Source organism: Sphingobium sp. SYK-6 (assembly GCF_000283515.1).
Classification (GTDB): Bacteria; Pseudomonadota; Alphaproteobacteria; order Sphingomonadales; family Sphingomonadaceae; genus Sphingobium; species Sphingobium lignivorans.
Window position 1 is genome coordinate 56100 of sequence record NC_015974.1, and the last position, 55316, is coordinate 111415.

Consider the following 55316-nt stretch of genomic DNA (forward strand, 5'->3'; position numbering starts at 1 on the left):
ATCCCCTCATGACAGAGGCGGCGCGCCAAGATGTGACGCGCCGCTCCGGAGCGGGTTTAGCCCTTGTCCGACCTGACTGCGCCGCGCATGCAGTCGGCGGCGCTTGCCTGCATCATCGCGCAATCGCAGCTGGCCATGTCCCGGCTGTCGGGCACCCATATGCGGACACGCGCAGGGCCAGTCGCCCGCGGACCATATTGCGGCGCCGACCGCCATTCCCAATGGCCTTGCGGCGTGCGGCTCGCGTCGGTTGCAAGCGCAGGCGCGGCGAGACTGAGGGCCGCCACAAGGGCGGCCGGAAGCAGTTTGATCATCACGAAAACCTTTGACTGAAAAGAAGGAAACCGGGCGCGCACGCATCGATCGATGCGCGCAGCCCGTGCTCGTTCAATCAGGCAAGGCTGGTGGGAGGATCCGGCTCGGGCGCAACCGCCTTGCCGGTCAATATCGTGTCGGTCGTCCAGAAGCTGGGCGCGTCGTAGAGACGCGCAGGCGCAACGCCGCCTGCCAGGTCCGCTGCGACCAGCGGGATCACGCACCCCATCGCGGCGATGCAATCGAGCGTCAGGCCCTTGCAGGGCTTTTCGCTGGGCGCAGGCTGCTGCTTGGCCATCATCGCCATGCAGTCCGCATCCATGCCCTTGGCCAGCGGCGCGCCTGCCGCCTGCGGCACGCTGTGCGCGGCCGCCATCTGGGCTCCGAAGAGACCGGACAGCGCTCCGATGACGAGCAGGAGGGCGAGCAGGCGTTTCACGGGCCTCGATATCTAGCGGGTTTCGCGGGCGCAGCCAACCAAAGTCTCGCGCCGCGCGGATTTTGAAGTGCTGACGGCTGATTCCGTCAACTCCGCGTCAATAAAGATCCGGCCCGGGGAAGAAGATCGGCTGCGGCCTCTACGTATATCGAGGCTGGACCCGGGACCGTAGTCCCAAGCCTGAAGAGACGCTCTTCCCCTCGGCAAAGTCCGGGCGGTGGCTTACCATCCAAGGAGGTGAATATGGTCAGAAAAACTCTCATGGTCGCGCTTGCCGGCATTTCGATGCTTGCTGCCGTCCCCGCTATGGCCCAGGGCATCGGGCACAGCCTGTTCATGCGCGGCTCGATCGTCGACACGGGCAGCAACGGCACGGTCGTCTGCATCGGCAAGGCCGATGGCGCCGAGGTCGGCCAGAAGCTCGAGGTCTATCGCGTCGTGACCCATCCGGGTCCGTCCAAGGGCGTGGCGCCGACCTATCACCGCCAGCTCGTCGGCCATGTGACGATCGACCATATCTTTGACGATCACTTCGCGCACGTGTCCGTCGCCGACGGCACGCCTGCCAGGCACGACATCGTCGAGCTTCGCAAGAACTGACAAGCCGGTGGCCCGGCGGCACGGGCTGCCCTGCGACGCGTCGGGGCAGCGGGCCGCCGGCGACGAGGAGACCGTTCGGGGTCAAAGCGAAACCGCTTGACCCTGGACCATGGTCCAACCGGCATGATCGAGCGGATGACATGGGCAATTTCAAGATCGGCGAACTGGCCGCGGCCGCAGGCGTGGGGCGGGATACGATCCGCTATTATGAGCGGATGGGCCTGCTGCGCGAGCCCGCGCGCACGGCAGCGGGCTACAGGCTCTACGACGCGACCGACCTCGAGCGCGTCAATTTCATCCGCTCGGCGCAGGAGCTTGGTTTCACACTCGAACAGGCCCGGCAGCTGCTGGCACTCAGGGCGTCGGACACCGCGCATGCCCAGGCCGTGCTCGATATCACGCTTGCCAAGATCGCGGACGCCGAAGCCCGGCTCGAGCGCCTGTCGGATATCCGCGACATGCTGCGGATGCTCGCCGACGAATGCCCGGGCGAAGTGCCGGTCTCCGATTGCCCGATCCTCGCCTTCCTGACGGCGCGGCGGAAAGACCAGCAGCATAACAAGAAACATCAGGCAGCGCAGGACGAACGATCACCACGAGCGAAAGGGGTTTTGTCATGAAGAAAATGCGTTTGATCGCCGTCCTCACGCCGGCGCTGCTTCTAGGCGCCTGTGTGACCACGCGGCCGACCTCGGCGCAGGTCGAGAGTTGCCGGGCGATGGAGGGCAATATGGGTCTCCAGACGCCGCATGATCATGGCGAGATGAAGGGGCAGGGGCGCAACCCGATGAACCTCTCGCACGACCGGTGTCTCCGGATTCTGCGCAGCGCGCAATGAGCCGGTCCGGACGCCAGGGATGGCGCCCGGACACAGTTTTCAAGCCAAGGAGCAAAGCCATGATCGACCATGCGAAGAAAGCCCTTCCACTTGTCGGCGGAAGCCTGTTGCTGGCGCTCGCGCTTTCGGGCTGCGACCGCCAGGCCGACCAGACGGTGCCGCCCGCGGCGAACAGCGTCGCCGCCACCCCGGTCCTGACCGACAGCGGCAACGCTGCAGACGCGGCGCCGATGGACGCGATGAGCAACCAGGCCGAGATGGAGCGGCATCACCGTCAGGCGATGGACCATGACGCGATGCGCGCCGGGGCCGGCAACCAGACCGCGCCGGCACCCGATCCCGCGCCGGGCAATGCGGCGATGCCGATGAAGGATATGTAGGCTCGCACACTAAGGGGATGAGGATGTCCAGGCGGATCAGCCTTCGACGCTTGAGCCTCGGCTGCGCAATCGCTCTCAGCCTGTCCGCGAGCGCGGGCGCGCAGGAGGGCGAGGATCATGCCGCGCATCATGGCGCAGGCATGCCGGCCGGCGGGGGCATGTCCGCACCGGCAGAGCCGGGGTCGTCGGACATGGCGAAGATGATGAACCCCATGATGGATCGCATGATCAATGGGGAAGGGGAGAATGAGCACGGCCACGAATCGCGCCGGACCGGCTTCATCTCGCAGCTGCTCGCCTTTCCCGCGCTTGACGAAGCGGCAAGGCAGCGGGTCGCTGCGCAGGCCGGCGAACGGGTAAGCACGGGTCTGGCGATGATCAACGCCGCCTCGGCCGACGGCGCGCGTGCGACCACGGTCTCGGCCCGGCTCGATGCGGCGCGGCGCCTGCGCGAGGGAACCGACCTGTTCCGCTCCGGCACCGCCGCGCAGGGCGCGATCGGGGGCTTGCAGCCGCCCCGGGAGGTCGGGCTTGCCTGGCTGCGCGATCAGCTCGACATCGACCAGGCCGCGCCCGGCCATGCCGATCACTGGTTCGGCATCTCGCCCTCGCACCTCCTTCTCATGCTGTTCCTGGGGCTGGTGAGCGCCACGCTTATCGCGCTGCAGATCTTCCGCCTGCGGCGGATCGGGGCGATCGCCGGCGGTGTCGCCACCGCCAAGGTTCCAGCAAAGCCGGAGCCGAAGGCTGCCCCTCCCGCTACCAGGGTTGCGCCCGCGCCTGCACCCGTTGCCGACAGCGCCGGGCTCGCGCCGAGCAATGCGGCCGCACCCGCTGGGGCGTCGCTGCGCAAGCCCAAAAGCTGGGCGGGGCAGCTGCGCGTGGTCCAGATCGTGCGAGAGACGCCGAGCGTGCTGACCTTCCGGCTCGCGGACCCGACCGCCGACCGGCTGCCGTTCGACTTCCTGCCGGGCCAGTTCCTGCAGGTCGAGGTAGAGCCCGAAGCGGGCAAGACCGCGCGCCGTTCCTACACGATCGCCTCTTCGCCGACCCAGCGGGCCTATGTCGAACTGACGGTCAAGCGCGAGGAGCAGGGCGTGGTCTCGCGATACCTGCACGACAAGGTCGTCGCCGACGATCTGCTGAAGGTCAGCGGACCGTTCGGCGCCTTCACCTTCACGGGAACGGATGCCCAGAGCATCGTGCTGATCGCGGGCGGGGTCGGCATCACCCCGATGATGTCGGTGCTGCGCTATCTCACCGACACCGCGTGGAAGGGTGATATCTTCTTCTTCTACGGCGCACGGTCGACCGAGGAATTCGTGTTCCGCGACGAGCTCGAGCGGCTCGAACGCCGTTTTCCCAACCTCCATGTCGTCGCCGCGATGCAGCGCGCGCCCGGCACCGTCTGGATGGGCCCCGAAGGGCCGATCACGCGCGAGATGATCCTGGCCGCGGTGCCGGAGATCGCGAGCCGGCGCATCCATATGTGCGGCCCGCCGGCGATGATGGGCGCGATGCGCGGCGTGCTGGCGGAACTCGGCGTCCCCGACGCGCAGCTGCACACCGAGGCGTTCGGTCCGGCCTCGCTGCCGGCCGACCACGAGGATCTCGAGGTCAAGCCCGCGCCCCCGCCAGCGGATAAGCCGGCCCCGAGCGCCGAGGTGGCGCCGAGCACGGTGACCTTCTCCGTGTCGGGGGTGTCGGCGGCCTTGCCCGCGGACGAGACCGTGCTGGAGGCGGCCGAGGGCGCGGGCGTCGAGATCCCCTATGCATGCCGTGCGGGCACATGCGGCGCCTGCGTGGTCAAGCTGCTGCAGGGCGAAGTGACGATGGAGGTCGAATCCGGCCTTGCGCCCGCCGACAAGGCGCAAGGCTATGTGCTCGCGTGCCAGGCGAAGGGGACGGGCACGCCGCTCGTGGTCGAAGCCTGATGCGCGAACGCAGCGACATTGCCGTGGGCCTGCTGGTCGCGTTCCTGCTGCTGTTCCCGTTCGGCTATCTCGTGCATGTGTCGCCCCGCTTTCCGGGTAGCCTGGCCGGCGGGATCATCGGGATCGCAGCGCTCGTGCTGATGCTGCTGACGCTTCCTTATGTCGCGGCCAAGCACATCGCCTGGGTCGACAAGGCGCTCTCCCGGGTCGTCAGCAAGCCAACCCTGCTCGCCATCCACATCTATGCCGGCGTGCTGGCGCCGATCCTGGGTCTGGTCCACGCCGCGCACAAGCTCGAAAGCCCGGTCGGCCTGCTTCTGACCGTCCTCCTGCTGATGACGGTCATCACCGGCTTCATCGGCCGCTACCTGCTTGCCCAGCTTGGTCGGGCGCTGCGCGGACGCAGGTCAGAACTGGCCTCGCTTCGCGCCGCCTTCCTCGAGGAGCCGGCGGCGCCGACGCAGGCCGATACCGCAGCCCCGCCGCTGTCGGGCTGGAAGCGCTATCTGTTCGTCGCCGGGGATGCGTCCGCGGGCCAGCGCCCCCAGGACAAGGCGGGGATCGCCGCAGCGCTGGCCGATACCGAATTCGCGATCCGTGCCGAAGAGGCAACCAACACCCTGTTCGCGCGGTGGCGGTTCCTGCACATCCTGCTGGGCTGTCTCATCTTCGCGCTGCTCGCGCTCCACGTCGGCGCGGCGATCTATTACGGGCTGCGCTGGCTATGAGCTGGCAGCGTCTTTCCTACGCCGTCTTCATCGCAGCCCTGCTGGTGATGGTCGCCGCGGTCGCGATCCGGATGCGATCGGACGCGCCGAGGGATGCCGGCCTGGTGGCGCAGCTCGTCTCGCCCGGCCCGCTCTCGAGCGCGCACCAGTCCTTTGCCGGCCAATGCACGGCCTGCCACACGCCGGGCAAGGGCGTCGAAACCCGGACCTGTCTCACCTGCCATGCGGGCACCGATTTCGGGACGAAGCAGTCGACGCAGTTCCACGCGAAAGCGACGCAGTGCACCTCCTGCCACGTCGAACATGAGGGAGAGCGCGGCATCATCCGCATGGATCACGCCGCGTTGCTCGACATGGCGAAGTGGCGGCAGCCTTTGGCGGGCATGTCGACAAACACTCGAAGCCTGACCCCCGAGACCGCGCTCAATTGCGCGAGCTGCCATGCGTTCCGCGATCCGCACCAGGGCCTGTTCGGCACCGACTGCGCGAGCTGCCACAAGACCGACAGCTGGAAGATCGCCAATTACCGCCATCCATCGGTCAATTCGACGCAGTGCGCCGAGTGCCATAAGGCGCCGCCCAGTCACTTCATGGAGCATTTCAGCATGGTCTCGCAGCGCGCAGCCGGATCGAAGGCGCGCGTCGACCAATGCTATGCCTGTCACGCCACCGACAGCTTCAACAATATCCGCAAGCGAGGCTGGTATGATCACCATTGAGGCCGACTGGCTGAGCGCCTTCTTCCGGCTCGCCGTGATCGGCCTGGAACTGGCGGGCACGCTGACCATCCTGGTCGGCGCGGGGCTCGCAACCTTTCTGTTTGCGCGGCGGGCGAGGGCGGGCGACCGAACCGAGGCCTATAGCACGTTCCGCTCGGCGCTCGGCCGCAGCATCCTGCTCGGCCTGGAATTTCTGGTCGCCGGCGACATCGTCAAGTCGCTGGTGATCAACCCGACGCTCGACGATCTCATCGTGCTGGCCGGGCTTGTGCTGGTGCGGACCTTCCTGAGCATCTCGCTCGGGGTCGAGATCAACGGTCACTGGCCCTGGGAGGAAACCCGGATGGCGCGGGAGAAGGCGCGTGCGGCGTCGGATGGGTCGCCGGCGACGGCTGAGGCCGCCGGATGCGGCACACCGCGCAAGGGATAGCCGATGGAGGGTGCATGATGATCGAGAGACGCGAATTGCTGATGGCGGGCGCCGGCCTTGCCGCCGCCGGAACGCTGGCTGCGCCGGCGGCGGGGCAGCAGCATCGAATGGAAGGGATGGCGATGTCGATGACGGACTGCATCGACGATTGCCTGGCTTCACACCGCATGTGCCTCGAAACCGCCGCCTGGCTGACGAAGCAAAGCAGCGCGCTGGCGAGCGCGTCGTTGATCGCCATGCTGAACGACTGTGCGGAACTGTGCCAGGCGACAGCCAACTCGATGCTGCGGGAATCGGCTCTGCACCGCATCCTGTGCCGCGCCTGCGCCGATGCTTGCGAGCGCTGCGCCGAGGAATGCGGGCGTCATAGCGAGGACCAGCGGATCGCGCGTTGCTCGGCCACCTGCAAGAAATGCGCGGCGAGCTGCCGAATGATGGCGGACATGACCGGCTGACCACCCGCTTCGCATATTACGTATACTGCCGGGTCAGGACCGATACCATCTCAAGGGCAAGCTCCCGGAGGAGCGAGAAACGACCGGATCTGAAGCCGGTCGAACGGAAACCAGACTTGAAGGAATCGATAGTGCGCAAGAAAACGGTAGTTATCACTTCGCTCGCAGCCCTCGGCCTCCTTGCCCTCGGTGCCGGGCCTGTTCTCGCCGATGGCATGCCGTCGGACATGCCGGATCTCGAGGAGACGCTCAAGGCCAAGCCTGCGCCGGCTCAGTCCGGCACGGCCCATATGGAGGGCATGCGGCACGGCAAGGACCAGATGCACGGTGAGATGATGCGAGGCCACCGGATGGCCATGCGGGAATCGGGGAGCCAGGAGGGGGCTTCTGACATGTCGCATCGGTCGGGCGGGGGGTGCTGAACCAAAAGCCCATCAGAGGTCGGTTGATCAAAGCCTCACCATACAAGGCGTTGGTATCGTTTGACCGGGCCGCAACGTTGGTCCGCCGTTTCCCCGGCGGGCCAATTGCGTTTCAGAATAAAGGTCTGCACGAGCTTTAATGCGATGCAGTCATGAATCCGCTGGACCCTTGGACCATGGTTTCGCCCGCAAGATCGCGGGCCTGCCAGTCCTGATCCAGTGCGGATTCGTAACTTACGTATTCAGACCAAAGGGCCAAGCCCGCATGAGGGGTCGGTATGGTCGCGGTCGCAAACGGCGATCGGGCAAGGACTCATCATGCGGAGAACCACAATGCGAAAGACGAAACTTCTAGTCGGCGCGATCGGCTGCCTGGCGACCCTGAACTTCGCTGGCGCGGGTCTGGCGCAATCGGCACCCGCCGCGCCCCAGCACGCCCCTGCGCAGCCGAAGCCATCCACCGCCCATGCCCATCAGCAGGGGATGGATCATGGAGGGCAGCAGATGCACGACCAAATGATGCAGGATCACCAAGCCGGCATGCAGAAGCCGCAAGGCCAGCAGGGCGCTGCGGGCATGGCCGGAATGTCTGGTGGCTCGTCGCAGGGGAGCGGTTCGAGCAAGGCTGGCAAGCCCAAGAGCGGTTGCTGCAAGATGCCGATGAAAAAGGCAAAGCCGGCCGCCAAGAAGAAACCGGCCACGCCTATGGCCGACAAGCCGATGAGCGACATGTGAGGTTTCCAGCCCCGAGAACAGACCCCTGGGGCTGAGGGCCCGCCGCTGCCCCCGCGGCGGGCCTGTTCTTCAAGAGGTGTTCCAAGTTTCTAGGATTTCATAACGAGAAGCAGGCGTCCACCGCGAGAGAGAGGAGCCCGCGATGCGTAAAGCTCCAGGAGTTGGCACCGAGCTGCGGGTCCGCGCTTACGATTAAGAGGTCCGACCAAGCATGGCCGGATCAACTTCAGTGACCTCTGCGCCGCGATTGAATGGCGAGAGCCATTGCCTGCTTAGGCGACGAGATAATCTATGAGCTGATGAGAAAATCATCGGCTTCTTTTGCGTGTCCAGCCTGGCGCTTCGTAAAAACTCTGCCTGATTTTTGTCTGCGGAACTTACTTATAGGCCGTCTCATCAGAAGGCCTACTTCATCAGGCATCGGTAAAGATGGAGACAGGCGATGTTCGAGAAGGCGATCGGGACCATCAATGCTGCGGCGTCCTTCCGACACCGCTATGATAATTTCATCGGTGGTCGATGGAGCGCTCCAGCGAGCGGCGAGTATTTCGCGGACACGAGCCCGATCAATGGCGCCCAGATCGCCGAGTTTGCGCTGTCGACGCCGGAAGATGTCGAGCGCGCGCTCGATGCGGCGCACGCCGCCAAGGATCAATGGGCAAGGATCTCGCCCGCCGACCGCGCCAGGATTCTCAATCGCGTCGCCGACCGGCTCGAGGATAATATGGAGTTGCTGGCGCTTGCCGAGACGATCGACAACGGCAAGCCGATCCGCGAGACGCGCGCTGCCGACGTTCCGCTCGCGATCGACCATTTCCGCTATTTCGCCGGCTGCATCCGGGCCGAGGAAGGCGGGATCTCGACGATCGATGCCGACACCATCGCCTATCATTTTCGCGAGCCGCTTGGCGTCGTCGGCCAGATCATCCCGTGGAACTTCCCGCTGCTGATGGCGGCGTGGAAGATCGCCCCGGCGCTGGCGGCGGGCAACTGCACCGTCATCAAGCCCGCATCCCAGACGCCGCTCACCTTGCTGATGTTCGCCGAGCTCACCGCCGACATCCTGCCGCCCGGCGTGCTCAATGTCGTCACCGGCCCGGGACGGACCGTCGGCCAGGCGATCGCCGCCAATCCGCGCATCGCCAAGGTCTCGTTCACCGGCGAGACCGTCACCGGCAAGCAGATCATGCATGCGGCCGCCGACCATCTGATCCCCCAGACGATGGAGCTTGGCGGCAAGTCGCCCAACATCTTCATGGCGGACGTGCTCGACGAGGACGATGCCTTCTTCGACAAGGCGCTCGAAGGCTTCACGCTGTTCGCGTTCAACAAGGGCGAGGTCTGCACCTGCCCGTCGCGCGCGCTGATCCATGAGTCGATCTTCGATCGCTTCATCGAGCGCGCCGTGGCGCGCGTCGCCGCGATCCGCCAGGGCGATCCGCTCGACCCCTCGGTCCAGGTCGGCGCGCAGGCGTCGGAGGACCAGCTCCACAAGATCCTGGGCTATATCGATATCGGCAAGGCCGAGGGCGCGCAGTGTCTGGTCGGTGGCGCCAAGGCGCTGCCGGGCGGTGCGCTCGACCAGGGCTATTTCGTACAGCCGACCGTGTTCGTGGGTCAGAACCACATGCGCATCTTCCAGGAGGAGATCTTCGGTCCCGTCCTGGCGGTCACCACCTTCAAGACGGTCGAGGAGGCGATCGCACTTGCCAACGACACCGCCTACGGTCTTGGCGCGGGCGTCTGGACCCGGAGCGGCAACACCGCCTACCGTCTGGGCCGCGCGATCGAGGCCGGGCGGGTCTGGACCAACTGCTATCACCAGTACCCCGCCCATGCCGCCTTCGGCGGATACAAGGCGTCGGGCTTCGGGCGTGAAAATCACCGGATGATGCTCGACCATTATCAGCAGACCAAGAACCTGCTCGTCTCCTATGACGAGCACGCGCTCGGCCTGTTCTGACCCCTCGCTCAAAAGGAGAAACGGACATGGCGAAAACCATGAAGGCGGCGGTCGTCCGCGAATTCGGCAAGCCCCTGGTCATCGAGGACGCGCCGATCCCGACGGTCGGCCCCGGGCAGATCCTGGTCAAGATTGCGGCAACCGGCGTGTGCCATACCGACCTGCACGCGGCAGAAGGGGACTGGCCGGTCAAACCCAACCCGCCCTTCATTCCTGGCCATGAAGGCGTCGGGCATGTCGCCGCCGTCGGTGCGGGCGTCACCCATGTGAAGGAAGGCGACCGGGTCGGCGTGCCCTGGCTCTACACCGCCTGCGGGCATTGCGTGCATTGCCTGGGTGGCTGGGAGACGCTTTGCCACGAACAGCAGAACACCGGCTATTCGGTCAATGGCAGCTTTGCCGAATATGTCCTCGCCGATCCCAACTATGTTGGTCACCTTCCCGACAATGTCGACTTCCTCGACATTGCGCCGATCCTCTGCGCGGGCGTCACCGTCTACAAGGGATTGAAGGCCACCGAGGCCCGACCCGGCGAGTGGGTGGTCGTCTCAGGGATCGGCGGGCTCGGCCACATGGCGGTGCAATATGCCCGTGCCATGGGTCTCAATGTGGCCGCGGTCGACATCGACGATAGCAAGCTCGACCTCGCTACACGCCTTGGCGCCACACTGACGGTCAACGCGCACAGCGAGGACCCTTCGGCAGCGCTCAAGAAGGCGATAGGCGGCGCGCACGGAGCGCTCGTCACCGCCGTTTCGCCCAAGGCGTTCCAGCAGGCGCTCGGCATGGTCCGGCGCGGCGGCACGGTCGCGCTCAATGGTCTGCCGCCGGGCGACTTCCCGCTGTCGATCTTCGACACCGTGCTGAACGGCATTACCGTGCGAGGCTCGATCGTCGGCACGCGGCTCGATCTGCTCGAGGCACTGGCGTTCGCCGGCGACGGCAAGGTCAAGGCCACGGTCCATGCAGACAAGCTGGAGAACATCAACGACGTCTTCTCCCGCATGCACCATGGCGACATCGAGGGCCGGATCGTCCTCGACCTCGCCTGAACCCGACTTCGCGAAAGTACAGTTCATGTCTCCCTTACATATCCGGCCGATCGCACGGCGCCGTTTCGTCCAGGGGCTGGCGATCGGCGGCGCGGTTGCCGGCTTCGCCCCGGCGCTTCTCGCGCGATCCGCCCCAGTCTCGCCCGCCGAGCTTAGCGGGACCGAGTTCGACCTCGAGATCGCCGAGCTGCCAGTCAACTTCACCGGCAAACGCCGTATCGCGACCGCCGTGAACGGCAGCGTGCCCGCGCCGGTCCTGCGCCTGCGCGAAGGCGACACGGTCACGCTCCGTGTGCGCAACGGCCTCAAGGAGATGTCGAGCATCCATTGGCACGGCATCATCGTGCCGGCGGAGATGGACGGCGTGCCCGGCATCAGCTTTGCCGGCATCGCGCCGGGCGAGACCTTCACCTATCGCTTCGAGGTCCGCCAGAGCGGAACCTACTGGTATCACGCTCACACGCTCGCCGAGCAGACGGGACTCTATGGAGCGATCATCGTGGAGCCGAAACAGGCGCCGGCGGCGCGGGCGCCCGATCGCGACTATTGCATCGTGCTCAGCGACTGGTCGGACGAGCCGCCGCTGCAGATCTTCCTCAATCTCAAGAAGCAGAGCAGCTACTATAATTTTGCGCAGCCGACAGCCGGCGACTTCCTCAAGGATGTCGGCGCCATGGGCCTTGGGAAGGCGCTCGAGCGGCGGCGGATGTGGAACAGCTCGCGGATGAACCCGACCGACTACAGCGATGTCTCTGCCGCGACCTACACCTATCTGATGAACGGCGCGCCGCCCGCCGGCAACTGGACCGGTATCGCCGCGCCCGGCGAACGCGTGCGCCTGCGCTTCGTCGGCGCGGGGACGGCGACGTTCTTCGACGTGCGGATCCCGGGGGTCGAGCTGACGGTCGTATCGGCCGACGGGCAGCCGGTCGAGCCGGTCACGGTCGAGGAATTCCGGATCGGCCCGGGCGAGACCTATGACGTCGAGTTCACCATGCCCGAGGGCGGCGCCCGCACCATCTTCGCGCAGGCGATCGATCGGAGCGGCTATGCCCGCGGCACGATCGCACCGGCTCCGGGCATGGCGGCAGCCGTGCCGCCGCTCGATGCCCGGACCTGGCTCGAGCCGGTCGACATGATGGGCGCGATGGCGACGATGGGCGCAATGGGAGGCGACGCGCATGCCGGGCACGGCATGACCGAGATGCCGGCCAGGGCACAGCACGCCCGCACCGAATATGGCGCCAATACCGACATGCGCGTCGACTATCCCCGCACCAATCTGGACGATCCCGGCGCCGGGCTGCGCGGGCGCGGCTGGCGCGTGCTGACGCTGGCCGATCTGCGCACGCCGGGCGGCGATCCCGACCCGCGCGAGCCCGAGCGCGACATCGAGCTGCATCTGACGGGCAATATGGAACGGTTCATCTGGTCGCTCGACGGCATCAAGCTCAACGATTCCCGGCCGCTGCATTTCAAGCCGAACGAGCGGCTGCGCGTCACCTTCGTCAACGACACGATGATGGCGCATCCGATGCATCTGCACGGCATGTGGAGCGATGTCGAAGGCCCGGACGGCGCCTTCCAGGTCCGCAAGCATACGGTCGTGGTCCAGCCCGCCCAGCGGGTGAGCTTCCGCGTCACCGCCGACGCCATGGGCCGATGGGCCTTCCACTGCCATCTGCTCTATCACATGGCGGCCGGCATGTTCCGGGAGGTGGTGGTCGCATGATCCGGATTATCCCCTCGCGCGGCATTGCTCTTGGCGTTGCCCTCTTCCTGGCGCCGGCGATCACGGCTCCCGCCCTCGCGCAGGATGCCTTGCCCCCGTCGCCCGCCGCCACCCCTGCCCAAACGGCCACTCCCGATCCAAACTCACCTTCCGCGCAAGGCTCTCAGGAGCATGCGGGCATGGACATGCCGGGCATGGATATGACCGACACGAAGGCGTCCGGTAACGGCGCCACGATGGACATGGGCTCGATGCAGGGTGGCAAGGCCCCGCCGGACGCGCGCAACTCGGACGATTATGCCGACGGCTATCGCAACTCGACGCTGCCGGGCTATGAGATGGCCGACAAGCTCTCGATCCCCAAGATACTTGTGGATGAGCTCGAGTTCACCAGCGGCAACGAGGGTCAGGGCGTGGGCTGGACCGTGCTCGTCACCAAGGGTCAGGACAATGACAAGCTCTGGCTGCGCAGCCAGGGGCTCAAGAACTCCCGCGACCAACGTCTCGATCCGGAGAGCAGCGTCGAGGCGCTGTGGTGGCACAGCAAGAACCCGTTCTGGGGCACGCTGCTCGGGGTCAGGCAGGATCTCGGCAAGGGTGCGACCACCTGGCTCGCCGCCGGCGTCGAGGGACTGGCGCCCTATTGGTTCGACGTCCAGCTCACCGGCTATGTAGGAACCGATGGGCGTCTCGCGGCGCGCGCCAAGGCCTCCTATGAGGTCCTGTTCACCAATCGGTTGATCCTTACGCCGCAGGTGGAAACCAATATCTATTCGAAGCGGTCGAGCGATCGGCAGCTCGGCAGCGGCTTCAGCAATGTCGAGCTGAGCGGACGGTTGCGCTACGAGGTGTCGCGCAAGTTCGCGCCCTATATCGGCTTCGTCTGGGAGCGCGCATTTGACGGCACGGCCGATTTCCGTCGCCTGCGCAGGGAAGGGCCTTCCGAACACAGGCTGGTGATCGGCTTGCGCGCCTGGTGGTGATCCGCGGATGGCCACTCGAGGGATCGACCGCGAACGCGCCGCGTGACAAGGCTGGATCGCAAGCCAACGGTCGCTGGCCGGCCTCCTTTTTCGTCTTGTTGCTCGCGGCGGCTGCGGCGTCGGCGGGACAGACGGCCATTCTCGCCTTCCTTCCGGCACTGGTCGACCCGGCTCGTGGCGCGCTATCGTCAAGCGCTCATGATTTTCACGTCGCGAGCCTGACTGCGGTCCATCCCCTGGCAGCCTTGCTGGCGGCGCCGCTCTGGGGCTGGATCGCGGACCGGGTCGACTATCGGGCGATGTTGCGCGCAGCGCTGGTCATCCTCGCGCTGGTGACCGCGCCGATCGGCCTCGTCGGGTTGCCTGAGCTTTATGCATTGCGTCTGGTGGCGGGGATGGCGTCGGCCGCCATCATACCGTTGGGCTTGCTCTGCGCGAGCTTTGCCGCAAGCGGGCGCGCGGACCAGGCGCGCCGCTTCACCTGGCTGACCGCCTTCGTGTTTCTGGGCGATCTCGCCGGTCCGCTGGTGGCGGAGGTCTCGGCCGCGATCCTGCCCCGCGCTCCCCTCATGATCCTCGCTCTCGGCATCGGTGCCGTCGGGGCGGCGCTTTGCGCCGTGCGTCTGCCGCGCTGGTGTGCACCTTGCATCGATGGCGGAGACCTGCCCGCGCCTACGCTCGGCGCGACGTTGATCCTGCTTTTTATCACGATCGTCGCGGGCGGCGGGCTGGCGGCGATGCATGTCAATCTCCTGGTGACGCGGAGCGCCATTTCGCTGAGCCGCGAAGAGATCGCCTGGATGCTCAGTCTCTGCGGATTGGGCATGCTGGCGGCACAGATCTTCCATGCAAAGCTGGATTGGCTGGTCACTGTGCCGAGGCGGCTTGCCGGATTGACGCTGGGCCTGCTGGCTGTGGCACTTTTCATGTTTCCTGTCGCCGCGAGTATGGCCGAGCTCAGTGGGATCATCGTTGCTGCCGGCTGGAGCTCGGCAACCCTTCGATTGGTCACCAGCTTCTGGATCAGCGGCGGCGGGGCCCCTTCAGGCGTGAAGCTCGGTTTCCAGCATTCCGCCGCCAGCATCGGGCAGGCGCTCGCGCCGCTGGCGATAGCCATCGTCGCTCCCGGGGCGCAGCCGCTCGTTCTGTGGGGGATTGGTGGTCTATCGCTAGCGCTGCTTGTGTCCCTGCCGCTAGCCTGGAGGCCGCCCGCCATCGTAAAATCATCTGCGTGATGAGGGGAGGGGCGCATTGATGCGTATAGAAAAGAAGGGGCCTCTGCCCCATGCTTATCGTTCTTCCGGGAGTCATTTCATGAAGACCCGCCTATTCGTCGCCTTGCTGTTCCTCGCCATGCCCGGCGTAGCGCTTGCGGCCAGTGATATCGTCGTCCACCGGGATCCGGGATGTGGATGTTGCGAGAAGTGGGCGCAGGCCGTGCGCGCGAAGCTGGGACGCAAGGTCGTCATGCGTGACGATGCGTCGCGCAGCGAGCTTCAGCGCAAGGCCGGCATGCCCCGGACGCTGGCATCTTGCCACAGCGCGATCGTCGATGGCTATATGATCGAGGGCCATGTCCCGATATCCGACGTCAAGCGCTTGCTGGCGACCCGTCCTGCGGGCGTCAAAGGCATTGCGGTTGCGGGGATGCCGATCGGTTCGGAGGGCATGGAAGTGGCAGGCGCTGCCCGCCAACCCTATACGGTGGTGGCCTTCGGCAGCGCCGGTCAGCGAATTTTCGCCCGCCATTGATATCGCGCGGTTTGCAGCATCCTGCAGAATTGCCCGGTGGTAGAGGACCCCGCTGTCGAGTGTAGAACCTTGTGTCAAGCGAGCTGATGGCGTCCCTACCCCTACCTACACTGAAAAAGCAACGATTTGTCTTGTAAGTTGTTCGCGGTCGTCTCCCTGATTTGCCTGAATTTGGCCCAAAATGTGGGAACGATTGTGGGACCGTTTGCCCACCGAAAGTGTGAGAACGGCCCCAACATTCCCGATCAGGGCCCCGAACCGATGGCACTCACAGCATTGAAGGTGAAAAACGCGAAGCCCGGTCGCCATGTCGATAGCCGGGGCTTTGCCTGATTGCACTTTGCGTTCGCTTGCATTACATCGTCATGCAGAAAGGAAATCGACATGGCCGCAAACGCTCTTGTGCAGACCCGGATCGACGGAGCGGTGAAGGAGGAAGCCGCGACCGTGCTGGCTGCTATGGGGCTGACCGTCTCCGATGCCGTGCGCCTGATGCTGACCCGCGTTGCCCGCGACAAGGCCTTGCCGTTTGAACCGCTGGTGCCCAATGCCGAGACGATCGAGGCCATGAAGGAAGCGCGCGAGGGAAAGGGCAAGCGGTTCGCCACGGTGGTCGACCTGATGGCCGACCTCAATGCGGACGATTGAACGCTTCGGGCGGTTCAAGCGCGACTACAAGCGGGAGAAGAAGGGGCAGCACGCCAAGACGCTGGACGCTGACCTGATCCCGATCATCGAGGCGCTGGCATCCGACGAGCCGCTTGAACCGCGCCACCGCGACCATGCGCTGACCGGCGACTGGCGCGACCATCGCGATTGCCACATAAAGCCCGACCTCGTGCTGATTTACCGCAAGCCCGATGACGACACCTTGCAGCTTGTGCGCTTGGGATCGCACGCGGAATTGGGTTGGTGACGCCCGCGCATGGCGAGCTTATACGTTTGTCGGGTATGTCAGCCAGAGGCACGATTACGGGTTAGGTGTGATCAGCGAGCATCCGATGCCAACAAGCTTTTGCAGAAGACATCAATCGCAGAGATGCATTCGGCAGGCGCTGCTTGAAACAAAAATGAGGGCCATAAATCACTTTCACCCTCAAATTCTGACAAATTTGCCGTTAGTTCACGACTGGTGAGCGAGAAATGAGCCGATCGCGTTGGGCTTGAAGAGCCGACCGCTCGCTCCACCGTCGTGACCCCTACGTTGATGACCGGCGGATGCTGGCCCGGTAGACGATGCTGCCGAGAGCGACGACGACGCCCATGATGGCAAAAGATTCCATGCTCGAATGGCTCAAAAGCCAGATCGTGAGAAGGAAACCCTATTTCCGTGATTTGCTCGATCACATGCTCAGGGTTGAGAGCGCCATCACCGGCATCCGCGACATCCTGATCTCGGTGTTCGAGGCGAGTCACCTGCTCGAACAGCAGCGCCAGGGTGCGATCACGCGTCAGCTTGCCGCCTGGGCCGCGATCCTCGCGGTGCCTACCGCGATTGCCGGAATCTACGGCATGAATTTCGAGAATATGCCCGAACTGAAGACGCAATGGGGATATTTCGTCATCCTCGGCGTCATCGCTGCGGTCTGCATTGGGCTCTACATCCGGTTCAAACGTAGCCACTGGCTTTGACGGCGCAGATCGGCTTTCCACATCGCGCCGGGCTGAGGCTGCCGGGGGCCGGCCGCCATAACTCAATGCTTTCGCAGAACCTCGGCGCGGTGCCGGTCCAACGCATCGAGCAAAGCCCTGCCGATCAAAGGCTTTGCGAGAACGTGATCGAAGCCCGCCTCGGCGGCCCGCCAGGCCAGCAGCGTGTCGTGAAAGCCTGAGATCATGATGGCGCGTCCCGACCATCCGATCTCGCGAAGGTGACGCAGCATCGCGAATCCGTCGATGTCGGGCATGCGATAGTCGAGGATGACGCAGTCTGCCTCCTTCGCGCGGGGGTCGGCCAACAGCGCGTGGCCGGTCGTATATCCCCACACGGCATAGCCGCGCGATCTCAGCAGCAGCTGGAGGCCACGCCGCACGCCGGGATCGTCGTCGGAGACGAGGATGGTGTATCTGCCATCATGCTGAGTGGAACGGACCGATGGCATTGCGAGAAGCGGACACCCGTGTGACGATTGCACCATCGATCGCATATCGCGCCTCGTCCCGTCGCTACGTAGAGGTCGCAGTCACTTCGGCTTGCGGCCCATGCCCGCGGCAAAGGCGATCCGCAGGGCTTCGGACAAATTGCGGACCTCGAGCTTGGCCATCAGGCTCGCGCGATGGACCTCGACCGTTCGCGATGAACAGCCCAGGTCATAGGCGATCGTCTTATTGGGCAGGCCGTTCGCCAGCCCTTCCAGCACTTCACGCTCCCGGGGCGTCAGTGCAGCGACCCGCACGCCGGCTTCAGAGGTTTCCAGAGTGCGAAAGTCGACATCGTCGAGACGCGCGAACGCGCGGCTGACGGCGCCGAGCAGGGCCGCTTTCTCGAAGGGCTTCTCGAGAAAGTCGACCGCGCCGCCTTTCATGGCCTGCACCGCAACCGACACGTCGCCATGGCCGGTCAGGACGATGACCGGCATGTTGACCCCGCGTGCTGCCATGGCGGCCTGAACCTCGAGACCGTCCATCTCGGGCATGCGCACGTCAAGGATGACGCAGCCGACGGCCGCCGACTTCGCCTCCTTGAGAAACTCCACGCCCGAGGCATAGGTCACGACGTCGTAGCCCGCGGTCTTGAGCGCAAAGCTCGCCGCCTTGCGGATGCTCTCCTCGTCGTCGACCAGATGGATGACGCGTCTATCCCCCATGTTCCTCCTCCGCCCGCGCATGGATCAAGGTAAAATGAAAGCGGGTGCCGCCGCGGTCGGGGCGCTCCATCCAGATACGGCCGCCATGCGCTTCGATGATGGTCCGGCAGATCGAGAGGCCGAGGCCCATGCCGTCGGCCTTTGTCGAGTTGAACGCCGTGAAGAGCTGCTCGCGGATTCCGTCCGCGATGCCGGGACCGGTATCCTCCACGGTCACCTCGATCAGCCCGTCAGGGCGCAACCTGGTCGCCACCTTGAGGTCGCGAACCGGACACTCCGCCATCGCCTCGATGGCATTGCGCATCAGGTTGACCAGCACCTGCTGGATCTGCACCCTGTCGACGAGGACCAGCGTCGCGGCGGGATCGACCGCAAAGAAGCTGCGGATGCCGCGCTCGCGTGCACCGACCAGCGCGAGCTGGCTCGCCTCGGCGATGACCTGCGGCAGCTCGTGGAGGCTCTTGTCGACCTCGCCGCGGGCGACGAAATCGCGCAGGCGCCGGACGATATGGCCGGCCCGCAGCGTTTCCTGTGCCGCATCATCCATCACCGACCGTAGCGACACGAAGGGTTCGTCGTCCCGCTCGTCGAGCATGTCGCGGATCGTCTCGAGATAGAGCGCGACCGCGGCAAGCGGCTGGTTGAGCTCATGCGCGAGCGTCGAGGCCATCGTGCCCATCGCGCTCAGCCGAGAGACATGGACCAGCTCTGCCTGCAGTTCCTTGAGCCTGAGCTCATCCTGCTCCTTGGCGGTGAGATCCCGGATAAAGCCGGTGAACAACCGCTGCCCGTCTTCACCGGCCTCGCCGACCGACAGCTGCATCGGGAAGGTTGAGCCGTCGCGGCGCTGGCCGACCACGACGCGACCGAGGCCGATGATCCGGCGCTCGCCGGTCTGCAGATAATGCGCGAGATATTCGTCGTGACGGTCGCGATCGGGCTGGGGCATAAGGCAGGAGACGTTGCGGCCGACGAGCTCGGCTTCGCTGTAGCCGAACAGGCGTTGTGCCGCTGCGCTGAACGACGTGATGGCGCCGGTCTCGTCGATGATGATCATCGCATCCGGCACCGTCGCCAGAATCGATTGCAGATGCTGCTCGCGGGTCTCGATCGATGCGCGGACCGCCGCCTCGTCGGTGACATCGCGGCTGATGCAGGCGAAGCCGCGATGTGTGTCGCCTTCGAACAGTGCGGTGATCGTCAGGCGCGCCAGATATTCCGCGCCGTTCTCGCAGACCCGCCACGCTTCGCGCTCCAGCGTGCCCTCGTGAAGGGCGGCCGCCAGGTCTGCGCCTGGACGCCCCGCCGCAATCTCGTCGGGCGGGTAGAACAGGTCGTGGGGCTGTCCCAGGACGCGATCGAGCGGCCAGCATTCGGCACGCTCGCCTTCTTCATTATAGCTCAGCACCATCCCGGAAGGATCGAGCAGCGTCAGGACGTGGCCGCCAGCCTGTCGCAGGAACAGCGGCGCAAGCCGCGCCACCTCCCTGGCAATCTCGTCGGGCCCGCGCCTCGTGTAGACCATCGGCCGGCTCACACGCCCGGCCGGGCGCACGTATCCGGGCGTAGCCGGACCGTGCCACTCAGCGCCGCGCGAGTATGGCCTTCATCTCGTCGATTTCCTGCCGCTGCGAGCGCTTGATCGATTCGCAAAGCCGGATGACTTCGGGATCGCTCAGCTTTGCTTCCTGGCACATCAGGATCGCGCCGGAGTGGTGTGGGATCATCGAGCGCAGAAAGGCCGTGTCGCCGATCGTGGTCTGCGTGCGGATGAACGCGAAGCTGCCCAAGAAGGCGACCAGCGACGCGGCGATCAGCGCGATGTTGGCGGCCTTCGACGGGAACATGTGCCGCATGGCGAGGATCATGAGCACCACCATCGGTGAGACCATCATCAGCGTCATGTAGAGCATGTTGAGGTTGTTGTAGAAGCTGTCGAGCCCGTCGATCATGACGAACATCACCAGATACATGATGACGCCGCTGATGACGGTCTGGAAGGCCAGGCTCCAATAGGCGCCCATCTTCCGTGTGCTCATGTGGGACGAATGATCCATGGCGTATCTCCTTCGTTCGGCGCAGGCCGACCTGGGTCTCAGTGTAACGCCCCGCTCTCCTGTTCGCCCCCGCCATCAGCCGTCCCGATGCTAGAACCAGAAGCGGATGCCGGCGACGAAGCTGGTGGCATGGACGTCCTCGCCGGCAAGCCTCGACAGCCGCGCCGTGTCGCCGGCTTTGCGCAGATAAGAGACGCCGATATAGGGTGCGAACTGGCGGCTGAACTCATAGCGCAGGCGCGCGCCGAGCTCTATGTTGACCAGCCCCGAACCGATGTCGTTCTCCGGAATATCCTGCGCGGCGAAATTGACCTCGGCGCGCGGCTGCAAGATCAGGCGCTGGGTAATGCGCTGGTCGTAATAGCCCTCGACCCGGCCCAGAACATCGCCCTTGGTCGAGAGGAACAGCGCGCCTTCGACTTCGAACATGCCGGGAGCCAGGCCCTCGACGCCGACCGTCGCGTAAGTGCGGTCGGGCCCGCGGCCGAAGTCCTGGCGGATACCGCCCTGAAGATTGAAATAGGGGTCGATGGCCCGGCTATAGAGCACCTGCACCTCCGCGCTGTCGATGCCGCGGCCGAACTCGCCTTCGCCCTCGCTCTTGAGCCAGAGCCGGTTGATATCGCCGCCGTAAAAGCCTTCGCCATCCCAGCGATAGCCATCGCGACCGCTATGCGCTTGATACTCGAACAGGTTGAGCAGCACCTGCCCGAAATTGTTGCCGCCGCTGTCCTTCATCATGATGTCGCGTGAGCGCGCCATCTCGGCGCCGGGAAAATCACGATCGGCGAAGTGGTCGCTGGGGGGAGGCGGCGGGGGCGCATTGCCGGCCGGAAGCGCCGTGCCGGTCATTTGCATGCCGGGCATGGCGGTCTGGCCATGCTGCGAATGGTCCATCCCGGGCATGTCCGGCATCGCGCCGTCCTGATGCTGGGAGTGGTCCATGCCCGGCATGTCCGGCATCGCGGGAGACGCGGGTTGCGGCTGACCGGCCGCATCTCCCTGCGGCGCAGGACTGGCCTGGTGCTGCGAATGGTCCATCGCCGAGGTGGCGTCTGGCGCTGGTGTCTGAGCGCGCGGCCTGGCGGCGGCCTTGTCCTTCTTCTTCTCCTGCGCCGGCGGCACCTCGCCCGGCGGCGCCATGCCGGGCATGCCGTGCATTGAATGATCCTGGGCAAAGGCGGGCGCGGCAGCGAAAAGGGCGATCGCGCTCACCAGCGGCGTGAGGATGCGGGTCATTACGCGTCTCCCTTCGGACGGACGCTCACGACCCGCATCATCCCGGCATGCATGTGGTAGAGGAGATGACAGTGGAAGGCCCAGTCGCCGACCGCGTCGGCGGTGAAGTCCCAGGTCACCTTGCCGCCGGGCTGGACGATTACCGTATGCTTGCGTGGCGCATGATCGCCATGCCCCGTCACCAGCTCGAAAAAATGCCCGTGAATATGGATCGGATGCCCCATCATCGTGTCGTTGATGAGATTGACGCGCACCCGCTCGCCTTCGATGAAGGGGATCGGCTCGTGATGGTCCGACATTTTTTCGCCGTCGAACGACCACATGAACCGCTCCATGTTGCCGGTGAGGTGAATGTCGATGCTGCGGCTCGGCGCGCGCACGTCCGGATTGCGATCGAGCGCCATCAGGTCCCTGTAGACAAGCACCTTGTGGCCGACGTCGGCGAGGCCCTGGCCGGGCTCGCCGGTGCGGTCGACGGGCATCGGCGAGATGGTCTGGACGCTCGGGTCGCGCTTCACCTGCGGCGCGTTCGAGAAGTCTCGCATCTTCATCGACCCCATCGCGTGCCCGCCATGGTCCATGCCCGCCATCTGGCCATCGGCGCCCATCGCGCCGTGGTCCATCCCGCTCATCGCGGAATGATCCATCCCCGAATGATCCATGCCTGCCATGGCGCTATTGTCCATGGTCGCCATCGCTGCCGCCGCGCCGGTCGCGAGGCGCGCGGACGCGTTCTTCTCGGCCGTCGGATCGACGCCCCGCATAGCGCCGCCCGACATGTCCATGCCTTCCATGCCCGGCATCGAGGACATGTCCATGCCCATGTCCTTCATGTCGGCGAGCGGCCGTTTGCGTAAGGGGGGAACCTCGCCGGCCATGCCGGCGCGCGGCGCGAGCGTGGCACGCGCCATGCCCGAGCGGTCGATCGCCTCGCCGACAAGGGTGTAGGCCTTGTCATCGCCTGGGCTGACAACGACGTCGTAGGTCTCGGCAACACCAACCTGGAACTCGTCGACGGTGACCGGCACCACATTCTGCCCGTCGGCCTGGACGATGGTCAGCGGCAGGCCGGGGATGCGGACGTTGAAGGTGGTCATCGCCGACGCATTGATGACCCGCAGCCGCACCCGTTCGCCCGGGGTGAAGAGCGCGGTCCAGTTGTCCATCGGACCATGGCCGTTGACGAGATAGGTGTAGGTGGATCCGGTCACATCGGAGATGTCGGCCGGGTCCATCCGCATCTGGCCCCAGTCGAGCCGGTCCTTGAGCGGCTGATCCTTGCCCGACAGGAGCCCGGCCAGGGTCTGGCGCTGGAAATTGAAATGGCCGGGGTTGACCTTGAGGCGCCGGAAGATCGCCTGCGGCGAGAGCGCGCTGTGATCGGCGAGCACGATGACATGCTCGCGGTCATAGGCGACCGGATCGGCACCGGCGGGATCGATGATGATCGGGCCGTAATGGCCTTCCTGTTCCTGCAGGCCTGAATGGCTGTGGTACCAGTAGGTGCCGCTTTGCACGACGGAGAACTGGTAGAGGTAGTTCGAGCCCGGCTTGATGCCCGGAAAAGACACGCCCGGCACACCGTCCATATTGGCCGGCAGGATCAGCCCGTGCCAGTGGATCGAGCTGTCCTCCTCCAGCTGATTGATGACGTTGAGCCGCACGCGCTGGCCCTCGCGCAGCCGGATCAGCGGGGCGGGGACCGTGCCGTTGAGGCCGATTGCCCGGAACTTGCGCCCGTCGATGGTCATCGACTGCCGGGCGATGGTGAGCGTAATGTCTTCGCCCGACACGGTCGGCAGCGTCGGTCGCATCCCCGGCGAGATCGTCTGCGCCCAGGCCGGCAGCCAGGCTGACAATGCTGCGCCGCCGCCGGCGAGGGCCGCGCCGCGGAGGAACTGGCGGCGGTCGAGAGCAGAAATCATTCGGTTGTCTCAGCTTTAAGAAAGAGGGCGTACCTATTGGGAATACGCAGCATGGCCTCATCCCCCTCAAACTTTCTTTAATATTTCCGAAAGGCGTGCCCTAGCTCGATAGAGGCGCGTTTCGACCGCCTTCTGGCTGATCCCGAGAATTTCGGCGGTTTCAGCTTCCGATTTCTCGTCGATCGTACGCAAAATAAGCGTGTCCTTGAGGGAAGACGGCAGGGCAGCAATCGCTTTCATTGCTTGCGCGAGCTGCTGTTCGGCCCCGATCGCCTGATCGGGCAGCGGTGCGTCGTCGGCGACGCCGTCCGCCTCGCCGAGCGGTAGGGCTAGGGCAAAGAAATTTCGAACCGCTCGCCGACGCCGCCAGTCATGGCATTTGTTGATGACAATCCGGGACATCCAGACCTGGAAGGGTCGGGTTACGTCATAGCGGTTGAGTGCGGCAAAGGCCGCGACGAAGCTCGCCTGGGTGACATCCAATGCCTCATCCATAGATCCGACATGGCTGCGCACGAGCCGGTGAACCCAACCTTGATGCCGGCGGACCAGCTCGCCATAGGCCGCTTGCCGGCCTCCAAGCGCCAGAGCCGCGAGCTCCCCGTCCGAGCAGTCGGGGAGGCACGCGGTCATTCGGATTTGGCCGTCAGCGCTTTCACCACGGCGTCGTCGAATTTGTCCGTCTGATCCGGGCGCAGCACGGCCCGCATCGCGAAGATATGCTCAAGTGTTTCTTTCTGCAGCGCGCCCATGGCCTGGTGCGAGCGATCCACCGCAGTTGCGACTTGCGGGCCATAGCCATGCTCCGCTTCGATCGCTTCCGCGAGACGCGCATTGTCGGCGCGCAATTCGGCCTCCAGCGCTTGACGCCGGATCGCGTAGTTCTTCTCGATTGTCTCGAGTCGGCTGTGTTGCGCTGAATTCAGCTTCAGATCGCGATGGAGCAGCTCGTGCAGCTCATTTTCGACCGGGCGCACTGGAACCACATAGACGCGGCCAATGACAACGCCAGCGATCGCCGCGGCGAAGGTCACCAGGACGAGGAGCAGGAGCCGGCGGCGGTCGCGCATCACTGCGAGCTCAGCAGCGTCGAGGGCGCAAGCGCGAGCCGAGCATCGAAGGGCGATAGCGGTTTGGCATCAGCAGACCGTGTCGAAACTGCCGAGCCGGCAATTCCGATGAACAGCGCGGTTGCGGCCGCGATGCCGAACGTCATAGCGCCAAGGCTTGGTATGGCCCGGATGCGCGCTATTTCCGCCATGACCCGGCTTTCCAGGCCGCCGAGCCTGGGATCGAGAGGCGCATCGCGCAACCGCGAGAGCAGGTGGTCAAGTTCATCCATGGTGCTTCTCCGTCTTCATCCATCAATACGCACGATGGTCCAGGAACCCTTGCTGTAGATTGAAAAGAATAATTGCGAGGGGTGGGGGCTCGGGCTGCGTATTGTCTCATGGGATCTACAGGAGAATGTTCCAATGCGTTTCTTTTCGCCTCTCGCAGTTATCGCCGCCGTCGGCCTGAGTGTTTCTGCTCCGGCCTACGCGCATCCCAAGCTTGTGTCCTCGACGCCCGCCGCGAACGCCAGCGTCTCGGCGCCGTCGCGTATAACGCTCACCTTCAGTGAAGGTCTGATGCCGAAGCTGTCGGGCGCCGAGATCGTGATGACCGGCATGCCCGGCATGCCCAACCACCGCATGGCGGTAACCGGCTTCAAGACGTCCGTCGAAGGCGACAAGACGCTCGTGCTGACGCTCGCCAAGCCGCTCATGGCGGGCAGCTATCAGGTCGCCTGGCACGTCGTCTCGACCGACACGCACCGCATCCAGGGCAATCTCGCCTTTACCGTCAAGTGACGCCATGAACGACGTGGCACTCGTCGCCGTCCGCTGGGCGCTCTACGTCGATCTCGGCCTGTTGTTCGGCCTGCCGCTGTTCGCGCTCTATGCGCCCGGCGGCGGCCGGATGGTACAGCGGCATCTGCCGATGGTAGCAATGGTGGCCGGTCTCGCCTGTCTCGCCCTCCTGCTGTCGGCGCTGGGGTTCGCGTTGCAGGCAGCGGCCATGACCGGGCTGCCGCTCACCCAGCCTGATCTTTCCATGGTCGCAGAGCTGTTCAACGGCACGTCCATGGGAACGGCGCTGAAGGCGCGCCTCGTCGCGCTCCTCGTTCTTCTGCTCTCCATCCCCTTCTATCGCCGGCAATCCCGTCCTGCCTTCATCGCCTCCACTCTGGCAGGCGCGGTCGCACTCGCGACCCTCGCCTGGAGCGGGCATGGCGCGGCCGGCGAAGGCGAGGCGGGCTGGCTGCAACTGGGGGCCGATCTCATCCATCTGCTCGCCGCGGGCGCCTGGGTCGGCGCGCTTGCCGCATTCCTTGCGCTGGTTCTTACCAGGCTCGCAACCGATGATCTCGCCACTGAAGACATGGACCGGGTCATGCTCGCCGAGGAAGCGCTGCGGGGCTTCTCCTTCGTCGGCACGATCATCGTCGCCCTGCTGATCCTGACCGGGACGGTGAACGGCTGGTTCCTGGTCGGCCCGGGCAACATCGCGTCTCTCGGGCAGTCGACCTACGGCCTGCTGCTCATCGCCAAGCTGCTGCTCTTCGCCGGCATGCTGGGCCTGGCCGCGCTCAACCGTTATCGCCTGACCCCGGCACTTGCGCAGGCGATCGAGGAAGAGGACGCGCCACGGGCGCAGGCGCTGCTGCGCGCGAGCCTCGTCGTCGAAGGCGGTCTTGCGATCGTCATTCTCGGGCTGGTCGCCTGGCTGGGGACACTGTCGCCACCCATGTCGATGTAGTTTATCGTTTCGAACGCCTCGCGTTGGGAGAAGCCAATGCAATCGTACACCCCGCCGCGCGGGACTGGATCGACGAAAGACTATGATCGCGCGATCCGCCTGTGGGCGCGGGAGAAGCGGTGGCGTGCCGCCATGCTTGCCATGCTGCGCCCGGATTGGCGCCTGGTAATCGCCGATTATGGCCGCCAGCACGGGTCTCATGCGGCTCGCCTTCCGCCTGACCGTGCAGCGGCTCGATGGCATCGACGATACCCAGCCCAATGCCGACGGCGTGCTCCCCGGCCTGATGGCGGCCAAGCGAACGGGCCCGCCGATTTGGCCACTTAGGCGATTACGTATTGACCCTGACACGGTGTCAGACCCTAGATCGTCAGGCGTCGAAAGGAGCGAGGCGATGAACGAGACACATGGAGCGGCGCATGGCGGCGGTTGCTGCGGCGGCCACGGCACCGCTAAAGCGGCGACCGGCGTCAAGGACCCGGTCTGCGGCATGACCGTCGACCCGGCGACCACGGCGCATCACGCCGAGCATAGCGGTGAAAGCTATCATTTCTGCAGCGCGGGCTGCCGGACCAAATTCATCGCCGATCCCGAGCGCTATCTCGGCCCGCCGACGCCGCCGGTCGCGGCGCCCGAAGGCACGATCTGGACCTGCCCGATGCATCCCGAGATCCGCCAGGACCATCCCGGGTCCTGTCCGATCTGCGGCATGGCGCTCGAACCCGCGACCGTGACCGCCGACAGCGGCCCCAGCCACGAGCTAGTCGATTTCACGCGGCGCTTCTGGGTCGGCCTCGTGCTGGCTCTCCCGGTGCTGATCCTCGAGATGGGCGCGCATGTCTTTCCCGCGATCCATCGCCTCGTGCCGATGTCTATCTCGGTATGGATCCAGTTCGTGCTGGCGACACCCGTCGTGCTGTGGGCGGGCTGGCCGTTCTTCGAGCGTGGCTGGGCCTCGCTCAAGACCCGCAACTTCAACATGTTCACCCTGATCGCGATGGGGACCGGGGTCGCCTGGATCTACAGCGTCATCGCGACGCTCGCGCCTCAGCTGTTCCCGCCGGCCTTCCGCGGCGAGGACGGCATGGTTGCCGTCTATTTCGAGGCGGCCGCGGTGATCACCGTCCTCGTGCTGCTCGGCCAGATGCTCGAACTGCGCGCGCGGGAACGCACCTCGGGCGCGATCAAGGCGCTGCTCAACCTTGCACCAAAGACCGCGCGCCGGATCGGTTCTGATGGGAACGAAGAGGAAATCAGCCTTGATCTGGTTGCGGTGGGCGACCGCCTGCGGGTGCGGCCGGGCGAGAAGGTGCCGGTCGACGGCGTAGTCGAGGACGGCCGCTCCTCGCTCGACGAGTCGATGGTCACCGGCGAATCCATGCCCGTCACCAAGGCAAAGGCCGACACAGTGATCGGCGGCACGCTCAACCAGACCGGTGCGCTGGTGATCGTCGCCGACAAGGTCGGCCGCGATACCATGCTCGCACGCATCGTCCAGATGGTCGCTGAGGCGCAGCGCTCGCGCGCGCCGATCCAGCGCATGGCCGATCAGGTGTCGGGCTGGTTTGTGCCCGTGGTCATCGCGGTCGCGGCCGTCGCGTTCATCGCCTGGGGCATCTGGGGTCCCGAGCCGCGCTTCGCCTATGGGCTGGTGGCGGCGGTCGCCGTGCTGATCATCGCCTGTCCCTGCGCACTGGGGCTGGCAACGCCGATGTCGATCATGGTCGGGGTCGGCCGCGGCGCCGGGCTCGGTGTCCTCATCAAAAATGCCGAAGCACTCGAGCATATGGAGAAGGTCGACACTCTCGTCGTCGACAAGACAGGCACGCTGACCGAAGGCCGGCCTGCCGTCACCCAGGTCGTGCCGGCGCCCGGCTTCGACGAAGCCGAGCTGCTGCGTCTTGCCGCCTCGGTCGAGCGGGCGTCCGAGCATCCGCTCGCGTTGGCAATCGTCGAGGCCGCGAAGGATCGCGGCATCGTCACGAGCGACGTCATCGACTTCGACTCGCCGACCGGGCGCGGCGCGCTCGGCACGGTCGAAGGGCGGCGCATCGTCCTCGGCAATGCGCAGTTCCTTGCCGACGAAGGGGTTGCGACCGATGCGCTCGCCAGCCAGGCCGACGCGCTGCGCCGGGATGGCGCCACCGCGATCTTCATCGGGGTCGACGGCACAGTCGGCGGCGCCTTCGCGATCGCCGATCCGGTGAAGGCCACGACACCAGAAGCGCTCGCCGCGCTCAAGGCGGAGGGCATTCGCGTGGTCATGCTGACCGGCGACAACCGCACGACCGCGGAAGCGGTCGCCCGACGCCTGGGCATCGACGAGGTCGAAGCCGAGGTGCTGCCCGATCAGAAGAGCGCCGTGGTCGCCAGGTTCAAGCGCGAGGGGCGGGTCGTCGCCATGGCCGGCGACGGTGTCAACGACGCCCCCGCGTTGGCCGCCGCCGACGTCGGCATCGCCATGGGTTCCGGCACCGACGTCGCGATCGAGAGCGCTGGCGTCACGCTGCTCAAGGGCGACCTGACTGGCATCGTCCGGGCGCGGCGGCTCAGCCAAGCGACCATGTCGAACATCCGCCAGAATCTCGTCTTCGCCTTCATCTACAATGTCGCGGGCGTGCCCGTAGCGGCGGGTGCGCTCTATCCGCTGTTCGGTATTCTGCTCTCGCCCATTATCGCGGCGGCGGCGATGGCGCTCTCTTCGGTGAGCGTGGTCACCAACGCGCTGCGCCTCAACCGGAAAGCACTGTGAACATCGGCGAGACGTCACGGCAGAGCGGCGTCTCTGAGCGGATGATCCGCCATTATGAAAAGATCGGCCTCATCCCGGCGCCGGCGCGTCGGGGTGCTGGCTATCGTGACTATGGCGAGCGCGACCTCCATCGCCTCCGGTTTATCGCCAATGCCCGCGATCTCGGCTTCCCGATCGAGGAGATCCGCACGTTGCTCAGCCTTTGGGCCAATACCGGCCGTGCCAGCGCGGAGGTGAAGCGGCTTGCCCTTGCCCGCGCCGATGAGTTTCAGCGCAAAGCCGAGGCGTTGACGGCGCTGCGCGACACGCTAATCGACCTGGCTGAGCGCTGCCAAGGCGACGAGCGGCCGGATTGTCCGATCATCGCCGAACTGGCCGCGGCCCGATCCGCATAGCATCCGGCATCGCACGGCCGAGAATTTTAGGGGTGCCCGTTTTCGGTCGATTCGTGCAGGTCGACGGCGAAAGCGATCCGCAACAGGTCGGGCAGGCTTTGCGCGTTGAGTTTGATCATCAGACTGGCCCGATGCAGCTCGACCGTGCGCGACGTGACGCCGAGTTCATCTGCGATAAGGCTATTTGGATAGCCTCGCGAAATTCCTCTCAGAACGGCCCGTTCGCGCTGCGTCAGTCTCGCGGCTTTCGAAAGAGCGTCGGCCTGTTCGGAGGCACGACGGGCTATACTCTCAAGCCAGCTGAAGCCGCGGTCGATCGCGCCGAGCAATGCGGCCTTCTCGACCGGTTTGGCGAGAAAGTCGGCAGCGCCCGCCTTCATCGCCTGTACGGCGAGCGTAGGATCGCCATTGCCCGTCAGCACCACGACGGGCATGTCGATACCGCGTCGCGTCAGCTCCGCCTGAACCTGCAGGCCGTCCATGTCGGGCATGTGCATGTCGAGAACCACGCAGCCTTTCTCGGCGTCCTCTGCGCTCAACAGAAACTCCGGCCCCGAAGCGTAGGCTTCTACGGCAAACCCTGCGGTCCGCAACGTGAAACTTAGTGCTTTTCGTATTGTCTCTTCGTCATCGACGATATGCACGACGCGCTTGTTCCCCATAGCCCCCGAGATCGATCAATACGCAGTGCCGCGAGGGCAGCGCTTCAAGGGATACTTCTCTGCACGTTGGACTATGGTCCCAGGTCAAGAGTAAAAATTTGGCGAGGCAAAACGGCGAAGGACAGCGAAACTGTGAGGGTTCGGCTACTCCGCTCACACCAATGCCGCGGTCGCTGCGGCTCATTGCCGGGTCTCTGCTCCGGACGATGCATGCGAGTTGCCCGCGCCGCCCTCGGCGCGATCGAGCCATCGCTACGCTTCCATCACATCGTCGACCGGCAGCGGGTTACTGGCGCCCGGCGGGCGAGGGGGGCGGGTTGGCCCTTGACGGCTGCGCGATCGGACGCCCAGGATAGCAGGGTGGCGCGCTTTACTTCGGGCTCAAGCTTCAGGTGCCCAGCAACGTCGAGGGGATCGATGAACGAGCGTGTGTGCGACACGACATATCCTCCTTCCCTGCCGCGATTTTCTCCGAAAGGGAGATCTCAGGAGATTGGTTCGGACTCGTTTAGGGTCAATGGATGAGGACGCGCACAGCGTTTGCCGGGCGTTCATTTCCGTCTTAGAACTGACGCGCAGCACGCCATTCAATCCGGTGGCGAACGGCCTCCGCGATCGCTGGCATGACGTCTATATCATTCGACGCATGTGCAACCGCGTTCGTGCTGACGATCCTTTCGACAAGCCCACCCAGAACCTGCTCTGCATCGCCGGCAAAAAGCGGATGCACGACCACGCAATCCGGTCGCGCGAACCCCATGCCGACCAGTTGGCGCGCCGCCTCGGTGAGGGTCCGACCGGATGAGGCGATATCGTCGACCAGCACCGGCTGGCGATCGAGAAACGCTGGGGCATTCGGAATCGAGATGGTGACGTGACGGTCGCCGGATCGGATTTTCTCGCACACGAGAAACGGAGCATCGGCATCGGCCGCCACCTGCGAGACCCACTGTTCGCTTTCCAGGTCCGGACCGATGATCAGCGGGCGAGCGACATTGCGCTTGATCCACGAGGCCAAAAACGGCGCGGCATGAACAACCTGGGTTGGGATGCGGTAGATTTCCGACAATTCATGGTAGCGATGGAGATGCGGATCGACCGTCACCAGCCAGTCGAGATGGCGAGACAGGATCGCAGCAAAGGTTCGCGACGTCACCGCCTCGCCGGCATGGAAGCGTATGTCCTGGCGCATGTAAGCGAGGTAAGGGGCGACGAGCCCGATCCTGCGAGCGCCAAGATCGCGCGCGGTGTCGGCTGCGAACAGCAGCGGCAACAGCTTGGCGTCCGGATGATCGAGACTGGACAGCAGGATGACCTCGCGGTCGCTGACGTCGTTTCCGACCCTGAGATAGGTTTCCCCGTCAGGAAACTGACGATGCTCGATCGTGCCGACCTCTGCATCGAGCGCGGCGGATAGCGGCTGTGCCAGGGCCTCGCTGCCAGACAGCGCGAACAGCACGGGACGGTTCATAGCGCTTCAATCCCGAAGATCGGCCCGTCGCTCACCGCATAGGCCGCCGCATAGTCGAGCTCGCCCGGGCTCTCGGCATGAATGCTACACAAGGGAGCCCCGGCATCCACCATCTGGTTCAGCCGACACTGCAGCGCGACGCCGGCGGCCTTGGCCATCGGCGCGCCGGCAAGCTTCGCGACCGTCGCGAGCTTGCGATTGTCGATACTCACCAGGCGGCCGCTATAGGGAGCGATCATATCCTGTTGGAACCGGGCGACCGGTGGAGCCCGCATGCCGCCCTGCGCTTCGCAGATACGTTGGAACTTGGCCCAGGCCCGGCCGCTTTCGAGGCACGCCCGCGCACGCGCATAACCTTCGCGGGCCGGGGCTGCGTCCGCGAGCTCAAGCAGTCCTCCCGCCAGCTCGCAGGCCCGGTGGGCGAGATCCTCGGCGCCCGGCTGCCCCTGGAGCACGGCAAGGATATCCTGCGCCTCGAGCGCCGGACCGATGCCCCGTCCGATCGGCTCGGCGCCGGGGCCGCGCATCACGCGCGTGCGAAGCCCGAAGGCTTGGGCGACAGAGCTCAGCGCCCGCTCGAGCGTGTCGGCGGCATCGGCGCCGCGTACCTTGGCGGTCGGCCCGACCGGGATGTCGATGACCAGATGGGTCGCACCGGCCGCGATTTTCTTGGACAGCACCGAGGCGACCATCTGCCCGACGGCATCGATATCGAGCACCCGTTCCACGCCGATGATCACATCGTCGGCAGGGCTGAGGTTGACGGCGCCGCCCCAGGCGATGCAGCCGCCTTCGCGCTCGACCACCTTGCGGATTGCGGAAACGTCGAGGTCGACAGGTGCCAGCACCTCCATCGTGTCCGCCGTGCCGGCCGGTGAGGTGATCGCCCGCGACGATGTCTTGGGCATGATCAGGCCCTCCGCGGCCATGATCGAGACGATGATCGGCGTGGTGCGATTGCCCGGCAAGCCACCGACGCTATGCTTGTCGACGATGACCGTTCCGGGCCACTGCAATCGCTCGCCGACATCGACCATCGCCCTGGTCAGGCTGATCGTTTCGTCCGTATCGAGCGGGACCGCTGAGCAGGCCGTGACGAACGCCGAGAGATGGACATCGCTATAGCGTCGCTCGGCGATGTCGGTGATGATCGCTGAAAAAGCCCCGTCACTGAGACGATTGCCATAGATGCGCCGACGCACTTCGGCGAGCGAGGCGAGAGGCTGGGCGTGCGCGATCTCGACCGGATCGCCATCGCTGACGCCGAGCCGCTGCCATGCGGATTCGGAGAGGCCGATCTCGCCGGGCGCTGGAGTCTCCGCGGAGCTGTGCAGCAGCGAGACGACGATTTCCCGCCCGCCGGCGCGCAGCGCGACCTGCGCGCGGGACGCAAGACCTTCCGAGCGGCAGACGGGACAGTCGTGGCGCATGACCGCGATCAGATCGCTTCCGGCAGCCGACAGGCCGATGCGGCGTGCCCGCAGCGTCGTCGCGACAGGCTCTGCTTCGGCGTCCTCGATGATCCCGGGCTTCACGCGAGCATGCCCCAGCTACCCAGCGCCGGTACGCTGCATGCCCAACCCAGTTCCTCCGAGACACGCTTCGCCAGGACCTGGGCGCCGGTCGGCTCGCCATGGGTGACATAGACGTGGCGCGGGGCCTCGTGCAGCGACCCGAGCCAGCGCATGAGTTCGTCGCTGTCGGCATGCGCCGAGAGCATCGTCAGGTTGGCGACCTCGGCTTCGACCGGGATATACTCGCCGTGGATCTTGATCGTCCGGGCGCCGCCGATCATGGCGGCGCCGCGGGTGCCCGCCGCCTGGAAGCCCGAGAAGAGGATGAGGTTCTTCCCATCCGGCGCGAAGCGCTTGAGATGGTGGAGCACGCGGCCGCCCGTTGCCATTCCACTGGCCGAGATGATGACCTTGGGGGTGGGGTTGGCGGTGAGTTCCTTGGATTCCTCCACTTCGCGCACATAGTGCGCGACGCTGCACGCCGCTTCGCACTCGGCGCGAGCCAGGCGATGCTCGTCCATGAAATCGCACATCAGCCCGCTCGCGTTGATCGCCATCGGGCTGTCGAGGAAGATCGGGATGTCGCGGAGGCGTCCCTGCGCGCGCAGACGCGAGAAATGATAGAGAAGCGACTGAACCCGTCCCACGGCGAAGGCCGGGATCACCACCGTCCCGCCTCTCTCGACGCATCGCTCGACATGATCTCCAAGCGTCTTTGTCGGATCGACCTGCTCGTGGCGCCGATCGCCATAGGTCGATTCCACCAGGACATAGTCGGCGCGCGCGGGCGGCTCGGGATCCTTCATCACCGCATCGCCGTAACGGCCGATATCGCCTGAGAAGAGGATTGTCCGCCCCTTCCAGTCGATCTCGATCGACGCCGCGCCGAGGATGTGGCCGGCGCGATGGTAGCGCACCCTGATGCCGTCCGTGACTGCATGCCACGCTCCGAACTCGATCGGGCGGAAGAGCTGCAATGCCAGACGCGCGTCGGCCTGGGTGTAGAGGGGCAGCGCCGGCTGGTGCCTGGAGAAGCCGTGCTGGTTGGCGAACTCCGCATCCTTTTCCTGCAGATGGCCGCTGTCGGGAAGAAGGAGCTCGCACAGGGCCGCGGTCGCCCGCGTGGCAAGGACGGTCCCGTCCCAGCCCAGGCGCGCCATGCGCGGTAGTGCGCCCGAGTGATCGAGATGGGCGTGGGTCAGCAGCACCTGGCCGACATCCGCGACTTCGGGTGGGATCGATGCCCAATTAAGGCGGCGCAGATCCCTGGGTCCCTGAAACAGGCCGGAATCGACCACGATCTGAGTTTCACCATCGTCCACCAGATAACGCGACCCTGTGACCGTTCCCGATGCGCCGAGAAAGGCAACGCCGAGACCATCGGCCGGGCGCTTGGCCAGATCGATCCTTGCTTCACGCTCGAAGATGGTCACGCGGGAATGGTGCCGTTTCTTTCTCTTTTGCATGGACGCGGGCCTGCCTCTCACGATTATGTTCGTGAGCGCAGCATTGGTTCGCGGACGCCGCACGCCTATACGCAAAATCCGCAGCACGACTGCTGCTCCCCGACAGCTGCGTCGCCCGAACGCCGATGGCCGATCCCATCGATCGCCTTACCCATGCCTGCGCGATGCCCGGGGGACTTCGGTCTCTACTTATACCTTGCTCCTTGGACTCGAGCCTATGCTGCCCGGACGTTGACCAGAAGAGGACGGCATATGGGCGAACATGACCATCGCATGCGCAAGCGCGGCAAGATCGTTCTGATCGGCTTCCTGCTCGTCGCTAGCTTCTTCCTCCTCACCGAGCATACCGCGCACTTCCTGGGTGTGCTGCCCTATCTCATCCTGCTCGCCTGCCCGCTCATGCACCTGTTCATGCACCGCGGCCATGGTGGGCATCAGCATGGCCATGAGCCCGGTCAGGCACCCGCCGGCTTACCGGCCAATCCCAACGGCCGCATCGAAGGAGAGTCGCGATGACGCACGCCGACTATGGCTATGGTCTGTGGGGGCTCGCGCTGGTTAACGCCGCCGTTTTCATCCTCTTTGCGTTCAGCTTCTTCAAGCCGGCAACTAAACGAGACTGGCGCAGTTTGGGGGCGTTCAGCGCTTTCATCATAGCGCTCTTCGCGGAAATGTATGGCTTCCCGCTCACGATCTTCGTGCTTTCGGGGTGGCTCCAGTCGTATTTCCCCGCTGTCGACTGGTGGAGCCACGATGCTGGACATCTCCTGGAGATGATGTTCGGCTGGCGAGTTAATCCCCATTACGGTCCATTCCACATCGCCAGCTTTGTGCTGATCGGCGTGGGTTACTGGCTGATCTCGGTTGCATGGACGGCCCTTCACTTGAGTCAGCGCAAACACCAATTGGCCCTTACTGGGATTTATGCCCGGATCCGGCACCCGCAATATGTCGGCTTCATTCTCGTCATGCTCGGCTTTTTGCTACAATGGCCGACCCTTTTGACCCTTGCTATGTTTCCGGTGCTCGTCGTGATGTATATTCGGCTGGCTCGGCATGAGGAAAAGGAGGCGCTAGCCAACTTCGGCGAGGTTTACCGCGATTATATGGCTCGCGTGCCCGGCTTCATTCCGAATCTGACAATCCATTCGCGTCGAAGAAGGCCATGGCGATCCTTGACGGGAATGGCTGATGTAATTGCCGGCAAGGTCAATGCTGACGTTCTGACTGGCCTTATTATTCGGACATCGTTACCCGACCTCACAGCACACTACTGCAGCAATCCCGGTTCGACTGCGCAATCATCTTGGGAGGGCAAGTTCGCCTTGCACGGGCAGATTCGGTGTGGAGCTGATGCCCGGCACTAGACGCAGAGCATCGCCGATCAAGGTATAGACGGCGTGGCGCTGGCCGCCACGGTTCCGATGGTCGACGCGATAGCCCTGATAATGTCGGCGGAGCAGGCCTGCATTCACCAGTTCGGAAACGGCGCGACTGAGATTACTCTTGCCGGCTGTGCGAATGCGTGCCCGCATTTCCTCCGCGATCACGCCGCGCCTTTTCTCCGGATCGCCGGGGAGCAGTCCGTTTCTAGCGAGGTCGCTCTCGACCCGCTCGGCCAGCGTAATGCTGCGCGGACCACGCTGGGCCATCGGGGTCAATGCGTCGCATAGCCAATCGCGCAGGGAAACGAGCCCATCGTTCCGCCTGACCCAGGGACCGGCGCTTCCATCTGGCCCCGCCACCTGGGCGATCAGGTTGAGCAGCATGAAGGCATAACGGGGCCGGCTCGATACGGTCGCCAGCGTCTCGAGCACGGCCGCGACATCACAGCCAATGGAGGGTTCAAGAGGCTTGCCTGCATGAAACATAACATGATGGAATCAAGCACAAAGCAGGATCAATGTGAATCCCAAATCGGCGGCCACAGACGGGTTGTCAGCTATGACACTTTGCCGGCGGATAAAGTGTCATAGGCGATCCATTCTAATCGTAGATTGTTGCGAATCGTTCTCAACTCATCCTGATAATCATGGCGCTCGCCGCTTAGGTGTGGACGAGCCGTCTCCTCGCGAACGAGCTTCCGTCGCCTATGGCGAACAGGATAAAAGACTGCGGCCGCCTTGATGATCTCACGCGCTTTGCGACGGACTGTCAGCGTGCTGAAACCCTTGGCGATCTGCATGGCACGATCGATGCCGCCGTGCGCGATCTTGGCTTCCGCTGGTTCACGCTGCTTCACAATATCGACCTTCGGCGCGGCGACGAGCAAAGCCTGTTCCTCACAACCTATCCGTCGGCCTGGCTCGAGGAAGTGCTCGAAGAGCGCCATTATCTCGAAGATCCCATCCATGCGGCCTGCGCACGTACGCCCTCTGGACTGGCCTGGGACCGTGTCGGCGACGTGCTGGAGCTCACGCCGCGCCAGCGAGGCATCCTTGACCGCGCCCGGGATCATGACCTTGCATCGGGCTACAGTTTGCCGATCCGGACCCCGGGCGAGCCCGAGGCGATCTTCACTGCGGCCCGATCACGCGACGAGCCGCTGAGTGCAGAAGAGGTTCTGACCGCCCGTCTGCTCGGCTCGGTCGCTTATGATCGGGCGCGCGAGCTGCTTGGCGAAAGGGCAGGGCCATTGGCCTGCGTCCCTCTCAGTCCTCGCCAGGTCGAATGCATCGCGCTCGTCGCGCAAGGCAAAAGCGACTGGGAGATCGGCCAGATCCTCGGCCTCAGCCGCGATACCGTGCACGAATATGTTGAATCGGCCCGCAGGCGTTATGGCGTGCGACGACGCACGCAGCTGGTGCTGCGCGCGGTTCGCGATGGTCATCTCAACATGGAAGCGCTGCTCTGATCTCGCCGGCCATATGATGATCGGGCTTGGGCAAGTTCAGGATTTCTGCGCTGTCGCTGGCGCGATCAAGGACGCTACGGCCTTGTCTGACCTGATGGCCGAAATCACGAAGGCCATGGGCTTTCGGCACTATGCCCTGGTCCATCATGTCGACCTGAAGCCTGCGGTTCGCTCGGTCCACATCGTCGACTATCCGCAAGACTGGGTGGAGCGCTTCCAGGCGAGACGCCTCTATGCGAGCGACCCGATCCACCGCGCCAGCCATCGCACCAATGTGGGCTTTGCCTGGTCGGCGGTTCAGTCGATCATCTCTCTGACGGCCGCCGATCGCTCGATCCTGGCAGAAGCCTACGAGGCCGGGCTGGGCGACGGCTTCACCGTTCCGGCCCATATTCCTGGCGAGCTCAATGGATCCTGTTCCTTCGCGATGGCGGCGGGCGAGATGCTCGACCATCGGCAGCTGCCGTTCGTGCAGCTCGTCGGCAGCTTCGCGTTCGAAGCGGCACGCAAGATTTCCCGGATCCACGCGCCGCAATCCGAATGCCCGAGCCTGACCGAAAGGCAGGCCGAATGCGTGGCGCTGGTCGCGCGGGGCAAGACCGATTGGGAGATCAGCCAGATCCTCGGCATCGGCCAGGAAACGGTGATCCAGCATGTGAAGGATGCGCGCGACCGCTATGGCGTCACCAAGCGCACCCTCCTCGCCATTCGCGCCTTGTTCGAAGGGCAAATCAGCTTTGCCGATGTGTTCGGCCGATGATCTCCCCAGAACTGGGGATAACGCAAAAAAGCCGCCTCTGATCGACTGACAGGCCTCACCAAAAGGAGGCTGTCATGCACATCGGGACCGGCTTTTCGCAAGCCATGGAACACCGCCTGTTTCGCTCCATGTTCGAGGAGCGCAAGCGGGTCTTCGTCGATCTTCTTCGCTGGGACGTTCCGGTCATCGCCGGTCGCTACGAGATCGATCAGTTCGACAATGATCGCGCCGTCTACATCGTTGTTACCGGGGACGACGGGGAACACCGGGCCTCCGCACGGCTTCTGCCGACCACGCACGAGCATATTCTCGGCACGATCTTCCCGGATCTTTGCGAGGAAGCGCCGCCGCGCGGCAGTGCTATCCTGGAAATCACCCGCTTTTGCCTTGCGCGAAAATTGCGCGCCCGGGAGCGTCTCGAGCTGCGCAATCAGCTGGTCACCGCGCTCGTCGAATATGCCCTCGCCAACCAGATCCACAGCTTCACCGGGGTCGCCGAGTGGCCGTGGTTCCAGCAGATCCTGGGTTTCGGCTGGACTTGCCGACCATTGGGTCTTCCCACGTCCGAGCAAGGGCGAAGTCTCGTCGCCTTGCAAATCGATGTGGACGACCGAACGCGCGAGCAGCTGCGCGCGAGCGGCATTTTCCGCCCTGTCGGCCTTGCCGATCTTCCCGCCGCAGCATGAGGAGGGCGATCATGGCCACGATCGCACGGCGCGGCGTCTCCGCCGCGACCAAAGCCGACGAAAATCTGCGGCAGCACGGCTTCTGCATCCTGCGGGATGTCGAGTCTCGGTCACGCATCGAGGAGATCAATCGATCCCTCCATCCGCGTTTTGCCGCCACGCCTTTCTGCCAGGGCGGATTCTACGGCCCTCGGACAAAACGCTTCGGTGGCCTGCTGAAGCGCGCGCCGACGGTTGAAAGTCTTGTCCAAAACCCTGCCGTCATGCGCCTCGTCCACGCTATCCTCGAGCCCTGGTGCGACACGGTCCAGCTCAACCTCACGCAAGCGCTCGAGCTGCACCCGGGGGCGCCAGCGCAATTTCCGCACCGGGATCAGGACATGTGGCGCGGTCCGACCGGCGAGCTCGAATATCTCGTCAACGTCATGTGGCCGATTTCGCCGTTCAAGGCCGAAAATGGGGCGACGCTGGTCTGGCCGGGGAGCCACAATGGCGGGCAGGGCGACGACGGCGCGGAGCCGGTCGCCATCGAAGCGGATCCGGGATCGGCGATCATATTCCTGGGATCGACCCTCCATGGCGCCGGCGCGAATCGTTCAAACGCGGTGCGCCGAGGCATCATCGTCAGCTACTGCCTCGGCTGGCTGAAGCCCTATGAGAACCAGTGGCTGACCTATCCGCCCGAGGTGGCCAGCGCATTCTATCCCGAGCTTGCCGCGCTGGTCGGCTACCAGCAGCACCGCCCCAATCTCGGCAATTATGACGGGCAGTGCCCGTCCATCCTGCTCGGCGGCGATCCGCCAGACCATCTCGCCGCAATCGATGCTCTCCGGCCCGACCAGGAAGGCGCTCTGTCCGAATTCCTGCGGCAGCAAACCGATCAACTCCCCCCCCGGCTAGGGGGATTGCCGAAATCGAGCGCGGTCGGAACAAAAGAGAGGTGAAATCCAACGGATAGCTGACGGCATTTCCCGACGCGGGAGCTGTCTCTCGCGGGGGAAGACCCGATGCAACGTGCAATATTCGGCATGGCGATGCTCGCCCTCGCCACAGCCCTTCCAAGCGCACCGGCAGCGGCGAATGACCTGGGCTGCCAGGTTCTCCTGTGTCTTTCCAATCCCGGTGGCGCGACCCAATACGCGCAATGCGTGTCGCCGATGACCAAGCTATGGCAACGCTTGGCCACCGGCGGCGCCTTTCCCGGCTGTAGCGGCGGCGTCGCCCGCACGAAGGTCTATGATCGCGATTCCACAACTCGCCGCCGGGTGGTCATCACGTTCAACGACGGCCGCAGCCAGACCTTCTCGCTGGCCGGCATCGAGCGTTTGGACGGCGGCCGCCGATGATCCTCGATGTCGCCACCCTTCTTTCGCTTGCAGGAGCTTGCGCACCGACGGTGGCGCCTGAGACGCTCATTTCGATCGTCCACACGGAGAGCCGGTTCAACAGTCTCGCAATCGGGGTCAATAGTCCCGGCGTGCGCGCGCCAAAGCCCGCGACCAAGGCGCAGGCAATCGCTGCGGCGCGCAGCCTGATTGGTCGAGGCTACAACATCGATCTCGGCCTGGGACAGATTAACAGCGCCAATCTCGGCTGGCTGGGGCTTTCGGTCGAAAATGCGTTCGAACCCTGCTCCAATCTGGCCGCCGCCGCGCGTGTCCTCGCGACCAACTACCAGGCGGTCGCGCGCCTTGCCCCGAGCCGGGATCATGCGATCGCGACCGCCCTGTCGATGTACAATACCGGCGACCGGCAGCGCGGCTTTCGCAATGGCTATGTCGCCAGGGTCTATGCCAGCGCGTCGGCCGTCATTCCGCTGATCCGTGGCACGGCGCCGGTGGCTGCCGCACCAGCGATTCCTCAATCTCTGCCCACCTTCGCTCCGCCACCCGACACCCCTGTTTCGCCACCGGCCGCAGCTGGGTGGAATACAGCGGCGAGGGCGAGCCAGGCCTCGCTCATGGTGTTCGGCGACGGGGCCGCATCTCAGAAAGGACAGCATCCATGACAGCAATCACCGCCCACCCGGGCGGACGGCCCCAATGGGCGCGACTTCTGCTGCGCGTCATCGGCGTGATGGCATTGGCGCTGCTTGTCTCGATGCTGCTGAGCGATCCTGCACACGCGCAAGGTGCCGACGGCATCACGTCCATGGCGGAGAACATCAAGACCTGGCTCACCGGGACCTTCGCCAAGACCATCGCGGTGATCGCGGTCGTGATCGTTGGGTTCATGTTTTTCACCGGGCGCGCCAGCCTCGGCCTTCTGGTGACGGTCATCGTTGGCATCTTCATCGTCTTCAGTGCGCAGTGGATCGTCGACACCATCACAGGTGGTGCGTGAAGGAGAGCGCCGCCCTGGACGAGCGGCTGCGCGAGGAGACGCTGTTCCTGGCGGTCACGCGGCCGACGATGTGGCTCGGCGTGCCGCTCGAAGCCTCGTTGCCGATCGCGCTTGCCGCCTGTCTCACTTTGATCGTCAGCGGCAACCCGCTCTATGCCGGCGCCATCGGAGGCGCCTGTCTTGCCGTGGCGCGGCTCATCGTGCGGCACGATGCCAATGCCTTCCGGCTGCTGTGGCTGTGGACCATGACCAAGGCGCGCAGCCGGAACCGCGCCTGGTGGGGCGGCAGTTCCTATTCGCCGCTCCCGGTTGCCGGGCTGAAACGCAAGGGCTTTGCGCGTGGCTAGCGCGGCTGCCCAGCTTCCGCCGCGCAAGACGCCGTGGCGCATATTGCGGCAAGAGGCCGAGCCGGGTCGCTATCTGCCCTACGTGCGCCACGTGACATCGGAGGTGATCGCGCTCGATAGCGGCGACCTCATGATGATGTTCCGCCTTGAAGGGCTTGCGTTCGAGACCGCGGATCCGATCCACCTCAATGACTGGCACGAGAAGCTCAACGGCACCTGGCGCAACATTGCCGACGATCGGCTCGCGCTCTGGACGCACATCGTTCGCCGCCCGGTCGATGACTATCCCGAAGGCCAATTCCGCTCGGACTTCGCGGCCGATCTGGACGAAAAATATCGCGCGCGGGTGACTGCCAAGCGCATGTTCGTCAACGAGCATTATCTGACGCTGATCATGCGGCCGGCGGTCGGCTCGGCCGATCGGACCGGGCTTCTCCTCAAGCGCATCGCCAAGGCCAGGGCGGCCGATGAGGAAGTCGACCCCGACGAGTTGGCCCGCTTCGAGGAGAAGGCGCGCGATATCGAAAAGCTGCTTCGGCGGTGCAGCCCCGCGCGGCTCGCTCTTTATGAGCAGAATGGCCTCCTATTCTCCAGGCCGCTCGAAGTGCTCGAGCAAGTCATGATGGGCGCAAAGGCCAAGGTCCCGCTGGTCCGAGGCCATCTTGGATCAGCCCTCTACGGCGAGCGGGTGATCTTCGGACGCGAGACGGTCGAGATCCGCGCCCATGATGCGAGCCGCTGGTTGGGCATTTTCGGCATCCGGGAATATCCCGCGCTCACCCGTCCCGGTCAGATGAACGCTCTGCTCGGCCAGGATTTCGCGTTCGTCGTCTCGCAGTCCTTCACCTTCATGGGGAAGGCGCGCGCAGCCGAAAGGCTGCGCCGGCGACAGAACCAGATGGCTTCGACCGAGGACGCGGCAGCAAGCCAGGCGCTCGACCTCGAAGACGCCGCCGACGATCTTCAAAGCAATCGGTTCGTCCTTGGCGAACATCATTTCTCGCTTGGGGTGTTTGCCGAAAGCCAGAGGCGACTCGCCGATAATCTGTCGGCCGCGCGGGCGGCGCTCGCGGACGCTGGTTTGGTATCAGCGAGGGAAGGGCCGGCGCTCGAAGCAGCCTTCTGGGCTCAGCTTCCCGGTAACTTCGCGTGGCGGGCGCGGCCGGCGGCAATCACATCGCGGAATTTCGCCGCATTGGCACCTTTTCATACCTACCCCGCAGGCCGGCCGAGCGGAAATCATTGGGGTCCGGCGATCGCGCTGATGAAAACGGCCGCGCAATCGCCCTACTATTTCAACTTCCATGTCGGGGATCTCGGCCACACGCTCATCATCGGTCCCTCGGGCGCGGGCAAAACGGTCGTTCAGAACTTCCTGATGGCGCAGCTCGAGAAGACGGGCGCGCAGCAGATCTTCATCGACAAGGATCGCGGCGCCGAGATCTACGTGCGGTCTGCTGGCGGGATCTATCTGACGCTGAAGAACGGGGAGCCAACCGGCTTCGCGCCGCTGCGGGCGCTCGAATATGGGCCGCGCAACCTCGTCTTTCTCGGTCGTCTGATCCGGCAGCTGGTGACGCCGCCCGGCGGCACGCTGGGCGTCACCCAGGAGCGCATGATCGACGAAGGCTTGGCGTCGCTCGGGCGGCTCGCACCGGAGAACCGATCCATTCTGGCCCTGCGCCAGCTGCTCGGCCAGCGCGATCCGGAAGGCATCGGCGCTCGGCTTGAGAAATGGTCGCGAGGCGGATCGCTGGGTTGGGTGTTCGACAACGAGATCGATGCTTTGTCGCTCGATGCGCCGTTCCTCGGCTTCGACATGACCGACTTCCTCGACAATCCGGAAGTTCGCACGCCGATCATGATGTACATGTTCCATCGCATCGACGGCCTTCTGGATGGCCGACGACTGGTGATCGACATCGATGAGTTCTGGAAGGCGCTGGGTGATGACGCTTTCCGCGCCTTTGCCCAGGATGGCCTGAAGACCTACCGCAAGCAGAACGCCTTCCTGGTTTTCGGCACGCAGAGCCCGGCCGATGCGCTGCGCTCGGATATCTCGCACAGTATCATGGAGCAGGTCGCGACCAAGATCCTGCTGCCCAACCCCTATGGGCGTGAAACGGATTATATCGACGGGCTGGGCCTGACCCAGGCGGAATTCAAGCTCGTCCGTCACGACCTGAACCCGGAATCTCGCCGCTTCCTCATCAAGCAGGGTCATGACTCGATCGTGGTGGAACTGGACCTGGGCGGCCTCTCCGACGAGCTCGCGGTGCTCTCGGGCACCACGGAAACCGTGACGCTCCTCGATGCCATTCGCGCTGATGTCGGCGACGACCCGGCGAAATGGTTGGCTCTTTTTCACCAGCAGCGTCGGTCTGCATCGATCAGGAAAGGATGAGCTATGGGTAAGGGCATATACGCAGCACTTGGCGCCATCGCCCTTGGAATGGCGGGGCCTGCAGTCGCGCAAGGTATCCCCGTCTACGACAGCTCCGGCTATCTGCAGGCGCTGGCCACGGTGAAGAACACCCTGTCGATGATCGATCAGGGGAAGGAGCAGATCGCAGAAGCGAAGCAGCTCTATGGCAGCTTCAACCAGGTCACCGACGTCAACGGCATCGCATCATCTCTTTCCACCGATGCCATGCGCCACCTTCTGCCGCGGGAGGCCCGTGACATCAGCCGGCTGATGTCGTCGGACAATGCCAGCCTGGGCTCGCTCGGGAGCTCCGCGACCCGTATCCGGGACGCCAACCGTATCGCTTTGCCGGAATTGCGACCAGGTGCGTCGGCGTATGAGCGCGCTTCCCGCGACAACCTCTTGCGGAACGGCGACCTCGCAGCGCGCGATGCCGCGATCGCGGAGGCGGCCTATGGCGTGTCGGCCCAGCGTACCGCCGGGCTCGAAGAACTGAGAACCTCGCTGGATACGGCTTCGGACGCCAAGCAGGTCATGGATATCCAGGCGAGGGTAGGGGTCGAGAATGCCCATATCCAGAACGACGCCTTGCAATTGCAGGCGCTGCGAATGCGGCAAGAAGCAGACGTCCAGTTGCGATCACAGCGCGAAAGCGAAGCGATACTGGCGACGAAGCTAGAAAGCTTGTCGCAATGACCGCGAGAGCTTTGCTGCTTGGGTTTGCCGCAGCGGGAATGCTCGCAGGATGCGAGCGGGCACCGCGCGGGAAGGACTATCTAACCTCTCACCCGGAAGAGCTCAGAGGACTCGTCAAGGCCTGTGCCGACGGATCACATCCCAACGAACAGGAGTGTTCCAACGCTGAAAGCCTCCGGATTCTCGACAACAAGATGCGGTCGCTTTCGAAATAATCCAGCGCCTTGGAGCTTCGCATGGCCACGGACATGTTCAATTCACTTTACGCGAACGTTGATGGGAAGCTTGATCTTTTCCTCAACGAGCGTCTCCAAAACGTCGTAGAGGTTGTCCGTGGTCCGCTCGCTGTCGGGCTGGTTATCTACATCGCCCTGTTCGGCTACATGGTGATGCGGGGCATCATCAGCGAACCATGGGGTGAGCTATTCTATCGGATGGTGAAGCTCTGTCTGCTGTATGTTGCTGCGACGACGGTCGCCTATTCCGATTGGATCACGACGCCGCTCTTCCACGGAATGCCCGATGCGATCTCCCAAGCTCTCGCCGGTAAGACGATCGACACAGTAGGAGAGGCCTTCGACGACTATTACACTCAAAGTGATGCTATAGTTGCACGGATAGAGACTGAAGCCGCAACGTACAGCGACATTAACCCATATAAACTGGTCCTCTATGCGCTGAGCCTGGGGCTGAAGGCATTAGCTGGGCTCTCGGCAGCGGTTGGATTTGCTATTACTATATTTGCCAAAGTTGCGTTGGCGATCATTATCGCACTTGGCCCCATCTTCATCGCTCTAGCTCTCTTCGAGCCAACGAGGCGTTTTTTCCACGGCTGGCTGGGGCAAGTATTCAACTATATCGTTCTCCTTGCTGTAATCATAGCCATCACGACCCTGATCACAGACCTCGGAGCGGCTGCAACAGCAGCATCTGAAGGCGTCGTGGATACGGCTTTCGGTGCTGTCCTGTTTGCAGCGTACATATTTTTGGGCACGATCTTCTTCTTCCAGGCTCCAGCCATTGCAACGGGAATAGCCGGGGGAGCCGCTGCCGGCGTGGGTGCCTTCGCCGGAACGGCCTGGGGCACGATGGCATCTCCCTTCCGACAGCGTCGCGTCATGCGCAACAGCCGCAACTTGGAGCGCGCCGCTCACCGCGGCGGCACCATCGAAGCGGCGTAGCGAGGCATCTCATGGCTTTTTCTTCACCAATATTCGCGCCTAGCTTCCGCCGTAGCGTCACCTGCCTGGGCGTTGTTCTGGCTGCGCTCGGCGTCGTCGGCTGTGCATCCGGTCCAAAGAAGCTCGCGGTTTGCAATGGCCATCACCTGCGCGACGTGAACATCTATGGAAGCGTCTTACCGGGCTCACCTGTGCCTGCGACCACGGCGCCGAGAGCTGCGCCGCCCATACCGCCGCTATCGCATCCAAGAGACGGCGATCCACCCCCACCGCCCGCCGTGCCTTCCGCGTCATCTTCCGGAGACAAAGTATCGTTCGCACCAAGGGGACCGCATTATGCGAGCTGCTGATGACCGCTCGGAGGCGGTGCCGGCATCGGGGCTGCAGCGCTATTTCCGGGACGCACGAAGCTGGGATCAGGACAGGATCCGGAACGCGCTGCGCTCGACCCGCATCGCTTGGAGCATCGCGGCCATCGCCTCACTCCTGGCCGCGGCCTCGATCTTCGCAGTTGCGGCTCTGACGCCTCTCAAGACTGTCGTGCCCTATGTTATTCGCGTCAACCAGACCACCGGCGCGGTGGATGTCCAGACCGCGCTCACGCAGCGGCCGATGCGCTACGATGAGGCGGTCACCAAATACTTCCTCGCCCAGTATGTGAGAACCCGCGAAAGCTGGATCCCGGCAGCGGCCGAAGAAAATTTTCGGTTCGTGACGATCCTCTCGCAGCCGACCGAACAGCAGCGCTGGGCGCGCTTCTACAGTAGCAACAATGGTGCCAGTCCCCAAAATGTCTGGGGCAAGAACGCAGTTGTGCAGGCGCGCGTGCGCAACATCGCCTTCATCAACGATCGCGTCGCCAATGTCCGGTTCACGCGGACAGTCCAGACCGAGACCGACATCCAGAACAGCGATTGGATCGCCACGATCACGTTCGCCTACGCCAACGCGCCCATGGCGGAAGGCGATCGCTACCGGAACCCGCTGGGATTCCAGGTCGAAAACTATCGTGCCGATCCGGAGGTGATCCGATGAGGGCGCTCTCCGCCGCCATCATTTGCGCGCTGGTGCCTGTAACGGCGGCGCACGCGGTCGAAGTTCCGCGAGGTGGTCCGTCCGACCCGCGCGTCAAGTTCGTCGAATATGAAGAGACCGAGGTCTATCGGATCGTCGGCACGTTCCGGACCGCAACACAGATTGTCCTGAGCGACGATGAGACGATCCAGCACGTCGCGCTGGGCGACACCGTATCTTGGGAGGTCGCCGTCGCCGGGCACATCCTGTTCCTCAAGCCGCGTGAGCGTGCCGGACCGACCAATCTCATCGTCACCACGTCGCGCGGAGGCGAATTGCGCAGCTATGCGTTCGAGTTGACCGCTCGCAGCGGTCCGATCACGGGCCGCAACGGCCAAGCCTATTTTCAGGTGCGGTTCCGATATCCCAGGGACGATGCAGACCGCGCCGCGCGTCTCAGGGCCGCGCAGATTGCCATGCAGGCGGCTGCCCTGGAGAGCCGGGCCGTTCGCGGCGCTCTCGATCATGGGGTCGTCGAAGGGCCTCGCAACATGAACTACAAGGTGCAGGGCTCCAGCGAGCTTCAGCCGTCGGAGGTCTCCGATAACGGGCAGTTCACGGTGTTGCGTTTCCCAGCGAACCGCGAGGTGCCGGCTATATATCTGGTGCGACCAGACGGGTCTGAGACGCTGGTTCCCTTCGACGTCCGTGACGAATTCGTCGTCGTCCATCTGGTGGCGCGTCAGCTGCGCCTTCGGCGGGGCGGCGAGGTGCTGTGCATCTATAATCAGGCGCCAGAACCCTATGGGGTCGATCATGGGACGAACACCGGGTCGCCCCATGTCGAGCGCACCATCACACATCCGCAGGAATGAGCCATGGTTGAAGATCCATCCTCCGTTTCGCGCCCTCTGCCGAGCGCCGATCTCACGCCAGAAAAAGACGAGATCCTGCACGAGCGCGGTATCGAGCCGATCGGGGGGATGACGCCTTCCAAGCGTAATACCGCCCTCATCTTTGCCGGCACGGCGATGGTACTCGGCATCCTGTGGGTTAATTCCGGAACGAGCCAACAGGCCTCCAATCGTGACCTCACTGCACCGGGCGGGGCGGCCCAAGAGCGGCGCGATATCGTGGCCCGGGAAACCGTCGATTACGCGGCGGTCGCGCCGCAGCCGAGACCGCTCGGCGCAGGCGGGAACGATCCCAACGCACCGGTGCTCAATCCCGCAGCCGGGGTTCCTGGCCCCGACGGTCAGATCGTCCCTGCCATGCAGCCCGGTGCAGCGCCCGGCCCGTCAGGCGCCCGGCCGAACCTGGCCGACCAGGCGCGACGGTCGACACTCATCGCCTATGGCGGGCGCGATCTCGGTGGAGAGACCTCGCAAGGCCCGGCGGCGGCCTCGAGCGCGCAACCGACCGAAAATTCAGGAACGCCAGGGAGTACGGAGGGCGGTGCGCCCAATGCGCTGGACTTGCTGCGACAAAGCTCAGCCGTAGGCGAAGCGCGAGCCTCGATGCTCCCCAATCGCAATTTTCTGATCACTGCGGGGACATTGATTCCCTGCACCCTTCAGACGGCCATCAATTCCGCACAGCCTGGATACACGTCCTGCCTGATTCCACGGGACGTGTATTCCGAGAATGGCCGGGTCGTGCTCATGGAAAAGGGCACGCGCGTACTCGGCGAGTATCGCGGGGGCATCCAACAGGGGCAGAACCGCCTCTTTGTGCTTTGGACCCGGGCGGTGACGCCACAAGGCGTCCGCATCGACCTTGCCTCGCCTGGGTCAGACGCGCTCGGCCGCGCCGGGCTCGCCGGAGCGGTCGACAGCTTCTTCTGGGCACGGTTCGGCGGCGCGCTCCTACTCTCGCTCGTCGATGACGCCGCCTATATTGCCGGGCAGGCCGCATCGAGCGGCAACGGCAATTTCAACAATGTCACGCGTGCGCCGAGCGAAGGGGCCGCGATCGCGCTCCAGAACAACATCAACATCCGGCCGGTGCTGAAAAAGAACCAGGGCGAGGAGGTCGGTATCTTCGTCGCCAAGGACTTCAACTTCGCCGATGTCTACAATCTGGAGCTGCGGCGGTAAGCCATGCGCGATACCGCCGTCCTCCGCCATTATCTCGAACCGCTTCTTCCGTTGCTGGAGCCGGATGATGTAACCGAGCTCGTCATCAACCGCCCGGGCGAGGCGGGGATCGAGGACCGGCAGGGGTGGCGATGGCATGAGTTGCCTGAACTGGACAGCGAGTGGCTTGGAACGCTCGCCGTCGCCGCGGCAAGCTTCACGCACCAGGACATCGATGGGCAGACGCCGATCTGTTCGACCGTCCTCCCAGGCGGCGAGCGCTGCCAGATCGTGATCCCGTCGGTGACGCCGAGCGGCTGCCCGTCCTTTACGATACGCAAGCCCTCGACCGTAACCCTGCCGATCGACCAGCTCGCACGCGCTGGCCTCTTTGACACGACGCGCGCGAGCGCCCGGGACCTTACCGAAACCGACGCCGAGTTGGTGGCACTTCGCGACGCGGGCGACTGGCCAGCCTTTTTCAAGGTCGCGGTCGCCGCGCGCAAGAATATCCTGGTCAGCGGGGCGACCGGGTCCGGCAAGACGACCTTGGCGAAAGCGCTTATCCAGCTCATCCCGCCCGACGAGCGGCTGCTTACGATCGAGGACACGCGCGAACTCATCGTGCCCCATCGCAATGTCGTTCACATGGTCTATTCGGGCGAAGGGCAGGGCCGTGCGAAGGTCGGTCCCAAGCAGCTGCTCGAGAGCGCGCTGCGCATGCGCCCGGACCGGATCCTGCTGCAGGAGCTGCGCGACGGCACCGCCTTCTTCTACCTGCGCAACGTCAACTCGGGGCACCCTGGGTCGATCACCACCGTCCATGCTGGCTCTGCGGCGGGCGCCTTCGAGCAGCTGACATTGCTCGTCAAGGAATCCGAGGGCGGCCGCGATCTCGCGCGCGATGATATCCGCGGACTTTTGCGAATGCTCATCGATGTGGTCGTCCAGACCCGGCGCCATGGCGGTCGCTTTGAGGTCGAAGAGGTCTACTTCCACCCGAAGGTGGGCGATGCCGGTGCAGCGTAACTTCTGGATCATCGGCCTGTCCGTTGCCGGCGGCACCTTATTGTGCTGCGCCATCGCCGTGCCAGTTGCCCTCTTTGGGATGGGCCAGATCGGCCCGAACACCGACATCACGGCCTTGCCCGCATGGTTGTGGTACTATCGGGCGGACCCGCTGCTTATTCTTTGGCTAAAGCGCGGGGCTCTGGCGGGCGCTGTTGTGGTCGGGCTCCTCGCAATCGGGATTCTGCGCCGCGGGCCGGCATTGCACGGCACCGCCCGGTTTGCGCGCGAAGGCGAGATCCGGCGGGAGGGCCTTCGCGACGCTGCCGGCATCGTTGTCGGCCGCAAGGCTGGACGTTTCCTGATATTCGGCGGGAGCGAGCATGTTCTGCTCGAGGCGCCCACGCGAGCGGGCAAGGGCGTGGGCGTCGTCATTCCCAATCTGCTGACCTGGCCAGATTCGGTGATCGTGCTCGACGTGAAGCGGGAGAACTGGGGCGCAAGCGCCGGCTATCGGGCACGGGCCGGCCAAGCAGTGCATCTGTTCGATCCGCTCGACGCGGAGGGGCGGACGGCGCGGTACAACCCCCTGGCGCACATCAGGCGGACTGATGACACCGAAGTCATCAACGAGCTGCAGAAGATCGCGGGCATGCTGTTCCCCGCGCCCGAGCGATCCGATCCCTTCTGGGCGGAGGCCGCGCGAGCGGCCTTTGTCGGCGTCGGCGCCCTGGTCGCATCCAACCCGGGCCTGCCCTTCACCATCGGCGAGATATACCGCCGCCTCACGAGCGGGGATCCCAAGAGCGACCTTCCCGCAGCGCTTCAGGAAGCTCGCAGGGTGGGCCAGCGCCTCAGCCAAGCTTGCGTGTCCGCGATCCAAGATTTCACCTCGGCCTCGGACAACACCTTTTCCGGGATCAAGCAGACCATCACCGCACGGCTCAATCTCTGGCTCAACCCCATGGTGGATACCGCCACCTCGGAGAGCGACTTCGACCTGCGCGAGGTGCGGCGTCGGCGCATGTCGATTTACCTTGGCGTGTCGCCTGACAATATCGACCGCATCGCGCCGATCTACAGTCTGTTCCTGCAGCAACTCGTGGATCTCAACACCCGCGACCTTCCTGAGGGCGCTAGCAATGTCCCGGTCCTGGTCCTGCTCGACGAGTTCGCCAGGCTCGGCAAAGCCTCGGTGATTGCGAGCGGCTTCTCCTACGTCGCCGGCTATGGCCTGCGCCTGGTTCCGGTCATTCAGAGCCGATCCCAGCTTCGCGCAATCTACGGTCCCGATGTCACCGACGAGATCATCGCCAATTGCGGCCTCGAGGTTGTCTTCACGCCTAAGGAGCTGAAGGTCGCGAACGAACTTTCCGAACGGCTCGGCTTTTTCACGATGAACGTGAAATCCCGCAGCCGTACCATCCACGGGCTACTGGCGAACCGGAGCATCTCGGAATCTGATCAGCGCCGCGCGCTCCTGCTGCCGCAAGAGCTCATGCAGCTGCCGAAGAACGAGCTCCTGCTCCTTCGCGCCGGCATCCCCCCAATTCGAGGGCGCAAGATCGCCTATTACCGGATGCCGCGCTTCACTCGGCGGGTGGTTGCTCCGCCTGTGCCGTCCGCCCGTCCAATCGCGGCAATGCTTTCCCCACCTACGCCGGCTTCAGCGCGGCAGGGCGCTGGTACACCCGGTCTGAGCGGCGCCCCACAGCAGCCGGCGACAAGCTCGGGCGAGACCATACAGGAGGAAATTGTGATGCGGGAAATGACCGACGCCGAGCTGGCAGGTGCGGCCAAGATCACGGATGACATGCTGGTTCTGGGCGACCTGGCCGAACTGCCGCCCCCGGGCGACGAGGCCGCCGCGATCGCGTTCGTGTCGGCGATGGTCGAGCGGGCACTTTTGCCATCGGTCGGGCAGCCATCCACATCCATTATCCAGGAAAGGACAGCCCATGTCCGCTGAGAAGTCCGAGAATTCGCGGGGCGCCAGGAAGCGCGCCAATGCCATTTCAATCGGTGAAGGTCAGTCCGCACCGCGTTCTGGGAAAGACACGCGGGACGACATTCCCAAGGATCCCGGCACCCCTAACAAAGGCAAGGAGGGGGCAGGGGTCGAGCCCCGATCAATTTCTGCCGGCGACATACCGGAGCCCCTGCGAAAGCGCTACTTTTCGTCGACCGGCAAATGGTCGGGCGAACCGGCCTACTTCACGACGGCGCAGGCAAAAGAGCCTGCATTTCGGGACCAAGGGCGGCGTCTTGTCACCTCGAGCGAGAGTGAGGAGGTCGTGCGTGATCTCGTCGCCATCGCCCGGCATCGCGGATGGTCGAATGTTCATCTTACTGGCAGCGAAGCCTTCCGCCGGGCAGCATGGCTCGAGGCCAGTCGCCAAGGATTGGAAGTACGAGGATATCGGCCGAACGAACGCGACCTACAAGAATTGGATCGGCTACGGCGAGACAAGAGCCGCAACAGTATTGCGCCGGCTGCCGTTCCATCAATCAGCCTGGAGTCCGGCCGAGGTCAGTCACAGGCTCGCGAGCGACCGACGCGATCCCGACCTGAGGCGCCCGGAGACAGAAACGAGCGAGCCGCGCAAAGTCAGTTGCGAGTGATCGAGGCGGTCGTGCGAACCGCATTGTTCGACAATCCCGAAGCGATCTCGCGTGTTATGAAGGTCGCGACCACGAAACTGCGAAACCACGTCGAACAGGGTCATCAAATTCGTCCTGCCACGGTCAGGGATACACGGGAACGGGGGCCTGTCAAAGTCGCGTCCGGCCGACAGGAATCGTCTAAGGTTCACCCACCTATCCAGCGATCTCGCAGTCGATAGGCGCGACTGAAACCGCTCGCACGGAATAGCTTGATCCTCATCGTCCTGAGCCCCAAAAGACTCAGAGCAAGGGGGGCCTGTGGACGTCGAAGATTTTATTGCGAAGTGGGCACCCGCAGGTGGCAACGAGCGAGCCAACACACAATTGTTTCTAACCGATCTGTGTCAACTGCTCGGCGTAGAGGCCCCGCGGCCAACGCTAAGTGACACAGCGCAGAATGATTACGTCTTCGAACGTCATGTCATCAAAACCGAGATTGATGGCGCTACATCCAACGGCTGGATTGATTGCTATAAGCGTGGCAGTTTCATCTTAGAGGCTAAGCAAGGTAGCAGTGCCGACCTGGCGGCAGTCGACGCTGGTCAAGGTTACTCGCTTCGCGACTTCTTTGGCCAGACTGCGGAGGACCGCTTCAAGCGCGGCATGGCTCGTCGAGACACCGCTGCATGGACCGGCGCTATGCAGCGAGCTGCAAGTCAAGCGGAGGGCTACGCTAAGAATTTGCCCCGCTCACATGGCTGGCCACCTTTCCTGCTGGTCAGCGACGTTGGATATTGCATCGACGTCTATGCGGACTTTCAACGCAACGGGAAAGGCTATGCGCCATTTCCCGACCGTCGTCGGTATCGAATTACCCTCGATGAACTGCGCGACAAGACAGTCCGGGAGCGCCTGGCGGCAATTTGGACCATGCCAATGTCGCTCGACCCCTCGGCCGAGGCGGCACGGGTTACGCGAAAAATTGCGGATCATCTGGCTGTTCTAGCCCAGGGTATCGAAGCTCGAGAGCAGGACCCGGATCGCGTGGCGGCCTTCCTTATGCGTCTCCTCTTTACCATGTTCGCGGAGGACACTGGTCTTATTCCGAAGGCGAGTTTCAGCGCGCTCTTGAAAAAAGTCCGCGATCGCCCCGAACTCCTGGCCCCCCAACTCAGTCAGCTATGGGAGGCGATGGATACCGGTGGCCTTGCGTTTGGCCTTGGTGAGGCAGGGGAGGTTGTGCGTCAGTTCAATGGATACCTCTTTAAGGATGCCAGTGCGCTGGCGCTTGATCAGCGTGAGATCAACGTCCTCATCGACGCAGCGGCATCGGACTGGCGCCAGGTCGAGCCAGCAATTTTCGGAACCTTGCTTGAGCGTGCGCTGAATGCCAAAGAACGCGCCAAGCTTGGCGCGCATTTCACTCCGCGCGCCTATGTAGAGCGACTGGTCGGCCCCACCGTAATGGAACCCCTGCGCGCTGATTGGGAAGGTGCGCGAACCGCAGCAACCTTGGCTGCGGAAGCAGGCGACAAGGAGACCGCGCGTCTTGAGGTCGAACGCTTTCACACCAAGCTCGCAAACATCGTCATTCTAGACCCGGCCTGCGGAACGGGCAATTTCCTTTATGTCGCGCTTGCGCGACTTAAGGAGTTGGAAGGAGAGGTGCTCGAATTGCTCGAAGCACTCGGCGATGAGCGCTATCTTCTTGAGCTCGGCAGCCACACGATTACTCCTGCCAACTTCCATGGCCTCGAAATCAATCCTCGGGCTGCACAGATCGCTCAACTCGTGCTCTGGATTGGCTATCTTCAATGGCATTTTCGTGTGAACGGAGAAGATCGGATGCCCGAGCCCCCCGTTTTGCGTGATGTCAGAACGATCATCCCAGCCGATGCCCTGCTTGATTGGGACGAGAAGCTTCCTGAGATGGAGAACGGCGAGCCAAAGACGATCTGGGATGGTACGTCGATGAAGCCGCATCCAGTGACCGGGCGACCCGTTCCCGATCACTCCGGTCGGCTAACGGTATATCGGTACGTCAATCCGCGGCGGCAAGTCTGGCCGGAGGCAGACTTCATCATCGGGAACCCGCCCTTCATCGGATGCCGCCGAATGCGCAAGCGCCTCGGGTCGCCCTACGTCGATACGCTCCGGAGCGTGTACGGCGACCTTTCTGGCGAGATCGATTTCGTGACCTATTGGTGGGCACGAAGTGCCGAGCAGGTAGCGAATGGCTCTGTTCGAGGATTTGGTCTCATCACGACGAAGACTATTGCCCAATCGAGTAATCGCTCGGTGCTTAGCCGCTATCTCGATCCTGAGCGCGGTGGCAAACTCTACCTGACCTTCGCGATTCCGAACCATCCGTGGCACGATCAGGAAACAACCGCTGCGGTGCGGATCGCGATGACTGCGGCTGCTGCCGGACAAGGCGCAGGACGGCTGTCGAGCGTTTCACTGGAGAAGCGCAAAAAAGGTGAAACACTGCTCGAGTTTGAGGAGCAAGTTGCGCCGATTAACATCGATCTGACTACCGGCGCTAACGTCGCCGGCGCCACCTCACTCAGAGCCAACGGCAACATCTGTCGTATGGGTGTGAAAATGTCCGTAACCGTGGGCTGCAGGCCGCCTTGCACGGCGCGGGATTGAGGCGCTGATAGCCGCTCCTTTTGATGGGGTGGCCTGGATGGACGGTAGCGAGGCGGAGCGAGCAAGTAGTCATATGAGTGGTCATATGACTACTCGGATTGAGG

60 protein-coding genes and 3 pseudogenes (1 of these 63 only partly in view) are annotated in these 55316 nt (G+C 64.2%); 46 read left to right on the forward strand and 17 right to left on the reverse strand.

Annotated elements, in window-relative coordinates; genetic code table 11:
- Positions 1 to 56: 56 nt before the first annotated feature.
- Together SLG_RS19665 and SLG_RS19670 are read right to left on the reverse strand one after the other, a co-directional pair.
- Positions 57 to 314, reverse strand: a complete 258-nt coding sequence (locus SLG_RS19665; protein WP_007683334.1) for a hypothetical protein — start codon at positions 312 to 314, stop codon at positions 57 to 59.
- Between the two features lie 77 nt (positions 315 to 391).
- Complete coding sequence (locus SLG_RS19670; protein WP_007406428.1) at positions 392 to 754, reverse strand: hypothetical protein; 363 nt, start codon at positions 752 to 754, stop codon at positions 392 to 394.
- A 243-nt stretch (positions 755 to 997) separates the two neighbouring features.
- On the opposite strand from SLG_RS19670, the gene SLG_RS19675 reads away from it, so the two are divergent.
- From SLG_RS19675 to SLG_RS19770, 20 genes and pseudogenes are all read left to right on the forward strand, one after another.
- Complete coding sequence (locus tag SLG_RS19675; protein ID WP_004212653.1) at positions 998 to 1354, forward strand: hypothetical protein; 357 nt, start codon at positions 998 to 1000, stop codon at positions 1352 to 1354.
- A 140-nt stretch (positions 1355 to 1494) separates the two neighbouring features.
- Complete coding sequence (locus SLG_RS19680; RefSeq protein ID WP_007406417.1) at positions 1495 to 1974, forward strand: heavy metal-responsive transcriptional regulator; 480 nt, start codon at positions 1495 to 1497, stop codon at positions 1972 to 1974.
- Positions 1971 to 2192: a hypothetical protein gene (locus SLG_RS19685; RefSeq protein ID WP_007406426.1), complete on the forward strand. Its 222-nt coding sequence runs from the start codon at positions 1971 to 1973 to the stop codon at positions 2190 to 2192. Before SLG_RS19680 ends, SLG_RS19685 begins: the two co-directional genes overlap by 4 nt.
- A gap of 59 nt (positions 2193 to 2251) precedes the next feature.
- The gene (locus SLG_RS19690) at positions 2252 to 2572 is read left to right on the forward strand and encodes a hypothetical protein (protein ID WP_007406382.1); all 321 of its coding nucleotides are present in this window, start codon (positions 2252 to 2254) and stop codon (positions 2570 to 2572) included.
- Positions 2573 to 2595: 23 nt separating this feature from the next.
- Positions 2596 to 4506: a 2Fe-2S iron-sulfur cluster-binding protein gene (locus SLG_RS19695; protein ID WP_013039106.1), complete on the forward strand. Its 1911-nt coding sequence runs from the start codon at positions 2596 to 2598 to the stop codon at positions 4504 to 4506.
- Complete coding sequence (locus SLG_RS19700; RefSeq protein ID WP_007406424.1) at positions 4506 to 5234, forward strand: hypothetical protein; 729 nt, start codon at positions 4506 to 4508, stop codon at positions 5232 to 5234. Before SLG_RS19695 ends, SLG_RS19700 begins: the two co-directional genes overlap by 1 nt.
- On the forward strand, positions 5231 to 5953 hold the full coding sequence (locus SLG_RS19705) for a hypothetical protein (RefSeq protein WP_007406380.1): 723 nt from the start codon (positions 5231 to 5233) through the stop codon (positions 5951 to 5953). Before SLG_RS19700 ends, SLG_RS19705 begins: the two co-directional genes overlap by 4 nt.
- On the forward strand, positions 5940 to 6383 hold the full coding sequence (locus SLG_RS19710) for a DUF1622 domain-containing protein (protein WP_007683337.1): 444 nt from the start codon (positions 5940 to 5942) through the stop codon (positions 6381 to 6383). The genes SLG_RS19705 and SLG_RS19710 overlap by 14 nt, the downstream gene beginning before the upstream one ends.
- A 14-nt stretch (positions 6384 to 6397) precedes the next feature.
- Entirely contained in the window at positions 6398 to 6838 is a 441-nt protein-coding gene (locus SLG_RS19715; protein WP_007683338.1) for a four-helix bundle copper-binding protein, read from the forward strand.
- Positions 6839 to 6969: 131 nt separating this feature from the next.
- Entirely contained in the window at positions 6970 to 7260 is a 291-nt protein-coding gene (locus tag SLG_RS19720; protein WP_013039105.1) for a hypothetical protein, read from the forward strand.
- A gap of 333 nt (positions 7261 to 7593) precedes the next feature.
- Positions 7594 to 7995, forward strand: coding sequence for a hypothetical protein (locus SLG_RS22315; RefSeq protein WP_013849877.1), 402 nt, complete (start codon positions 7594 to 7596; stop codon positions 7993 to 7995).
- A 442-nt stretch (positions 7996 to 8437) separates the two neighbouring features.
- A complete protein-coding gene (locus tag SLG_RS19730; protein WP_007683341.1) occupies positions 8438 to 9958 on the forward strand; it encodes an aldehyde dehydrogenase family protein in 1521 nt (506 codons plus the stop codon).
- A 26-nt stretch (positions 9959 to 9984) separates the two neighbouring features.
- The gene (gene adhP / locus SLG_RS19735; protein WP_007683342.1) at positions 9985 to 11010 is read left to right on the forward strand and encodes an alcohol dehydrogenase AdhP; all 1026 of its coding nucleotides are present in this window, start codon (positions 9985 to 9987) and stop codon (positions 11008 to 11010) included.
- Between the two features lie 25 nt (positions 11011 to 11035).
- Positions 11036 to 12742 carry a copper resistance system multicopper oxidase gene (locus tag SLG_RS19740; RefSeq protein ID WP_007683343.1) on the forward strand — a complete coding sequence of 569 codons (1707 nt, stop codon included), beginning with the start codon at positions 11036 to 11038 and terminating at the stop codon, positions 12740 to 12742.
- Positions 12739 to 13725 (forward strand): copper resistance protein B, encoded by a 987-nt coding sequence (locus SLG_RS19745; RefSeq protein WP_009823975.1) that lies wholly within the window; start codon positions 12739 to 12741, stop codon positions 13723 to 13725. Before SLG_RS19740 ends, SLG_RS19745 begins: the two co-directional genes overlap by 4 nt.
- Positions 13719 to 14960, forward strand: a complete 1242-nt coding sequence (locus SLG_RS19750; protein WP_007683345.1) for an MFS transporter — start codon at positions 13719 to 13721, stop codon at positions 14958 to 14960. The genes SLG_RS19745 and SLG_RS19750 overlap by 7 nt, the downstream gene beginning before the upstream one ends.
- Positions 14961 to 15039: 79 nt before the next feature.
- A complete protein-coding gene (locus SLG_RS19755; RefSeq protein ID WP_007683347.1) occupies positions 15040 to 15477 on the forward strand; it encodes a DUF411 domain-containing protein in 438 nt (145 codons plus the stop codon).
- 384 nt (positions 15478 to 15861) lie between these two features.
- Entirely contained in the window at positions 15862 to 16125 is a 264-nt protein-coding gene (locus SLG_RS19760) for a type II toxin-antitoxin system RelB/DinJ family antitoxin (RefSeq protein ID WP_004212689.1), read from the forward strand.
- Positions 16112 to 16393, forward strand: a complete 282-nt coding sequence (locus SLG_RS19765; protein WP_004212690.1) for a type II toxin-antitoxin system YafQ family toxin — start codon at positions 16112 to 16114, stop codon at positions 16391 to 16393. The genes SLG_RS19760 and SLG_RS19765 overlap by 14 nt, the downstream gene beginning before the upstream one ends.
- A gap of 401 nt (positions 16394 to 16794) precedes the next feature.
- Positions 16795 to 17109, forward strand: a pseudogene (locus tag SLG_RS19770) (CorA family divalent cation transporter); the annotation flags it as partial.
- A 62-nt stretch (positions 17110 to 17171) separates the two neighbouring features.
- On the opposite strand, the gene SLG_RS19775 reads toward SLG_RS19770, so the two are convergent.
- The 9 genes from SLG_RS19775 to SLG_RS19815 all read right to left on the reverse strand — a co-directional run bounded on the left by SLG_RS19775 (position 17172) and on the right by SLG_RS19815 (position 24847).
- Positions 17172 to 17579 carry a response regulator gene (locus SLG_RS19775; RefSeq protein WP_007683354.1) on the reverse strand — a complete coding sequence of 136 codons (408 nt, stop codon included), beginning with the start codon at positions 17577 to 17579 and terminating at the stop codon, positions 17172 to 17174.
- A gap of 81 nt (positions 17580 to 17660) precedes the next feature.
- Positions 17661 to 18284 (reverse strand): response regulator transcription factor, encoded by a 624-nt coding sequence (locus SLG_RS19780; protein WP_007683357.1) that lies wholly within the window; start codon positions 18282 to 18284, stop codon positions 17661 to 17663.
- On the reverse strand, positions 18274 to 19809 hold the full coding sequence (locus SLG_RS19785) for a two-component system sensor histidine kinase NtrB (RefSeq protein ID WP_007683359.1): 1536 nt from the start codon (positions 19807 to 19809) through the stop codon (positions 18274 to 18276). Before SLG_RS19785 ends, SLG_RS19780 begins: the two co-directional genes overlap by 11 nt.
- A gap of 58 nt (positions 19810 to 19867) precedes the next feature.
- Positions 19868 to 20341 carry a DUF305 domain-containing protein gene (locus SLG_RS19790; RefSeq protein WP_007683361.1) on the reverse strand — a complete coding sequence of 158 codons (474 nt, stop codon included), beginning with the start codon at positions 20339 to 20341 and terminating at the stop codon, positions 19868 to 19870.
- A 90-nt stretch (positions 20342 to 20431) separates the two neighbouring features.
- A complete protein-coding gene (locus SLG_RS19795) occupies positions 20432 to 21580 on the reverse strand; it encodes a copper resistance protein B (RefSeq protein WP_007683363.1) in 1149 nt (382 codons plus the stop codon).
- Positions 21580 to 23505: a copper resistance system multicopper oxidase gene (locus tag SLG_RS19800; protein WP_007683365.1), complete on the reverse strand. Its 1926-nt coding sequence runs from the start codon at positions 23503 to 23505 to the stop codon at positions 21580 to 21582. The genes SLG_RS19795 and SLG_RS19800 overlap by 1 nt, the downstream gene beginning before the upstream one ends.
- Positions 23506 to 23571: 66 nt before the next feature.
- Complete coding sequence (locus SLG_RS19805) at positions 23572 to 24138, reverse strand: RNA polymerase sigma factor (RefSeq protein WP_007683367.1); 567 nt, start codon at positions 24136 to 24138, stop codon at positions 23572 to 23574.
- Positions 24135 to 24575: a periplasmic heavy metal sensor gene (locus SLG_RS19810; RefSeq protein WP_007683368.1), complete on the reverse strand. Its 441-nt coding sequence runs from the start codon at positions 24573 to 24575 to the stop codon at positions 24135 to 24137. The genes SLG_RS19805 and SLG_RS19810 overlap by 4 nt, the downstream gene beginning before the upstream one ends.
- The gene (locus SLG_RS19815; RefSeq protein ID WP_007683370.1) at positions 24575 to 24847 is read right to left on the reverse strand and encodes a hypothetical protein; all 273 of its coding nucleotides are present in this window, start codon (positions 24845 to 24847) and stop codon (positions 24575 to 24577) included. Before SLG_RS19815 ends, SLG_RS19810 begins: the two co-directional genes overlap by 1 nt.
- Before the next feature lie 133 nt (positions 24848 to 24980).
- Between SLG_RS19815 and copC the strand changes: the two genes are divergently transcribed.
- The 4 genes from copC to cueR all read left to right on the forward strand — a co-directional run bounded on the left by copC (position 24981) and on the right by cueR (position 29454).
- Positions 24981 to 25358, forward strand: a complete 378-nt coding sequence (copC, locus tag SLG_RS19820; protein WP_007683372.1) for a copper homeostasis periplasmic binding protein CopC — start codon at positions 24981 to 24983, stop codon at positions 25356 to 25358.
- A gap of 4 nt (positions 25359 to 25362) precedes the next feature.
- The gene (copD, locus tag SLG_RS19825) at positions 25363 to 26307 is read left to right on the forward strand and encodes a copper homeostasis membrane protein CopD (RefSeq protein ID WP_007683373.1); all 945 of its coding nucleotides are present in this window, start codon (positions 25363 to 25365) and stop codon (positions 26305 to 26307) included.
- Between the two features lie 394 nt (positions 26308 to 26701).
- Positions 26702 to 29059, forward strand: a complete 2358-nt coding sequence (locus SLG_RS19830; RefSeq protein ID WP_007683374.1) for a heavy metal translocating P-type ATPase — start codon at positions 26702 to 26704, stop codon at positions 29057 to 29059.
- Complete coding sequence (gene cueR / locus SLG_RS19835; RefSeq protein ID WP_004212744.1) at positions 29056 to 29454, forward strand: Cu(I)-responsive transcriptional regulator; 399 nt, start codon at positions 29056 to 29058, stop codon at positions 29452 to 29454. Before SLG_RS19830 ends, cueR begins: the two co-directional genes overlap by 4 nt.
- A gap of 26 nt (positions 29455 to 29480) precedes the next feature.
- On the opposite strand, the gene SLG_RS19840 is transcribed toward cueR, so the two are convergent.
- The 4 genes from SLG_RS19840 to SLG_RS19855 form a co-directional block, all read right to left on the reverse strand.
- Positions 29481 to 30116: a response regulator transcription factor gene (locus tag SLG_RS19840; RefSeq protein WP_007683376.1), complete on the reverse strand. Its 636-nt coding sequence runs from the start codon at positions 30114 to 30116 to the stop codon at positions 29481 to 29483.
- Between the two features lie 562 nt (positions 30117 to 30678).
- Entirely contained in the window at positions 30679 to 31587 is a 909-nt protein-coding gene (locus tag SLG_RS19845) for a ribose-phosphate pyrophosphokinase (protein WP_007683377.1), read from the reverse strand.
- Positions 31584 to 33122: a thymidine phosphorylase family protein gene (locus tag SLG_RS19850; RefSeq protein WP_007683378.1), complete on the reverse strand. Its 1539-nt coding sequence runs from the start codon at positions 33120 to 33122 to the stop codon at positions 31584 to 31586. Before SLG_RS19850 ends, SLG_RS19845 begins: the two co-directional genes overlap by 4 nt.
- A complete protein-coding gene (locus SLG_RS19855; RefSeq protein ID WP_013849921.1) occupies positions 33119 to 34567 on the reverse strand; it encodes an MBL fold/beta-CASP domain-containing RNA metallo-hydrolase in 1449 nt (482 codons plus the stop codon). The genes SLG_RS19850 and SLG_RS19855 overlap by 4 nt, the downstream gene beginning before the upstream one ends.
- 252 nt (positions 34568 to 34819) lie before the next feature.
- Between SLG_RS19855 and SLG_RS19860 the strand changes: the two genes are divergently transcribed.
- The gene (locus SLG_RS19860) at positions 34820 to 35083 is read left to right on the forward strand and encodes a DUF2933 domain-containing protein (protein ID WP_007683380.1); all 264 of its coding nucleotides are present in this window, start codon (positions 34820 to 34822) and stop codon (positions 35081 to 35083) included.
- Positions 35080 to 35751: pseudogene (locus tag SLG_RS19865) on the forward strand (methyltransferase family protein); the annotation flags it as partial. The gene SLG_RS19860 and the pseudogene SLG_RS19865, both read left to right, overlap by 4 nt.
- A 117-nt stretch (positions 35752 to 35868) precedes the next feature.
- Here SLG_RS19865 and SLG_RS21165 read toward each other — a convergent pair.
- A complete protein-coding gene (locus tag SLG_RS21165; RefSeq protein ID WP_013039076.1) occupies positions 35869 to 36438 on the reverse strand; it encodes a hypothetical protein in 570 nt (189 codons plus the stop codon).
- Between the two features lie 221 nt (positions 36439 to 36659).
- Between SLG_RS21165 and SLG_RS19875 the strand changes: the two genes are divergently transcribed.
- From SLG_RS19875 to SLG_RS22325, 18 genes and pseudogenes are all read left to right on the forward strand, one after another.
- Complete coding sequence (locus tag SLG_RS19875) at positions 36660 to 37421, forward strand: helix-turn-helix transcriptional regulator (protein WP_007683383.1); 762 nt, start codon at positions 36660 to 36662, stop codon at positions 37419 to 37421.
- 94 nt (positions 37422 to 37515) lie between these two features.
- Positions 37516 to 38181, forward strand: a complete 666-nt coding sequence (locus tag SLG_RS19880) for a LuxR family transcriptional regulator (RefSeq protein WP_231848816.1) — start codon at positions 37516 to 37518, stop codon at positions 38179 to 38181.
- 74 nt (positions 38182 to 38255) lie between these two features.
- A complete protein-coding gene (locus SLG_RS19885) occupies positions 38256 to 38867 on the forward strand; it encodes an acyl-homoserine-lactone synthase (protein WP_007683387.1) in 612 nt (203 codons plus the stop codon).
- An 11-nt stretch (positions 38868 to 38878) separates the two neighbouring features.
- Positions 38879 to 39811, forward strand: a complete 933-nt coding sequence (locus tag SLG_RS19890) for a phytanoyl-CoA dioxygenase family protein (RefSeq protein WP_007683389.1) — start codon at positions 38879 to 38881, stop codon at positions 39809 to 39811.
- Positions 39812 to 39874: 63 nt separating this feature from the next.
- The gene (locus SLG_RS19895) at positions 39875 to 40213 is read left to right on the forward strand and encodes a hypothetical protein (RefSeq protein ID WP_009823965.1); all 339 of its coding nucleotides are present in this window, start codon (positions 39875 to 39877) and stop codon (positions 40211 to 40213) included.
- Positions 40210 to 40875: a lytic transglycosylase domain-containing protein gene (locus SLG_RS19900; protein WP_007683393.1), complete on the forward strand. Its 666-nt coding sequence runs from the start codon at positions 40210 to 40212 to the stop codon at positions 40873 to 40875. Before SLG_RS19895 ends, SLG_RS19900 begins: the two co-directional genes overlap by 4 nt.
- Positions 40872 to 41210: a TrbC/VirB2 family protein gene (locus SLG_RS19905; RefSeq protein WP_007683396.1), complete on the forward strand. Its 339-nt coding sequence runs from the start codon at positions 40872 to 40874 to the stop codon at positions 41208 to 41210. Before SLG_RS19900 ends, SLG_RS19905 begins: the two co-directional genes overlap by 4 nt.
- A complete protein-coding gene (locus SLG_RS19910; RefSeq protein WP_007683398.1) occupies positions 41207 to 41557 on the forward strand; it encodes a type IV secretion system protein VirB3 in 351 nt (116 codons plus the stop codon). Before SLG_RS19905 ends, SLG_RS19910 begins: the two co-directional genes overlap by 4 nt.
- On the forward strand, positions 41550 to 43961 hold the full coding sequence (locus SLG_RS19915; protein WP_014072616.1) for a VirB4 family type IV secretion/conjugal transfer ATPase: 2412 nt from the start codon (positions 41550 to 41552) through the stop codon (positions 43959 to 43961). The genes SLG_RS19910 and SLG_RS19915 overlap by 8 nt, the downstream gene beginning before the upstream one ends.
- 3 nt (positions 43962 to 43964) lie before the next feature.
- Positions 43965 to 44678 (forward strand): type IV secretion system protein, encoded by a 714-nt coding sequence (locus SLG_RS19920; protein ID WP_007683402.1) that lies wholly within the window; start codon positions 43965 to 43967, stop codon positions 44676 to 44678.
- A gap of 38 nt (positions 44679 to 44716) precedes the next feature.
- Positions 44717 to 44893, forward strand: a complete 177-nt coding sequence (locus SLG_RS22505; protein WP_418361288.1) for an EexN family lipoprotein — start codon at positions 44717 to 44719, stop codon at positions 44891 to 44893.
- Between the two features lie 21 nt (positions 44894 to 44914).
- Positions 44915 to 45859, forward strand: a complete 945-nt coding sequence (locus tag SLG_RS19925) for a type IV secretion system protein (protein ID WP_007683405.1) — start codon at positions 44915 to 44917, stop codon at positions 45857 to 45859.
- 336 nt (positions 45860 to 46195) lie between these two features.
- Entirely contained in the window at positions 46196 to 46894 is a 699-nt protein-coding gene (locus SLG_RS19930) for a virB8 family protein (protein WP_007683408.1), read from the forward strand.
- The gene (gene virB9 / locus SLG_RS19935) at positions 46891 to 47748 is read left to right on the forward strand and encodes a P-type conjugative transfer protein VirB9 (RefSeq protein WP_007683410.1); all 858 of its coding nucleotides are present in this window, start codon (positions 46891 to 46893) and stop codon (positions 47746 to 47748) included. The genes SLG_RS19930 and virB9 overlap by 4 nt, the downstream gene beginning before the upstream one ends.
- Positions 47749 to 47751: 3 nt before the next feature.
- Positions 47752 to 48969, forward strand: a complete 1218-nt coding sequence (gene virB10, locus SLG_RS19940; protein WP_014072617.1) for a type IV secretion system protein VirB10 — start codon at positions 47752 to 47754, stop codon at positions 48967 to 48969.
- A gap of 3 nt (positions 48970 to 48972) precedes the next feature.
- On the forward strand, positions 48973 to 49977 hold the full coding sequence (gene virB11, locus SLG_RS19945; protein WP_007683413.1) for a P-type DNA transfer ATPase VirB11: 1005 nt from the start codon (positions 48973 to 48975) through the stop codon (positions 49975 to 49977).
- Complete coding sequence (locus SLG_RS19950) at positions 49961 to 51925, forward strand: type IV secretory system conjugative DNA transfer family protein (RefSeq protein WP_007683415.1); 1965 nt, start codon at positions 49961 to 49963, stop codon at positions 51923 to 51925. Before virB11 ends, SLG_RS19950 begins: the two co-directional genes overlap by 17 nt.
- Positions 51915 to 52358 (forward strand): annotated as a pseudogene (locus tag SLG_RS22325) (LPD7 domain-containing protein); the annotation flags it as partial. The gene SLG_RS19950 and the pseudogene SLG_RS22325, both read left to right, overlap by 11 nt.
- Positions 52359 to 52490: 132 nt before the next feature.
- Here the strand turns inward: SLG_RS22325 and SLG_RS22330 are convergent.
- Positions 52491 to 52682 (reverse strand): hypothetical protein, encoded by a 192-nt coding sequence (locus SLG_RS22330; RefSeq protein WP_156405541.1) that lies wholly within the window; start codon positions 52680 to 52682, stop codon positions 52491 to 52493.
- Positions 52683 to 52878: 196 nt separating this feature from the next.
- Between SLG_RS22330 and SLG_RS19955 the strand changes: the two genes are divergently transcribed.
- Both SLG_RS19955 and tnpA read left to right on the forward strand, forming a co-directional pair.
- Entirely contained in the window at positions 52879 to 55212 is a 2334-nt protein-coding gene (locus SLG_RS19955) for a DNA methyltransferase (RefSeq protein WP_014072619.1), read from the forward strand.
- A gap of 85 nt (positions 55213 to 55297) precedes the next feature.
- On the forward strand, positions 55298 to 55316 hold the 5' end (the start) of the coding sequence (tnpA, locus tag SLG_RS19960; RefSeq protein WP_041391853.1) for an IS66-like element accessory protein TnpA. 365 nt of this gene lie beyond the right edge of the window; 19 of the gene's 384 nt are visible here — the first part of the coding sequence; its start codon is at positions 55298 to 55300; the stop codon falls past the right edge of the window.

What these genes read in the sequence shown, in the direction of transcription:
- SLG_RS19665 (WP_007683334.1), bottom strand. Translation starts at nt 314, where the DNA reads ATGATCAAACTGCTTCCGGCCGCCCTTGTGGCGGCCCTCAGTCTCGCC.
- SLG_RS19675 (WP_004212653.1), top strand. Translation starts at nt 998, where the DNA reads ATGGTCAGAAAAACTCTCATGGTCGCGCTTGCCGGCATTTCGATGCTT.
- SLG_RS19680 (WP_007406417.1), top strand. Translation starts at nt 1,495, where the DNA reads ATGGGCAATTTCAAGATCGGCGAACTGGCCGCGGCCGCAGGCGTGGGG.
- SLG_RS19685 (WP_007406426.1), top strand. Translation starts at nt 1,971, where the DNA reads ATGAAGAAAATGCGTTTGATCGCCGTCCTCACGCCGGCGCTGCTTCTA.
- SLG_RS19690 (WP_007406382.1), top strand. Translation starts at nt 2,252, where the DNA reads ATGATCGACCATGCGAAGAAAGCCCTTCCACTTGTCGGCGGAAGCCTG.
- SLG_RS19695 (WP_013039106.1), top strand. Translation starts at nt 2,596, where the DNA reads ATGTCCAGGCGGATCAGCCTTCGACGCTTGAGCCTCGGCTGCGCAATC.
- SLG_RS19700 (WP_007406424.1), top strand. Translation starts at nt 4,506, where the DNA reads ATGCGCGAACGCAGCGACATTGCCGTGGGCCTGCTGGTCGCGTTCCTG.
- SLG_RS19705 (WP_007406380.1), top strand. Translation starts at nt 5,231, where the DNA reads ATGAGCTGGCAGCGTCTTTCCTACGCCGTCTTCATCGCAGCCCTGCTG.
- SLG_RS19710 (WP_007683337.1), top strand. Translation starts at nt 5,940, where the DNA reads ATGATCACCATTGAGGCCGACTGGCTGAGCGCCTTCTTCCGGCTCGCC.
- SLG_RS19715 (WP_007683338.1), top strand. Translation starts at nt 6,398, where the DNA reads ATGATGATCGAGAGACGCGAATTGCTGATGGCGGGCGCCGGCCTTGCC.
- SLG_RS22315 (WP_013849877.1), top strand. Translation starts at nt 7,594, where the DNA reads ATGCGAAAGACGAAACTTCTAGTCGGCGCGATCGGCTGCCTGGCGACC.
- SLG_RS19730 (WP_007683341.1), top strand. Translation starts at nt 8,438, where the DNA reads ATGTTCGAGAAGGCGATCGGGACCATCAATGCTGCGGCGTCCTTCCGA.
- adhP (WP_007683342.1), top strand. Translation starts at nt 9,985, where the DNA reads ATGGCGAAAACCATGAAGGCGGCGGTCGTCCGCGAATTCGGCAAGCCC.
- SLG_RS19740 (WP_007683343.1), top strand. Translation starts at nt 11,036, where the DNA reads ATGTCTCCCTTACATATCCGGCCGATCGCACGGCGCCGTTTCGTCCAG.
- SLG_RS19745 (WP_009823975.1), top strand. Translation starts at nt 12,739, where the DNA reads ATGATCCGGATTATCCCCTCGCGCGGCATTGCTCTTGGCGTTGCCCTC.
- SLG_RS19755 (WP_007683347.1), top strand. Translation starts at nt 15,040, where the DNA reads ATGAAGACCCGCCTATTCGTCGCCTTGCTGTTCCTCGCCATGCCCGGC.
- SLG_RS19760 (WP_004212689.1), top strand. Translation starts at nt 15,862, where the DNA reads ATGGCCGCAAACGCTCTTGTGCAGACCCGGATCGACGGAGCGGTGAAG.
- SLG_RS19765 (WP_004212690.1), top strand. Translation starts at nt 16,112, where the DNA reads ATGCGGACGATTGAACGCTTCGGGCGGTTCAAGCGCGACTACAAGCGG.
- SLG_RS19775 (WP_007683354.1), bottom strand. Translation starts at nt 17,579, where the DNA reads ATGCCATCGGTCCGTTCCACTCAGCATGATGGCAGATACACCATCCTC.
- SLG_RS19780 (WP_007683357.1), bottom strand. Translation starts at nt 18,284, where the DNA reads ATGGGGGATAGACGCGTCATCCATCTGGTCGACGACGAGGAGAGCATC.
- SLG_RS19785 (WP_007683359.1), bottom strand. Translation starts at nt 19,809, where the DNA reads ATGGTCTACACGAGGCGCGGGCCCGACGAGATTGCCAGGGAGGTGGCG.
- SLG_RS19790 (WP_007683361.1), bottom strand. Translation starts at nt 20,341, where the DNA reads ATGGATCATTCGTCCCACATGAGCACACGGAAGATGGGCGCCTATTGG.
- SLG_RS19795 (WP_007683363.1), bottom strand. Translation starts at nt 21,580, where the DNA reads ATGACCCGCATCCTCACGCCGCTGGTGAGCGCGATCGCCCTTTTCGCT.
- SLG_RS19800 (WP_007683365.1), bottom strand. Translation starts at nt 23,505, where the DNA reads ATGATTTCTGCTCTCGACCGCCGCCAGTTCCTCCGCGGCGCGGCCCTC.
- SLG_RS19805 (WP_007683367.1), bottom strand. Translation starts at nt 24,138, where the DNA reads ATGACCGCGTGCCTCCCCGACTGCTCGGACGGGGAGCTCGCGGCTCTG.
- SLG_RS19810 (WP_007683368.1), bottom strand. Translation starts at nt 24,575, where the DNA reads ATGCGCGACCGCCGCCGGCTCCTGCTCCTCGTCCTGGTGACCTTCGCC.
- SLG_RS19815 (WP_007683370.1), bottom strand. Translation starts at nt 24,847, where the DNA reads ATGGATGAACTTGACCACCTGCTCTCGCGGTTGCGCGATGCGCCTCTC.
- copC (WP_007683372.1), top strand. Translation starts at nt 24,981, where the DNA reads ATGCGTTTCTTTTCGCCTCTCGCAGTTATCGCCGCCGTCGGCCTGAGT.
- copD (WP_007683373.1), top strand. Translation starts at nt 25,363, where the DNA reads ATGAACGACGTGGCACTCGTCGCCGTCCGCTGGGCGCTCTACGTCGAT.
- SLG_RS19830 (WP_007683374.1), top strand. Translation starts at nt 26,702, where the DNA reads ATGAACGAGACACATGGAGCGGCGCATGGCGGCGGTTGCTGCGGCGGC.
- SLG_RS19840 (WP_007683376.1), bottom strand. Translation starts at nt 30,116, where the DNA reads ATGGGGAACAAGCGCGTCGTGCATATCGTCGATGACGAAGAGACAATA.
- SLG_RS19845 (WP_007683377.1), bottom strand. Translation starts at nt 31,587, where the DNA reads ATGAACCGTCCCGTGCTGTTCGCGCTGTCTGGCAGCGAGGCCCTGGCA.
- SLG_RS19855 (WP_013849921.1), bottom strand. Translation starts at nt 34,567, where the DNA reads ATGCAAAAGAGAAAGAAACGGCACCATTCCCGCGTGACCATCTTCGAG.
- SLG_RS19860 (WP_007683380.1), top strand. Translation starts at nt 34,820, where the DNA reads ATGGGCGAACATGACCATCGCATGCGCAAGCGCGGCAAGATCGTTCTG.
- SLG_RS21165 (WP_013039076.1), bottom strand. Translation starts at nt 36,438, where the DNA reads ATGTTTCATGCAGGCAAGCCTCTTGAACCCTCCATTGGCTGTGATGTC.
- SLG_RS19875 (WP_007683383.1), top strand. Translation starts at nt 36,660, where the DNA reads ATGGCGAACAGGATAAAAGACTGCGGCCGCCTTGATGATCTCACGCGC.
- SLG_RS19880 (WP_231848816.1), top strand. Translation starts at nt 37,516, where the DNA reads ATGGCCGAAATCACGAAGGCCATGGGCTTTCGGCACTATGCCCTGGTC.
- SLG_RS19885 (WP_007683387.1), top strand. Translation starts at nt 38,256, where the DNA reads ATGCACATCGGGACCGGCTTTTCGCAAGCCATGGAACACCGCCTGTTT.
- SLG_RS19890 (WP_007683389.1), top strand. Translation starts at nt 38,879, where the DNA reads ATGGCCACGATCGCACGGCGCGGCGTCTCCGCCGCGACCAAAGCCGAC.
- SLG_RS19895 (WP_009823965.1), top strand. Translation starts at nt 39,875, where the DNA reads ATGCAACGTGCAATATTCGGCATGGCGATGCTCGCCCTCGCCACAGCC.
- SLG_RS19900 (WP_007683393.1), top strand. Translation starts at nt 40,210, where the DNA reads ATGATCCTCGATGTCGCCACCCTTCTTTCGCTTGCAGGAGCTTGCGCA.
- SLG_RS19905 (WP_007683396.1), top strand. Translation starts at nt 40,872, where the DNA reads ATGACAGCAATCACCGCCCACCCGGGCGGACGGCCCCAATGGGCGCGA.
- SLG_RS19920 (WP_007683402.1), top strand. Translation starts at nt 43,965, where the DNA reads ATGGGTAAGGGCATATACGCAGCACTTGGCGCCATCGCCCTTGGAATG.
- SLG_RS22505 (WP_418361288.1), top strand. Translation starts at nt 44,717, where the DNA reads ATGCTCGCAGGATGCGAGCGGGCACCGCGCGGGAAGGACTATCTAACC.
- SLG_RS19925 (WP_007683405.1), top strand. Translation starts at nt 44,915, where the DNA reads ATGGCCACGGACATGTTCAATTCACTTTACGCGAACGTTGATGGGAAG.
- SLG_RS19930 (WP_007683408.1), top strand. Translation starts at nt 46,196, where the DNA reads ATGCGAGCTGCTGATGACCGCTCGGAGGCGGTGCCGGCATCGGGGCTG.
- virB9 (WP_007683410.1), top strand. Translation starts at nt 46,891, where the DNA reads ATGAGGGCGCTCTCCGCCGCCATCATTTGCGCGCTGGTGCCTGTAACG.
- virB10 (WP_014072617.1), top strand. Translation starts at nt 47,752, where the DNA reads ATGGTTGAAGATCCATCCTCCGTTTCGCGCCCTCTGCCGAGCGCCGAT.
- virB11 (WP_007683413.1), top strand. Translation starts at nt 48,973, where the DNA reads ATGCGCGATACCGCCGTCCTCCGCCATTATCTCGAACCGCTTCTTCCG.
- SLG_RS19950 (WP_007683415.1), top strand. Translation starts at nt 49,961, where the DNA reads ATGCCGGTGCAGCGTAACTTCTGGATCATCGGCCTGTCCGTTGCCGGC.
- SLG_RS22330 (WP_156405541.1), bottom strand. Translation starts at nt 52,682, where the DNA reads ATGACCCTGTTCGACGTGGTTTCGCAGTTTCGTGGTCGCGACCTTCAT.